This window comes from Streptomyces sp. JK94 (assembly GCF_053613315.1).
In genome coordinates, this window is record NZ_JBSICH010000001.1 from 223,037 (window position 1) to 280,707 (window position 57,671).

The window sequence follows — 57,671 nt, forward strand, 5'->3', positions numbered from 1 at the left end:
GAGGTCCGAGATGCGGCAGACGTTCGCCGCCTCGTCGAGGACGCACAGGGCGGGCGGGTCGAGTCGCCCGCCGGAGCGCTCGGCCACGATCACGGCCGCGCGCATCACGGCGTCGGCCGCCGCCGCGATGATCGCGGACGCGCTGCCGCCGCCGTCCTTGCTCAGCAGGTACAAGGTGTCGCGGGACGTGGCGAAGGCGAACGGCTGGAACTCGGGGAGGTCGTCGTTGGGGGTGACCCAGGCGGCGACGTCCGGGTCGAGCAGGCAGCTCGCATACTGCCTCGCCGTCTCATAGATGCCGTCGCGCGTTTCGGTCGCGCCGGAGACGGTGCCCTGGAGCTGGGCGGCGACCGCATGGTGGCCGGCGTCGGTGAGCAGGTCCACCGGGGTGCGGTCGGCCGGCATCGCGAGCCAGGCCAGGACGTCGGTGATCGGCCGCCGGTGGGACGCGGCGGCGAGGAAGAGGGCACCGAGGGTGTTGCTCGCGGCGGTCGACCAGAAGTCGGAGCCGGTGGACTCGTCCACGCTCGCCGTCACGAAGTGCCCCGCCAGCCTCTTCGCCCCGGCGAGATCACGGGCGTCAGCGAGGATGTCCCACCACATCTCGCGCGGGTGGTGGGCGATCTGCTGCGGATCGAGGGTCCAGATCGTGCCGACCTCGGCGCGGGCGTCCACCGTGGTGGTGAAGGCGTCGTTCGCGGCTTTGTTACTGGTGAGCAGGACCGGGCCCGGTGCCGAGAGGATCGCGGGGATCGCCAGCCCGGACGTCTTGCCGGAACGCGGGGCCATGATCGCGACGATCACGTCCTCCCAGGACGCGCGGACCTCCGCACGACCGGGATCGAGGGTGCCGAGCAGGATGCCGCGGTCAGCGGGCAGGACCTCTTTTACTCTCCCGGCCGCCCAGGCTCGGGCGCAGGCTCTTCGCCTTGGCGACGATCTCCTTGTCCAGCAGCGGCACCAGGTCCGCCTTCCGGGCGAGGCCGGACTTGGACCCGGCACGCCACCGCATCCACAGCACGGCAGCGGTGACGACCAGGGCAACAGTGAACAGGGCGGGGACGACGCGGGCGCCGACCATCAGCATGCTGGTGCTCAAGGCCGGCCACATCACCTCCGGGTGCAGCAGCGCGTCCGTGACGCGGAAGGGGGCCCATGTCCCGCTCCCGACGATGGTGTTGGTGAGATTTCCGGTCAGCCAGGCCAGGGAGCCGAAGGCCATGGCGGCGCCGAGGATGCCGAACAGGAGGTAGAGGAGCGCGTCCGACCCGGTGGTGGTCGAGGGCGCGCTGGTGCGCGGGGAAGGCACGGCAATTCCTTGGGTGTGCGAGCGGGCGGGGGCTGGGCGCGCTCGGCTCTCGTGCACCTCATGGGGGTACTCCTGGACGTCGAAAGCGGCACGTTTCAGCGGGGTCGGCCGGCAGAACGAGGCGCGGGCGGAGGTGCTGCGGTGGCCGGCGGACTGCTGGTCGACGGCGATGTTCCGGCGCGCGGCGAGGAGGCGCGGGCCGCCCGCTGCCGGTCTGAATCGAAGTTCCGGGCAGCGGACGGCGCAGGAGCAGCCTCGGCACTGAGGACATCGTCGAGCAACTCCCGGCTGCGCAAGACGTTGACCATCTGGTGGTGCCGGGGGTCCGTGCGCTCTGCGGGACAGGCAGCGAGACCGTCCTCGGCGACTTCCAACTGCTCACGGACGTCCTGGAGCATCCCGTACGCGGCTGCCAGTCGTGTCCGAGTCTCGAAAGTCGGATCGTGATGCGGGTCGTCGAAGTCGAGACGGGCGCGAGTCCAGTCGGCGGCAGAGGCGACGAGTTCGGTCAGCTCGGGCAGAGCCCCGACCAGTGCGCCGTTGACCTCCTCGATGATGCCCGCCACCTCATCGGGTGAGGCGTCCTCGTGGAGGCGAGAAATCATCCCGCGGACCGAGTACGGATCGGCGGAAGCGCTGGGCAGGCGCCTGACCTGCAGCGGCTTGTCGGAGCCCGGTGCCGCGCTGCGGTGGGCGAGCCGGATGTTGTGCTGCATGGCCGCACCGACGGCCTCGCCGATGCTGGAGTAGTACTCGGGCACGTTTGCCTCTTCGGATGGGTGGTCCTTGACGGGTGAGTCGAGCGGGGGCGCGCGACGTACTGGTGGCCGACGGCGGAGAGAGCGGCCGGGGTCACCATCGGGGGGTTGAGGCGCGCGGTGGGTGACCCGATGTAGTGAGCGGCGCCGTCTGAGAACTGGACGCCGAGGAGACCTTGGCTTGGTTCGCCGCAGGAGAAGTGGCCAGAGCGGCACCACGGTGATCACGCACGGTCCGAGCTGCGGAATAACTCGTCGAAGCGGCGCCGACGCGGCGTAGCTCGGCCTCGGAATCGACGAGTTCGGACTGGGCCGAGCTGATGAACTCCGAGGCGAAGCCGAACCGGTCGGCGAGCGCATACGCGTCCTCGTCCAGGTCGTTGACCTGTTCTCCCGCCGCTTCCAACGCCTCCCGGACACGCTCCAGCGCACCGTGCTCGGGGTGAAGGAGGTGGTCGACTGCGCGCTGAAGGCTGGCCCCGTCTTCGGCCGCACGGATCTGGTCCGTGATGCTGAGAAGTTCGGCTTCGGCGGCGTAGGGCCCCAGCGCATGCACCGGAGGGCTCATCCAGGCCGTGACGAGAGACGGCGGAAGGGTGACGTCATAGCGAGCGGCTCGAAGCATCTCGGCCGCATGGCTGGCGATGGCGACCTGGTCGGCGAGCGGAGTGGTGGTGGGCAGGCGATGGCGTCGGCCGTGCCAGTCGTCGATCTGCTTGAAACCGGCGTGACGGAGGAGCTGCGCGGAGAGGTCATCAGTAGCGCCCTTGGCAACGACGCTGCCGCTGAACTCGGACGTGATGGTGATCGAGGTAGGCACGGAAGTCTCCGGGGCAGAGGGAGCGAAAGACCCGTTGGAGGTGGGCCAGTGGGCAGAGTGTCCGGCAAATCTGGAGTTTGGTCCGGCCGAGAACCGCTGGTAGAGGCCGCACGGTGGCGGTCAGCCGGGTGCCCCGCCGCAGCAGGGCACCCGGTCGGTCAGAAGAAGGGATTCTCTGTCGGCCGGTCGGCCTCGGTGGCGGCTCGGAGCAGTTCGGTGAGGTCTTCGGGCTCGGACGACCTCTGGTCTATCCACCACCCGGCACGGGTCACCGTACGAGCGTTCTCCTCGATCTCCGCCCACTCCGCTTCGCTGGTCGTGCCTTCGGTGACCAGTGCGGTGTAGGCGTTGGTCAGGATCTGGTGACGACAGCGCACACCCCAGGGAACGGCCCGCTCGGTCCCCTCCAGGGGAGGCATCCGGTACTGCTCGGACCAGGCTTCGGACGCCGTCTGCTCCTCGGCGCGCTTCGCCTTGAGCCAGGCGGCCTTGTCCTGCTCGTCGCCCTCGTTCGAGGCGCGCCAGCAGTCCGTGCACTCCTGCCTGGCGAGCCACTCGGCGAAGCCGGCGCGGCGGTCGGCCGGTCGGTCGGACAAGTCGCGGTCGGCATGGTGACCGCAGGTGTGGTCGATAGGCCAGATCGTCTTCACGGCCATGGAAGGGCCTCCTTGAGGAATTGGATCAGCGGTCGCGGGAGTACGCGATGCGGGGGTCAACCGGCCGGACCGCCGGTGTGGTGACGGCGGCGGGGACCGGCGCCCTGCCCGGGATACCGGCACGGGCCGGGCTGGCGGCGAGCGCGGCGGCGCTCAACGGAGACGCGCGAGCGGGACCACGGCCGCGCTCACGGCCGACGGCCGGCGTGGCAGCAGGGCGGGGCCGAGCCGTCACCTCTTGAGCGAGGCGGGGCTGCACTGCGACCTGGAGCCCCGAACGGTGCAGGGCCACCGTGGCGTCGGCGACTTTCCCCTGCGCCTCGACGCGATCGGTGGTCGCGGGGAGCGTGTAGATGTCCAGGCTCGAGTTGTGCCGCCAGCCGTCCTCCACCAGCGCGAGCCCGCTGAGGCCGGAGACACGGTCGTCGAGGGCTGCGACGATGCCGAGCTGCGGGTGATCGGCGAAGGCGACGTCTGGTTCACCGAGCGGACCGCGGTCGCGTACCTGTGCCGTGTCGGGCGCCAGCGCAGGGTCAAGTGCGGCGTCCACATCGACCTGGTATCCGGCCTTGCGCAGCAGCTCGATGGCCCGGCTGGTACGGCCGTGCCCGTCACGGTTCTGGTCGGCCAGCGCGTACAACGTCGGCTGGTCGGGGACGGGATGGAAGTCGAATCCCTTGAGCATCCAGGTGCTGGCCGCGAGGTTCTTCGGGTTCGCGGCGACGATGCCGTGGACGGGGTGGTGGCCGAAGGCCAGGTCGGGCAGCACGTCGTAGTGGCTGGGCATGGCAGATCCATCCGAGGCGGGTGCGGTTGCAGGTGCGGGTGACGGGCGGATCAGTTCTGAGGGTGCGGTGCACGGAGGACTCCTGGATCGCGGTCGGTCAGAGCCGGGGGGCGGATGAGGAACTGGCCGACGGCGGCGCGGCCCGCGTGGAAGATTCCGGCGGCGGACCGGTCGGGAGCACGCGCTGGCCGACCGACGGCGAAGAGGCGAGAGCGACACTCGCCCGGGATGGAGCGGAGTCGGGCGGGAGCACGGTGGCGGCGCGCGCCTTGCCGGAACGTTCCTGCTCCTGGCGTGGTGGTACGCCAAGCTGGTCCAGGCGGGCGTCGACAGCGGAGAGGAGGTCCGGCACGCTGCCGCCGTGGCGCGCATGCGGACCGTCCGGCTCGGAGTTGTAGATCACCTCGTAGACGGCGGACCGGTGGCGGGTGACCATCCAGCTTTCCGGGGGCTCGGGGTGCTCGGAGGGTGGCTCCTGCGGCGGCGAGATGATCAGTGAACTGCCGTCGGGAAGCTCGGCGTGGACGATGTAGTCGCTGAGGCCGTACTCGACGGTGCCCTCCAGGCCGCGCTGCCCGAGCGCAGAACAGAGGGCGGCCTGAAGGCGACGCGGATCGGACGCGGCCGTCCGGGGCGGAGTTTCGTGGTGCATGGAGTTCTCCGTTGCGAACGCTCCGCCGCACGGCGGGAGCCGCCGGGGGCGTGGAGCTTGAAGGAGTGCGGTGGTCCATGAGGATCCGGTGATCGGGCAGTTTGGCGCTGCCGTGACTGTGTGCTATGGATCACCGCGAGCGACCGGGAGTCGGCGGATGCGATGCTGGCGGGACCTGGTGCGAAGAGGGTGATACGGCAGGGGTGTTGTGCGTCGAGCGGGTCAGGGCGACGCGAGCCCGCTCGGTCTGCGCCGGCCGTTCGGTGTCCGCTCGGTGAGCTAGGTATTCACCGACACGGACCAACGCCAGTCCCTGGTACCCAGTTCGTGTGCGTAGTGCCAGCCTTCGAAGAGCCCGGGTAGACACCCCCGACGGCAGCAAGCCCTTCGGGGGTGGGGTCAGAAGAAGGTCGTCAGCTCGACGCGCTTGTCATCCGGCTTGAACCGGAGTCCGATCGTGAAGGTCCGGTACCGCCCGTCCACCTCGACGTCGACCAGCGCCGTGTACAGCAGGTCCCCGTACTCGTTGAGGCGCAGGTTGTACAAGTGCCCCTTCGCCACCAGCTTGCTGACCGCGCCCTCCAACGCGGGCTGACTCAGGTGGAGCAGGCCGGCTTGCTCCATGGAGTCCCGGTGCTTACCGTCCTGGAGGTATCCGTACCGACCGGGGGTCATCCAGATGTCGGGTGCCTCCAGGTACGCGGCGTCAGGACTGAGCGTGGTAAGCGCCAAGCGGTTGTCCTCGCGGTTCATGCCGGTGAGGTGGCTGTTGATGCGGTAGCCGAGGAACGGCAGGAACTGCGTGTTGATCACTGCCGTGGGCGTGAAGCCGAGTGCTTCGAACGGCAGCTGCGCGCCGTTTGGCCCGTCGCCGTAGTCGCTTACACCTTCCAGGATCATGTCGCCCACGCGAAGACCAGAGTTCATCAGGGACAGACCCAGGTGCTCCTTGAGAGCGCTGCGGTCAGTGCAGTCGGCGTGCCCGATATAGGCAGGGTGCTCAGCAGCGCTGGCGGTAAGTGTGTTGCCCTGCTCCTCGGTCAGGTTCGTGACGTACACGACGTACACCTGAGAGGGGTGGACGACTGTGAACGGCTGGTGATAAACGACGGTCTTGTCCATGGCTGCCTGCACCTGGCCGGCAGAGTCGTGGAGGATATCGCCGCGCAGGATCGAGTTGACCGGGACTCCCTTCCGCAGCCGAGGTAGACCGGCTATCCAGGCCTCCGCCACGTCTATGCCGTAGAAGCCGCCAGAGCTCAGGGAGGCCACCGCGGAGTCGAAGAGGAGAGCGATCTCCCTGCGGCGGTGATCCGGTATCAGTGCCTTGGTGAGGCTGCTGTAGGCGATGCCCAGCTCGCCGAGGTTCCGGGTGAGCCGGAGGTGATCGGCGCGCATCATCCGGTGAAACATCTCGTCGGTCAGATCCAACGTGTCCCGCATAGCAGCGAGGACGACGCTGTTGTGGGTCGTTACCAAGGGGATGTTGAACGGTCCGGCCAGCAGCTCATCCCACGTCGTCGGGCTGTCGGCCATACCTTCCTCCTTGCATCGGGGTCGCCGTGTGAGTGGCGGACCACGAGGCTATACGGCCCAGTAGGCTCACAGCCTCTGATTTCGGCGGTAAACGGCCAGCCACGCCTCGGCCTGGTACCGCCAGCTCGGTCGCGGTTCTGGCAGCGCCGACATCGGTGCCCTCCGTTCGACAGACTCAGACGAACCCGAGCTCTCACCAGTACTGTTCTGGACGCACCACCCGTGAGTTTGACTACGAGCCCCCTTCGGAAAACTCGAACCCATGGCCTTTAGCTGCCATGCGGGCGTCTGTGTCGAACAGCTCCCGCTCGGCCGGGTGGAGGATGTGCTGGGTGATGAACGAGCGCCCGGCGACCTTCCACAGACCTCGGCCCTTGGTCAGGGCGGACACCGCCTGGGTCTCGACGCCGGTCAGGCCGAGCAGAGATGCAGCGGCGGCGAGCTGGTCAGGCTCCTGGCGGTAGATGATGCGCGTGCTGCAGTCCGCGAGGAGCCCCTCGGCAAGGACCCGGCCGCGCGACCCGGCGTCGCCCGCCGAGAGCAAATCGCTGAGGCGGTGGATCACCATCAGGTTCGCGATGCCCAGCCCTCGGGAGAGCTTCCACTGGCTCTGCATCCGCTCCAGCAGCCCGACGTGCCGCATCAGCCGCCACGCCTCGTCGTAGATCACCCAGCGCCGACCACCATCGGGATCACTGAGGGCTGACTCCATCCACGCGCTCGCGCACGTCATCGCGAGCACCAGTGCCGTGTCGTCACCGGAGCCGCCGAGACGGGAGAGATCGATGGACAGCATCGGTGTGGTCGGGTCGAACGACACGGTGCTCGGCGCGTCGAACATGCCGCTCAAGTCGCCGTGCACGAGACGTCGCAGGGCATGGGCGAGGTCTTGGGCGGCTGAACCGAGGTGCCCCGCCTGGTGACCGAGGGCCTGGTCGAGGCGTTCGGGGGAGCCGAGTACGTGGGCGATCTCGCCGAGCAGCGGCACCGTGCCCCGGGCGGCGGCGTCAGCGACGACCAGATCCAGGGCCAGGTCGAGGGCGGTGTGCTCCATCGGCAGCAGGTCGCGCTTCAGCACGGTGCGGGCGAGGCTGGCCAGCAGCAGCAGACGGCGCTTGCGAACCTCCGTGAACCAGTCCTCCTCGCTCACGGAGGCGGGGCGGGCCGGGGCGTCCAGCGGGTTCAACCGTCCAGGGAGCCCCGGGCCCAGGGCGATGCTGTAGCCGCCGAGGGCTTGCGAGACACCGGTCCACTCCCCCTTGGGATCGCAGGGGATGTAGATCCGGTAGCCGTGGGCGATCGACCGGGTGGCGATCGACTTCGCCAGCGCCGACTTGCCCATGCCGATGATGCCGGCCAGGACCGCGTTGGGGTTGGTGAAGCCCTCCACCCTGCCGCTGTTGTAGAGCGAGAAGGGGTCGAAGCAGAAGGCCGCTTCCGCGTGCACATCGCGGCCGATGAACACCCCTTCGGCGCCCAGGCCGCCCTCGGCCACGAACGGGTATGCGCCGCTGGCTGTGGCGGTGGTCATCCGGTGGGCGGGCAGGGCGAGCTTGCCGCCGCGGGCGGAGGCCGGACCGGGGCGACCGGCGAGCGGGTAGGTGGGCCGCAGATCCGGGTCGAGGGTTTGCTCGGCGCGGTGCTTGGGCGGGTTTCCGGCGAGGCGTGCCTGGCGGCGGGCTTCGGTGAAACCGGCTCGGGCGGCTCGCTGCTCGGCGCGCGTCGTCTTACGGGGCACGAACAGAGGGGAGGCGCTGGCGCGGGTACGGGGCATGAACGGTTCTCCAGGTGAGGGGTGGGTCAGCGGCGGACGAGGCCGGTGAACGGGGCGTGCAGGTCGGCCGGGGTGGTGCGCCGCCGCACGAGATGAGCGGTGCGCTGGTGGCGCTGGCAGATGGTCAGTTCCGGTGCTCCCTCCGGAAGACCGGCCTGGCACGCCTCCGGTGCGGGGATCTCGCCGGAGTCCGGCCGGGGCGCCGCGTGGTAGGCGGCGTGGAGGTGCTCGGCGGCCTGCCAGATGCGGGTGCGGGCGGTACGGAGCTGGTCGCCCTCGACCGCGACGAGCTGCCCGGTGCGAGTGGCGTGGGCGACGAGCAGCCCGTACAGCGAGACGAGGTGCGCGTGCAGGGCGTCCAGCTCGGCCCGGCTGGTGACCAGCGGGCCGCCCGGGATGTTGAGTGCCCGGTGGAAGTCGAGCGCGGCGGTGGCGAAGGGCACGAAGTCCTGCGCGGTCGGGCTGGCGGTGCGGGACATGAGGGTGCTCTTTCGAAGGGAAGGGTCAGGCAGCGAGCGCAAGCGGCAGGGCGGCGGCGGTGAACGCCTCGGCCTGCTGCCAGGTCAGCGGCCGGAGATCGAGCTGGGCGCCGACAGCGGCGGTCTCCACGACGGCGCAGGCGGTGCGCAGTTCGTCCTCGGTGTCGGCCGAGACGGTCAGCAGACCGGTCAGGGCGACGTCGGCGTGCCCGGCGATGAGTTGGCGTTCGCGGGACTTGATGTCCTGGTACTCGATCGAGTCCGCCTCGGAGTCGACCTGGCCGCGCCGGGCCCGTTCGGCGGCGTCGGCGATCACGCTGGACTTCTTGCGCTGCACGTCGCGCAGGGCGGCGTCGAGGTTCTTCGGCTCGTAGGAGAGCGACAGCGTGCGCCGCACCCCGCCGGTGAACAGGAGCTGGTGCAGGAAGCCGGCGCTGGTCTCGGTCCGCGGCCAGTTCTCCACCCAGTAGGTGGCGTGCACGGCGGAGTCGGTGGCGATGTGGTCCGCCTTTTCGACGACCACGACGGGGCCGGCGGCGGCGGGCTCGGCCTCGGGGCGACCGGCCGTGGACCAGCGGTCGAGTGTCGCCAGCGCCTTCGGGTCGTAGGAGGTGCGCACCACGGCGGCGATTTCGCGTGCGGTGAGCCAGCCCGTCGGGGTGAGCCCCGCGGTCCGCGCCGCCTGGTCGAACGTGGAGGCGAGCTGGGCGAGGACACTGAAGGCACCGGTGAGACCGCCGCCAGCCTGGTTGATCAGCCGACGGGCCGCCTTGGTGTCCAAGGACACCGCGACGTACGCCTCGTGCGGGGCGGCTGCGGGGCCGGCGCTCTGGATCAGCTCGTTGTAGATCGCGCCGGCCATCGGGGTGTCGGGTCGGCCGTGCTCTTCCCAGTAGCGGCGCAGCGCGTCGCCGGAGTCGGGGATGGTGCGTTCGATCACCTGGATGCGGGCGATCTGCCCGGTACGGGCGAGGGCTGCCAGCGCGCGTCCCCAGCCGCCGACGTTGGCCTGCTGGGTGCCGGGGTCGAGCAGGGCGTAGGCGCGGGAGGAGACCTTGACCACAGCGGTCAGCGTCCCGGTGTGCGGGTTGTGGACGGCGCCGTATTTGCCATCGGGGGCAGTGGTCACGCGCAGGCTGGCAGCGGTGCCGGGGAGGTGGAGCAGTCCCTCGCGGGTCGGCCGGTGGGAGGGCCGGGTGAGCCAGACGAGCTGGCCTCGCATCCTGCGCAGCGCGTACCGGACGACGATCGGGGCCCAGTCCGCCAGAGCACGGCCTCGGTGGCGGACGAAGACGAGCAGGGCGATCACGGCCCACAGCGGGATGAGCTGGAGGGCGCCGACCACACCGCGGGCGAGGATCACGGCGAGAAGGAGAAGGCCGGTGAGTCCGGCGACGGCCAACTGCGGGACGGTCAGGCCGAGCAGGACGCCGCGCCTGCTGCGGTGCGGGAACTTCACGGTGGGAGTGGAGGACTGGTGCTTGCCGGACATGGTGGTTCCAGACGGTGGGAGCGGGCGGAGGACGGGGCGCGCGGCGCTCTTCTGGACGTCATGGCGGAACCTTCCTGCTGGTGGGGCGGCGGGGGCGGGCCGTGGAGTGCGGCCCGCCCCCCCGGGGATGTGGGTCAGGAACCCGACGGCGGCTGGGTGGGATACACCCAGTTCGTCGACGTCGCGGAGCCGGTGGCCGACGGTCCGGACGCGGACGCCGGAGTGCCCGAGGCCGAAGGTCCGGGGTCGGCTGGCGGCATGGAGGTCATGTCGCCGCCCGGAGCCGATGCGGCTGCGAGGTGACCGGAGCCGCCCGCAACGTCTTGGGCAGTCGATTCGGACCCTTCCGGTTCGTCCTCGCCAGGACGTGTGATCAGTGGCGGGATCCCGGGGCGCTGGATCAGAGCCCGGCCCTTGTCGCCGCTCGCGTCCGGGTCTTCGCCGTACCGGAAGCGGGTCTGCTGCTTGGGCGGCCCGGCGTTGATGCCCTCCTTGCTGAGGGTGCCACCGGACGGGTTGATGCCGGAGGCGACGCCATCGGTCCCAGCGCCCGGGACCTGGTTCGGACCCTGCGGAGCGGGAGCGCCGGTACCGGCCCGCAGTGCGAGGCTGCCTGCGGTCTTCGCGGCTCCTGCGGCGACCGCCATGCCGGCGACACCGGTGCGGTGCATGTCGTCGTGGCCGCCGCTGTCACTGGCCCAGTGGACGAACTTGTACGTCGCGTAGGGGCAGAGCAGCACCAGGACCATCACGACGATGCCCGCCATCGCGTCGGACAGGGCTGCCATTCCGTCGCTGGCGTCGCTCTTGCCCATGGCGGAGACGCCGATGAGGAAGACGACGGTCATCAGGAGCTTGGAGACGATCAGGGTGCCGGTGGCCTCGATCCAGCCGCGCCGCCACCGCTTGGCGACCTCCCAGCCCCCGCCGGCCCCGGCGAACACGGCGAGCGCGACCATGATCAGGACGCCGACCTTGCGGGCGACCATCACGCCCCAGTAGAGGAAGGCGCCGATCGCGCACCCGAAGGCGACCAGTGTGGAGACGCACCAGCCGAGTCCGTACATCGCGCCCATCTGGTCGACCTTGACCACGCGGCGAATCGCATCGTCGATCGAGGTGTTGGCCGCTTGGAACAGCCCGTCGGACAACGCGTCGACCACGGTGATGGCGACGGTGGTGAAGGCGATGGCGGAGAAGCTGAACAGGACCCCGGTCATGGTGCCGAACGCGGCCTTGGCGAGGGCACGTTCGTCGCGACGCCAGGCCGCGGTCATGAGCTGGATGCAGAAGATGCCGACGGTCAGGACGAGGCCGATGGGCAGCAACAGCTCGTAGTTGTCCCGGAACCACCCGGCATTGAGATCGATGGCCGTCGTCTTGTTGACGGCCTTGGCGGCCAGGTCGGCCGCGCTGGCCGCCAGCTCGCCCGCCGACTTCGCGATCCACGCGCCGAGACCGTCGGTGACGGTGCCGGCGGGGTTGGTGGCGAAGTCGACGGCGCCACACACCTTGTCCATCAGCGGGAAGTCGCAGACTCCCATGGGTCGTACCTCCGTTCTGGGGCGAGGGTCAGGGCGCGACGGACGGCATGACGCCGACCAGGGCGCAAGGGCGGTTGGGTCGGCACTGGACCGCGAGGGTGGTGGAACGGCTCTCCGCGCCGCCGGCGGACGAGCCCTTCCAGCGAATCGACTGCTTGCCGGAGACCGTGACGGCGTAGACGTACGCCTGGGTGATCGCCCCGGGGTCGTCCTGGAGGGCCTGAGTGAAGGCGTGCGGGAAGTGCCCCTCGTTGATCTTGGCGGTGGCGACCTGCTTGTTGGCGGCCATCTCGCTCCACAGCACGGCCGAGGGGACCACTCGGTCGACGGAGGCCGGATCGGCGTACTTCGACTCCGTAGTCAGCCAGCTGCGCAGCGCCTTGCGCAGTTCGGGCTGCGAGTACGCGCGGGTGTCGTACGACCACAGCGCTGCTGCGGCGGCCTTCCCGTACGTGATCGGGTCGTGGGTTTTCGGCGGAACGGGAAGAGCGCGGGGCCGGGTGTGCGGTCCGGACGGCGCCGCGGACGATGAGGACGCGGTGGGTGAACTCGGCGGTGGCGCCGCAGGATCGGAGGGGCTTCGACTCTCGCGGGTGAGGTATGCAGCCAGGCCGGCGAGGGCGACGAGCACCGCAAGGACGGCAGTGCCGAGCAGCGCCCGGCGGCGCACGCGAGATGCGCCGCCGGGGTGGGTGGAGTGCTGAGCCATCAGTGGACCTGCGTCCCGAGCGTCGAGAAGAACGCCACCACACCGTTGGCCGCTCCGAGCAGAAGGGCCGCGCCCGCACTTACCAGCACGCCCTTCTTCCCGTTCGCCTCGGCCTGGTGACCACCCGAGTGGTGACCCCAGGCCCACACGCCCGCACTGACGGCGAGGGCGCCGACCACGGCGACGAGCCCGAAGAGGTTGATCGAGCCCATTACCTGCTTGAGGACGTTGAGGCCAGGGAGCCCGCCCTCGTTCGGCTTGATTCCGGGGTCGTAGGCGAGCTGTATGGCCTGGTCAGCGAGATACATTGGAACTCCAGTTCGAGTGAGTGCACGCCAAAGCCCGGCGGGGCGAACCAGCGGTGCGAGGGGGAGGTGAGGAGAGGGAGGAGCGCCGGCGGTCAGACGACTCGGCGGGCCGCGAGAATCCGCGATTTCCAGGACGCGACGGTTGTGATTCGTACGACGTCACCGGTGTGCGGGGCGTGCACGATCAGGCCCTGTCCGATCGCCATCCCGACGTGTTCCGGTACGGCGGCCGTCCCTTCGGTGAAGAGGAGGTCGCCCGGCTTGAGGGCATCGACCGAGACGGCCTTGCCGTCCTTGACCTGCGTGTACGTGGTCCGCGTCAGGGTGACCCCGGCGGCCTTGTACGCGGTCTGCATCAGGGAGGAGCAGTCGCAGCGGCCCATCGGGTTCTTGCCGTGGGAGTCGGTGCAAGTGCCGCCCCACTGATACGGGGTGCCGAGCTGGCCGAGCGCCCACCGGATCGCCGTCTGCACCTTCGGCGGCGCGGAGGCGGGGATCTTGTACTCGTCCGGCAGGGCGCCCGCCGGGATGGTGCCGAAGTCCGTCCCGTCGCCGTCCGACGAACAACCGCCCGCGGAATCTGAGGAGGGGCTGCCGGTGTCGGCAGAGGCGGACGGCGGCGGGCTCGGCGATCCACCGTCGGCCTTCTGCAGCAGGGGCTCGATGGCCTTCTGCAGGGCGGTGGCCAGCGGCTCCCACTTGGCGTACGCCTCGGGGAAGCCCGACTTCTGCACCGCCTGGGCGGCCTGGGTGACAGAAAGGGACTGCCAGCCGGAGACCTTCTTGAGCCCCTCGTAGAACTTCGTCGAGGCGTGCACCGGGTCGAGGATCTGGCTGGCCGTGCCCCAGCCCATCGACGGCCGCTGCTGGAAGAGACCCAGCGAATCGCGGTCGCCGTAGGTCAGGTTCCGCAGACCGCTCTCCTGCAGCGCGGTCGCCAGGGCGACGACCTGCCCTCGGGCGGGGATGTTCATCGCGACGCCAGTGGCCTGGATCGTCTTGGCGTTGGGCACCTGATCGGCAGGTGCGTCCAGGCCTGGTACGGAGACCGAGCCCTTGTCACCGCCGTCCAGGATGGCCTTCACCTGCTTGGCGACGGCGGAGACGTCCACACGCTGTGCACCGTCGGTCGAGCACGAGGCCGAGGCGGTCCCGGCACCGATGGCAAGGACCGGCAGTGCCAGCAGGAGTGGTCCGGTGGCGCACAGACCGACGAGGGCTCCCGTCGTCTTCTTCACGGCCGCCACCGTTCAGCACGACGGCGGTGCGGACCAGGCGACGGAGGTGGGTCGGAGCGCGGGTGTTTCAGGGCATGCTGCATCGCAGCGACTCCTTGGTGTTCGTAGGAGGCGCGGTGCCGACTTCTCGTGCAAAGCCGTCGGCACCGCGCCGATGTGCATCCGCCTTTCGGCCGGCCCGGGTCAGCGGAGTTGGTAGCTCCTGGACGCCGGTCTCAGGTCATGCGCGGCAGCCAGCCGCGCTCGTAATCTCAGGCAGTGCACAGGAGCCTCCTCACGGCGCTCGCGGGCAGATGGGCAACATGCCTCCGACGCTGCTCGATTGGACGAGACGGCACGGATAAGCACAGCTCAGCGGGGTGGAGCAGCGCTCCCTCCCGGTGGCACGGCGAGACAGTAGACCGGGATTCCGGCCACACCAAACGACTGCGGTCCCGGGGCCCGAAGCGGGGAGTCGCCTCGTTAGGTGCGGCCGGAATTCGCCGTTAACCTCCGCTGCCACCTCGCACCGGATGCACACCGTTGAGTGCTGTCCGGAGCAGGTCCAGACTCCACCGTGCCCGAAGAGAGGCCCACCCCATGAGCTACACGCTGCACCGAGGCGATGCCCTGACCGTCCTGAAGTCCCTCCCGGACGAGAGCGTCCAGGCGGTGATCACCGATCCGCCGTACAACTCCGGGGGGCGCACCAGCTCCGATCGAACCGGCCGTACCGCCCGTGCCAAGTACGTCACGAGCAACTCGGCGCACGACCTCGCCAACTTCCCGGGAGAGAACCGCGACCAGCGCTCCTACCGCTCCTGGCTCACCGCACTGCTCACCGAGGCGTACCGGGCCTCGACCGAGCACGCGGTCGCGATGGTCTTCACCGACTGGCGACAGGAGCCGACCACCTCCGACGCACTGCAGATGGCGGGGTGGACCTGGAGCGGCACGATCCCGTGGATCAAGCCATCCAGCCGGCCCCGCAAGGGCGGGCCGAAGCAGGACTCGGAGTTCATTATCTGGGGCGTCAAGGGCTCCCTCGACAACACCCGCGACCTCTACCTGCCGGGCCACTACATCGCCTCCCAGCCCCGCAAGGGCCGGGTTCACATCACCCAGAAGCCGGTCGAGGTCATGCAGCAGCTCGTCCAGGTCTGTCCCGAGGGCGGCACCGTCCTCGATCCCTTCACGGGCAGTGGCTCCACCGGGGTCGCGGCACTGCGTGAGGGACGCCGCTTCGTGGGCGTCGAGCTGTCCGCGCACTACGCCGACGTCGCCGAGGCGCGGCTGCGGGCCGAACTGACGAAGGACGACTTCGAGCTGGCCGGACCGGAGGCATAAGCGTGAGAGCGTAGACGCCGAGGCCGACGGCCCGCAGATGCAAAAGAGGCGGCTGGTGCATCGACTAACCGATGCACCAGCCGCCCCTCCTGTTGCGTCAGACAGCCTCGAATGCGCGCCGGATTAGCGGCGCCGCCTTTTCCAGGACGGCTGCCGAGACGACGCGGACCTCCAGGTCGCCGGTCCCGAGGTGTCCGATACCGCGCATGTCGCGGGTGAAGCCCTCTTCCAGCTCGACCGTGTCCGGGTCGAGTCTGAGATACATCAAAATCGCCTCGTGCTTCGGGCGGAAGATCACCGAAGCCACGTTCACCAACCGCCGGTAGGCGATGTAGTGCCGCAGCGGCGCCACTTCCACCTCGCCCCAGGCCGTGAGCGCCTCGTCCAGCTCTACGTACAGGTCCCGCAGACACTGCGGGACGCGGCCGGCGCTCGCCGGCGGAGGATCCACCGGTACCGTCGGTGCGCCGGCGGCCGCCGCGTCTCGCTCCCGGGGCCGCCGCGACAATACGGCGGCGGGCATGCCGGGCGAGGAGTCGACGAGCCGCAGGCTCAGCAGCCCGCCCTCGAAGACGCGGTAACGCACAAGGTCGATCCGCTCGGGCAGCCGTTGAACGGCCACACGATCGTGGTGAGAGAAGCCGGCCGCGATACAAACCACCCGCGGCCGACGCCAGTCGATCGACTCGGCGGCCTCCGCGCCCAACACCTTCCGGACCAACGCCTCGAACTCGTGGTGCGCCGACTCCAACCAGGACAGATAGGAGACGGCCTGCGAGAGCACCCCGCTGTCCGAACCCTTCTTGAACTCGATCAGCGCAGGCGCGCCGTTCTCGTCCAAGCCGAGCGAGTCGATACGGCCACGGTGCCACGGTCCGGTCGGATACTCGGATGCGAGGAAACGGATACCGAGCATGGACTCCATGCCGGCCTCGATCCGGCGCTGCAACTGGACCTCCAGGGCCACTGTCGAGCCGCGCAGCTCGACGTCCCGGCCGTCGGCATCCAGCCGGAACAGCTTCAGGTCGGTCACCAGTGTCCCCCTCGGCGTGATCTTTACAGGAGAGGCAATGGAAACCGGGCACGTGGCTATTCCCTGTCCCCGCCGGATTCTGCCCGGCTGTGTCCGTCGGACTGCTCTCACACGCGCAGCCTGTTGACCTCGCAGCCGGGACGGAGCGGGGCGGCGGTCCCGTAGCCGTGGCCGGGCATTCGGGCTGGATTCCGGAGCTGGTCACGGTCCGGTGTGATCACTTCCTCCCGGGTGGCACCGGTCAGTAGGCTGTAGCGGTCATTCGTAGGTGTCCGTGTCCTTTGTGCTCTGCTTCTTCCGCGGCAGAGCCAGGGCCGTGCGCCGACGAGGGTGTTCTTTTCTGGGGGAGACAGGGGGTGTGCGGTGAGCGGCGCGGCTCTGCCGTCGCGTATCGGTCCGTACCTCGTCGAGCGGCGGCTCGGCGCGGGCGGGATGGGGGAGGTGTACCTCGCCTACTCGGTCGCGGGTGAACCGGTCGCGGTGAAGGTGATCCGGCCCGACCGCACGGATCCGCACACACGCGCCAGGTTCGAACGCGAGGCGACGATCGCGCGCACGATTTCGGGAACGGGGCGCGTGGCCCGTTTCATCGAGGCGGATCCGTTCGCCGAGCAGCCCTGGCTGGCCATGGACTACGTCCCTGGCCGCCCGCTGTCCGATGTCGTGAAGGACCAGGGGCCCCTGTCCACACCGCTCGTGGCGAGCCTCGGCGCGCTGTTGGCCGAGGGGCTTTCCGCCGTGCATGACGCGGGTCTGGTGCACCGCGACCTGAAGGCGCAGAACGTCGTCCTCGGAGACTTCGGCCCGGTGATCATCGACTTCGGGCTCGGTGCCTTCGTCGGGGCGTCCAAGGGCTCGCTCACGCAGGCCGGCATGGTCATCGGCACGGTGCGCTGCATGCCGCCCGAGCAGGCACTGGGGGAGCTGGAGGTGACGCGGGCCGCCGACGTGTACGGGCTGGGTACGGTGCTTCTGTACGCGGCGACCGGACACTACCCGTACGACGGCGCCCGATGGGAGGCGGTGGCCGCGCAGGTGGTCAACGCCGAGATCGGCCCCGATTTGTCCGGGCTGCCCGATGAACTGGCCCCCGTCGTGTCGGCCATGCTGGCGCACAAGGCCGACGACCGCCCCGCCCTGGCGGAGGTGACCCGGCAGTGTGCCGATCTGATGCGGCTGCTCGGCACGAGCCCGGCCCGGGCACGGCGCTCTCTGATCCAGGAGACCACGCCGAAGGACGATCCCACGATGGTGCTGCCCCAGCCCGACTCGCCCATGCTGGACCGGCTCGACTCACTGGAGCGGCTGCTGCGCGAGGAGTCGGCGTCGCAGGCGGTGAACGCCTTCGCCCCGCCTTCCGACGTTGAATCCGGCCCGGACACCTCCGATTCTCCGGCCGAGACCGATGTCGGCAACGGCGCGGAGACCCTGCCCCCGCCCTTGCGGAAGCCCGAGTCAGAGCCAGAGCCGGAGCCGCCCGCGCCCGGGAGTGGCGACACGGCTGAACCCGCGCAGCGAAGGGGGCGTCCCCCCGCTTCCCGGCGGGTCGCCGACGAACTGCGCAAGCGCTACGCGACGGGGCCGGCGCTCGCCTGGTCGAAGCGCTGAGCCACCCCGCTCTTCCTCCCTCTTCTCGACGAGGCCGGTCCAGGGGGCAACCGGCCCGGGGATACGAAGGGAGGCACGGGCACACCACACATCTCGATCGAGTACACAGTCCACAGAGGAGCACCACGTGACCACGGCGATGCAGCCCGAGGTTCCTGAGGCGCGCGACGCCGATGCGGCGCGGTCGGCGTACCCGGCCGGTGCCAAGCCGACCTTCGCTCCCGGCGCCCAGGTGCGCATCCGCCACGAACAGTGGCTCGTGAAGTCCGTCGCCGAGTCCCGCGACGGACTGATGGTCGAGGTCAGCGGGGTGTCCTCGTTCGTGCGGGGCACGGACGCAGTCTTCTACTCCGGTCTCGACCAGATCGACGTACTCGATCCGCGCAAGACCCGGCTCGTGCCCGACGACACCTCCAGGCACGCCAAGGCCCGCCTCCATCTGGAGGCGGTCATCCGCAAGACCGCCCTGCCACAAACCGAGCACGGCATCGCGCTCGCCGACTCCTTCCTCATGGACCGGCAGGAGCACCAGCTGCGCCCCGCCGAGTTGGCGCTGTCCATGCGTAACCCGCAGCCCCGGCTGCTGATCGCCGACGTGGTCGGTCTGGGCAAGACACTGGAGATCGGCGTCACGCTCTCGGAACTGATCCGGCGTGGGCGCGGCGAGCGCATCCTCGTGGTCACGCCCGCCCATGTGCTGGAGCAGTTCCAGCGCGAGCTGTGGACCCGCTTCGCCCTGCCGCTGGTCCGCTTGGACTCCACAGGCATCCAGCGCATCCAGCAGGAGATCCCGGCGGGCCGGAACCCGTTCGCCCACTTCAAGCGCGTCATCGTCTCGGTCGACACCCTCAAGTCGGCGACGTACGCCCACCACCTGAAGAACATCACCTGGGACGCGGTGGTTATCGACGAGTCGCACAACCTCGTGAACAAGGGCACCCGCAACAACCGTCTCGCAGGCCGCCTCGCCGAGCAGACCGACGCACTGATCCTGGCCTCCGCCACTCCGCACAACGGCGATGCCGAATCCTTCGCCGAGCTGATCCAGATGCTCGACCCGGCGGCGATCGCCGACGCCAGGAATTACAAGGTCGCCGACCTCGACCACCTGTACATCCGGCGTACCAAGACCGACCGCGAGGTGCGCGACGGCCTCAAGGACAAGCCCTGGGCCGCACGCGGTCCCTCCCTGCCGGTGCCGGCTCCGGCGACGCCGAAGGAGGTCGCAGTCCTGGAGAAGCTCGAAAAGGAGTGGACCCCGGGCGACCCGAATCGTTCGTCGATCTGTGCTGAGCCGGTTATCGCCTACGGTTTCCTGAAGGCGTTCCTCTCCTCACATGTCGCACTGCGGAAAACCCTCGCCAACCGCCGTGCCTACCTGGACGATCCGAAGAGCCGTACGGTGAAGGGCAAGGCCAGGACCGTGCCGGACACCCCCGAACGGCGCGCCGCTTTCGCCGCCGAGAGCAAGGCCCTCGCGGAGCTGGAGGCGCTGGTCGCGGACTTCACCGACCAGGACTCCGCCAAGCTCGACGCACTCGTCCGCACGCTGAAGGACGACCTCGACGTCGGCCCGCACTCCGAGCGCCGCGTCGTCATCTTCTCCGAGCGGGTCCACACGCTGGACTGGCTGGCCGAGGAGGTCCCGGCCCGGCTGGGCTTCAAGAAGAAGAACCCGGCCAAGCCCGACAAGACGCGGCCGTGGAAGGCGTACGGCGGTGCCGTCGAGGTCATGCACGGTGCCACCACCAACGAGCAGCAGCAGCGGGAGATCGTCGACCGGTTCGGTCGGCGCGAGGAAGCGGTGCGGCTGCTGTTCACCGGCGACATCGCCTCCGAAGGCGTCAACCTGCACCACCAGTGCCACGACCTCATCCACTACGACCTGCCCTGGTCCCTCATCCGCATCGAGCAGCGCAACGGACGCATCGACCGTTACGGGCAGGCGGTCAGTCCCGAGTTCCGTGCGCTCACCCTCACCGCCGACGTTCCCTGGCGGCGAGACGAGGAGACCGGCGAGACGCTCACCCTCGACGACCGACTTGTCGGCACCCGTCTGCTGCGCCGCGAGGCCCAGGCGCACGAGATCGAGACCGGCGAAGGCAGCGCTGAGGCCGTCACCGGCCTCTACAACGACAAGAAGGAAGAGGACCGCCTCACCCGCGACCTCATCAAGGGCGGCACCGTCGAGCGTTCCATTGCACAGTCCCAGCAGGAGTCCGGCGGGGTCCTCGCAGGACTCCTCGCCGGTGTCAACGCCCGGCTCGCCGACCCGACGGCCGCTACCGCCACTCCCGGTACGGCCCCGGTGCCCGAGGCCGATGTACCCCACGTCTTCGCCGACACCAAGGCGTACTTCCACACCGCCGTGGACCTCATCTACCCGCAGGCCGAGCGCGAGGCCCTCGACTGGAAGCCCGAGACGGCAGGTGGTCGCATCGAGTTCACCCCGCCCGACGACCTGCAGTACCGCTTCCGGGAACTGCCGAAGTCGTACCTGGAGCAGGAGAAGATCCTCACGACACCCAAGTACGACGGCACGCTGCGCATCACATTCGACAAGCGGTACGCCGCCGACCGACTGGAGGTCGCCCGCAACGCCAAGCAGGGCAAGACGGACGAGCCCACGTCGCAGTGGCCCAACGTCTCCTACGTCTCTGACATCCACCCCGTGCTCGACTGGGTGACGGATAAGGTCCTCGCCAAGCTCAAGTACGACGAGGCGTTCGTCCTCGCTCACCAGCCCGACGCAGGCAAAGCCCAACGGATCGACGCCGCTCTGCCCGCGGCCCTCACCGGCCCGGTCTACCTCCTCCAGGGGGTCTACTCCAACGCGGCGGGCAAGCCGACGGTCGTGGAGTGGATGGCCGTCACCGGCCTCGCCGAGGCCGCTCCTCGCGTATGGCGCATGGACTCGGCGTTCCTCGCCGCCTGCGGCGTGGGCCCCGACATGCCCGGCCGAGGCCGGCCTGTCAACCCCGACCTCCTCCAGGAGCTCGTCCCCGCAGCCGTCGACGCGGCTGAGACCCACCTGCGCGAGCGCCGCGCCGACTACGACAAGCAGGTCGACTCCTACCTGGCCCCGTACGAGGACCGGGTACGGGTCTGGGAGCAGGGCGCCCTGATCGCCGTGGGCAACCAGGAGCGCCGCCGCAAACAGGTGTACGACACCGCGGCGCGGCGCCGCGATCTGGTACGCCGGCTGCGGACCGACGGCGACCCGATGCTGCGGGTCCTCGCCGTTCTCGAACCCCTCCACGCCACCACCGTCTCCGCCGCATCCGCTGAGGAGTCCCCGCGATGAGCTACACCTACGACTCCTTCGCCAACCGCGGCGAATACCTCTCCGCCCACTACTTCAGCGAGGAGCTCGAGAACACCCTCAAGAAGAGCAAGGCGGGCGACGAGGGCCTGTTCACCCTGTGGACCAGCCGCGAGACCGACCCCCACGACCCGCAACCCACTCCGCGTGAGCTCATCCCCCGACTCCGCGGTGAGTACTTGGCCACCGTGCGCCCCTTCCTGGCCTCCCGCGCCCAGCAGGAAGAACTCGACAGCACCTACGACGACCCCACGGGAGAGTGGGCCGAGCACCTCACTACCTGGCACACCGCCGTCCTCAAGGCCCTCGGTTACGGCGGTGACCGGCCCGAGCCGATCACTGTGCACAACGCGGGCAGGGAGTACGAGCTCCAGGTCGCCTGGCACGGCGACGACATCCTCGCCGTCGACTGCGGCTGGACCGCCAAACTGGACGACGCCCTCGACCCCGAGAAGGCCGGGCAACTCCTCCACTCCCTCAAGACCGCCGACGGCCTCCTCGAAGTAGGCGAGAAGCTGGCGGGCTGGCTCTTCCAGAGCGAACTGCACGAGCCCGGCGGCGAGGGACCCCGCTTCATCCTGCTGCTCTGTGGTGGCGTACTGGTTCTCGCTGACCGCAACTCCTGGGCCGAAGGCCGCTATCTCGCTGCCAACCTGGACGCGGCCCTCGCCCGCAACGACACGGCGAAGGCTGGCGAACTCGCCCTCTTCTCCGCTCTCTTCGCCCGCGACATGCTGACGCCCCGCCCCGACGGCAAGGGCCGACGCATCGACGACCTGCAGAAGGCGTCCCGTGACAACGCCGTCGGCGTCAACTCCGAGCTGCGCAAGGGACTCCAGCGCTCGGTCGAGATCATCGCGAACGAGGTACTCGCCCGCCTGCGCGAGGCGGAGGTCGAGCCGCGGGAGATTGAGGACCTCAAGAAGGGCCCGTTCGCCAAGCAGCTCACCCGCGAATCCCTGCGCTACCTCTACCGCATCCTCTTCCTCCTCTATGCCGAGGCCCGCCCCGAGCTGGGCATCCTGCCTGCCGACGACTCGACGTACCAGACCGGGTACTCGATCGCCCGGCTGCGTGAACTGGTGGCGCGAGAGCGAAAGTTGGTCGAGGAGGACAGCCGAGGCGGCTTCCACCTATACGCATCCCTTGACGTCCTCTTCAACAAGGTCAACTACGGCCACCGTCCGCACGGCACCGAAGCTAATGACGACAAGCCCGCCGAGGGACGCAGCGAACTGCGCGGCCTACGCTTCGAGCCGCTGCGCAGCGAGCTGTTCGACCCGAAGTCGATCACGCTCATCGGTTGCCGTGTGCTGGACCCCCGCTGGGATGAGGACGATGACGAGCAGCCACGATGGCTGGACCTGCGGCTGCGCAACGAGGCGCTGCACGAGGTTCTACGCCTGCTCACCATGAAGGAGGCGGGCCAGAAGGGCAGACAGGGCGGCTTCATCTCTTACCGCAACCTCGGCATCAACCAGCTTGGCGCCGTTTACGAGGGCTTGATGTCCTACACCGGCATCATCGCCGACAAGGAGCTCGCCGAGGTCGCAAGGCCGGGCGAGAAGCGGGGCGGCAAGCAGTACGGCGATCCGGAGAAGGGCTCGTGGCTGATTCCCGCGGACCGGCTGGGGGACTACCCGGAGAACACCTGGGTCGTCTACTCCGCCCAGGACGCCGAACAGCACGGCCTTCGCGGTCCGAAGAAGTACGCGGCTGGCGAGTACGTCTACCGACTGGCCGGACGCGACCGAGAGACGTCCGCCTCGTACTACACGCCGGAGTCGTTGACGAAAGTCACCGTCGAACTGGCTCTCAAGCACCGGCTCACGGACGAGACGCGGGCGAGCGACCTCCTGAAGTACACGATCTGTGAGCCCGCGCTCGGGTCCGGCGCGTTCCTCAACGAGGCGATCAACCAGGTCGCTGACGAGTACCTCAAGCGGCGGCAGGAGGAGCTTGGCGTCAGCCTGGACGCGTCGAAGGCGCTGGACGCGAAGCAGAAGGTCAAGGCATACATCGCGCTGCACAACGCGTACGGCATCGACCTGAACGCGACGGGCGTCGAGCTCGCCGAGGTGTCGCTGTGGCTGAACACCATGCACCCCGGTATGCGCGCACCATGGTTCGGACTGCACTTGCGGCGCGGCAACTCGCTGATCGGGGCGCGGCGTTGGGTGTACGAAGCGGACCGCATCAAGAACGAGCGGACCGTCGGCGGTACGACGCCGGTCAAGTTGCCGTTCCGCGACACGGAGGGCGAAGGTGCGGAGCAGGCGCTGCCCGAGGGGGCGGTGCACCAGTTCCTGCTGCCCACGCCGGGGTGGGGCGCGGTCGCCTTGGTCAAACCAGCAAATCCTGCGGGCAATCTCATCGGGCAGTTGGCCAAGCCGGAACTCGACCGACTTACAGAGTGGCGAAAAGCGGTAGGTGCTAAACCGAAGGCCACGGGTGGCAAAGGGAGCCAGCTCGCGCGGCTACAGGAGGCGGCCAAGCGTGTGGAGTTCCTGTGGCAGCTCGTCGCCAAGCGGATGGAGCTGAGTGAGCGCGAGATTGCCCGCACTATCGACGTGTGGGGAGCCGGGCAGGAGGAGGATGAGGAGGAGTACGCGTTCCTACGCCGTGACAAGAGGAACGCGGAGGGGGACTCCTTGCCGCTGACCAAGGAGCAGGTCTTCCAGGACTTGTTCGAGGCAGAAGGTTCTCCGTACTGGCGGCTCAAGCAGGTCATGGACGCGTGGTGTGCGCTGTGTTTCTGGCCGCTGGACCAGGTGGGGCTGCTCGATGGGACGGACGTAGAGTACGAGACGCCACCGGTGGTGGCAGTCGATGCGCTGTTGTCGTCGGGGGTGCCGCAGGTGGGCGAGATGGAACCTGCGCCTGCACCTCAGTACGTCGAGAGTGGGCTGCTGTTCGCGCTGAACGGGGACCAGTTGGCCTTCGGAGAGAGCGCGGACGAGAGTGAACTGGTCGAGAAAAAGCAGATCAAGAGGCGTCGTGAGCCGGCGCCACCGAAGAAGGGCGGCGGGACGGCGCAGCGCCGCCCCGTTATCGCTCTGAAGGACCTGGACGACTGGCTTGCCTTCCTGGAATCCATGGTTGGTACGGGGTCGGTCCCGGAGGAAACGTTCGCCACCTCGGTTGACTCCCTGGAGGAGTTGAAGGTCCTCGAAGGGGCCATCCAGGGCGAGATGGGCATGGACGATGCTCGAAAGGCCGTGGATACGCGGTATCCGTGGATGCGGGTGGTGCGGGATATCGCGAAGGAACAGGGGTTCCTGCACTGGGAACTGGACTTTGCGGGTGTATTCGCGAGTGAAGCGGGAGGTTTCGACCTCCAGGTTGGGAACCCGCCTTGGGTGGAGATCAAGTTCAACCGTACAGCCAGTTTCTCTGAGTTCGAACCCCACCTGACGCTGCAGGAGAGCCTTACCAAGGAGCGCGAGGCAGAGTTGCGCGAGCGTGTCATGCAGGTGCCCGAGTGGCGCATCCGGGTGCTCCGAGACGCGGCCACGGACACGGCGCTGGCGAGTTTCTACTCCAGTGCGGTCGTGTACCCGATCCTCGCGGGGACACCGGCGCACCTGCACCCGCGCTTCATGAGCCAATGCTGGGACCATGCGGCCGCTACAGGTGCCATCGGGCTCGTACACCCCGATGGTCACCTGAAAGGCAAGCAGAACCGGCGCATCCGTGCGGAGGCGTATCGCAGACTGCGTGTGCACGGAGCTTTTGTGAATGTCTCGAATTGGGCATTCCCGCGACCTGTTGGAGACAAGAAGGACTTTGCAGCCAACATCTACGGCCCTCGTCAAGAGGTCAACTTCAAGCACCTGAGCTTCCTCTACAGGGCCGATGTGCTCACAGATTCCTTGCGGCACGACGGATCTGGTCCGGAACCGGGTCTAAGGTTCGACGGGCAGTACGACACCCGGCCGCACCGGGCGCGGATCATCAACGTGAACGCAGAGACTCTCGACCTGTGGAGTGAGCAGCAAGGCGGAGAGTCCCCGGCGTCGGAGGCGGAGATGATGTATCCGCTGACGCAGAGTGAGCAGACTGCGGTCGCTCTGATGGCGAAATATCCCGTCCGGCTCTCCCGCGACGAGATCAGCATGAGCCGTGGCTACGACGAAGAGCGCGACCGTACTGCGGGATACATTAACTACCGAAGCCAGCGTCCAGATGCCTGGGATGAAGTGATCCTGCACGGTCCGCACATCGGTCCTGGAACGCCTTTCTGCAAGGAAGACCCCGAGCTTAGATCAGAGGGGGCGCGGATCGACCTGACCACAATCCCAGCCGACTTCATTCCCGCCACTAAGATGGCCAGGTCATGCGATCGGGACAGGTTCGAGTCCATGGCTATGGTGTGGAGGGACTGGCAGGGGCAGCCACATGCCCGCCACTACCGCTTGGCCTTCCGGCGCCGGAACGATGGGAAGACGGAGAGGGTTCTGCAAGCCGGGATCATTCCTCCAGGGCCCACCCATGTATATGGCCTCCTCAGTCTTGCCTTCCGGAATTGGCAGCATTTGCTGCTAGTCGCTGGCTTCTGGTCGGCGATTCCACTGGACTATATGCTGCGGGCCTTCGGAATCAAGGACCTCCTCGAACCCGGCATCCAGCGGCTCCCCGCTCCTTCCCCGAACCACCCGTTGTCGGGGGCCCTGGCCGTCAGGTCGGCCCGCCTGAACTGTCTCTCAAGTGCCTACGCAGACCTGTGGGAGTCGGAGTTCCGCTTCTCCTGGCTTCGCGAGGAGTGGGCAAATCCGTGGACGGGCCTGCCCCCGCTGAACGCGGTGGAACCCCGCTGGTCATGGAGCACGCCACTGCGCACGGAGTTCGAACGCCGCGCCGCGCTCGTTGAGCTGGACGCGCTGGTCGCTGTGTGGATGGGGCTTCCCGCAGACGCACTTGTCGCGGCGTACCAAGCACGCCTGGACGTGCTGTCCGCCCGTGAGGAGCAGATGTACTTCGACGCGCACGGGCGGCAACTCGCCTCGGACAGGTGGGTTTTTGGCACCGGGCAGACCGCCGAGCACTGGAAGGCCCTGGTGGAGCATCTGGCCGCACCCGACGCCAGTCCTGTCCCCGACGGCTACACCGCCCCCTTCTACAAGGCCGACCGAGAGCGCGAAATGCGTGAAGCCCACGCCTACTTCAAGCAACGCCTTGACGAGGCCGTCGCCCAGGGCCTGTGGGACCCCGAGAAGATGGAGGTCCCGACCCCGTGAGACCGACCCTCGAAGCACAGGGACTCAAGGAGAGCCTGCTCCAGTACCTGTCCACGACGTACGGCCTCGCGGACGAGGGCGCCCGTAAGGCGCTGAACGCCTTCCTCGGGGACGAGACGACGGGCATGTTCCGCGGACCGTATCTCCGCCTGCGTACCCCCTTCACCCCGGCCGACGACGGCTGGCAGCAGTACCTGGACTGGGTCCGTACCGACGGCTGGACGCCGTACGCGCACCAGGCCCGCGCCTTTGCCCGGCTCACCTCCAAGGACGGCCACACACCACAGCCCACGCTCGTCACGACAGGCACCGGTTCCGGCAAGACCGAGTCGTTCCTGTACCCCGTTCTCGATCACTGTGCCCGCGAGCGCGCGGCCGGGAACAGCGGGGTCAAGGCGGTGTTCCTGTACCCGATGAACGCCCTGGCTACGGACCAGGCGGCCCGTATCAACGATCTGCTCACCGATTACGACGAGTTGAGCGGTGTCCGCGCCGGCCTGTACATCGGGGAGAAGGCGGCGACGCACTACGACAGGGTCTACACCCGCCGTCAGGACATGCAGCTGTCTCCGCCGGACATCCTGATCACCAACTACAAGATGCTCGACCTGCTCCTGCAGCGCGCGGCCGACGCATCGCTGTGGGACGGCAGCGACATCCGCTACGTCGTCGTCGACGAGTTCCACACCTACGACGGCGCGCAGGGCACCGATGTCGCCATGCTGCTACGCCGTCTCGCCATCGCGGTCGATGCCAACCGGCCCGGCATGCCGCTGGGTTCGATCACTCCCATTGCCACCTCCGCGACCCTCGCCTCCGGTACCGATGAGGACGGGGTACAGCAACTCCTCTCCGTGGCCACCAACGTCTTCGGCACGGAGTTCATCGAGGACGCGATTGTCGGCGAGGACCGGCTGACGGTCGACGAGTTCATTCTGGGCGAGGACGAGTCGATCCCGGACGCGAGATTCCTCCCTGGTCAGGCCACGCCCCCCGAGACCCTCACCGCCCTGCCGGATCCGGCATCCGGCCCCGAAGAACTCGCGGACCTCGCCGAGGCCGTCACCGGAAGCCGCATCACTGATCCGGTCGCCCTCGGTGCCGCGCTCAAGCGCAATCGGCTCACGTACGCCGTCCTGAACGCCTTCGACGGCACGGTGCGCACCTACGACGAGGTGCTCGACGTGATGCGCCGCAGTGGGGCGAAGAGCTGGGACGAGGCGATCACGACACGGCCCCAGATCGCCGCGCTGGCACTCGCCCGCTTCGTCGCGCTGCTGTCCGTGGCGCGTGACCCTGACGCGCCGGCCGCGACCAGCCGCCCCTTCGTCCAGGTCGAGGTGCACCAGTGGGCGCGGTCCGTCACCCGCATGCTGCGGGGCGTACTGCCATGGCCGAAGGCCGAGTTCGCGTGGGACGCGGCCGGGGCGCAGAGCCAGTCGCGTACGACGCCGGACACCACCACCTCCCGCGACACCAAGATCTTCCTACCTGCGGTGTACTGCCGCGAGTGCGGGCGTTCCGGCTGGTCGGTCCTCGCCCCCGAGTCGGACTTCGAGGAGCTGAACTTCGAGGCCCACAAGATCCGCCGGGCCACCGTCACCGCCCAGAAGGCCAAGGTGCGCGCCCTGGTGGCGGCCACCGACAACGAGGCCCGCGAGGGCAATGGCCGTACCGCCATGGCCCCGGCGGCGCAGAGGTCGCTGACCACCGGCGGCGCGGGCGTGCTCATGGTGCTCGACGGCCTGTCCCAGCGCCTGCGGCTGCCCGACCCCCAGGGCGACTACGACGACGAGGGCACACCGGCGCCCGCCGGCCCCGACTCCGCCTTCGTCCTCGTCCAGCTCGGCGACACCGCGGAACGCGCCGCCAAGGACGACTGGTGCCCCGCCTGCGGCACCCATAACGCGATCCGCTTCGTCGGTACGGGTGCCGCCGCGCTCGCCGCTGCCTCCGTCACCCAGCTGTTCACCGGCGGGGAGATGGACAAGAAGCAACGTGAGACGAAGACGCTGATGTTCAACGACTCGGTGCAGGACGCCGCGCACCGGGCCGGTTTCGTTGCCTCCCGCTCGTACACCTTCTCCTTGCGGGCCCTGTTCACCAAGCATCTGAGCGAGCAGCGGCCCAGCGCCCTCAATGACCTTGTCGCCGATGTCGTCGCGGCCACCACAGACCGTGAGACACTCGCCGCCGTCGTCCCGCCGGACCTGCACGACGACACGGGCGTGGCGCGCCTGCTGTCCGGCCAAGGACGCGGCGGGGACCGCAAGACCTGGGACCTGATCGGTGAACGATTCGCGTTCGAGGCCGTCATGGAGTTCGGCCACCGCTCCCGCAACGGCCGTACCCTCGAACTGACCCGTACCGCAGCCGCCTGGGTGGACATCCCCGACGAGCAGGCGGCCGTGGCGCTCGTACGCGCCGCTCATGAGGAGGCCGCCCACCGCGGGTTGACGCTCACCGAACACGACGACGCCCGCTATCTGGCCTTCCTGCGTGGCCTGTTGGAGCGGCTGCGTACACGGGGGGCGATCGGGCACCGGTGGCTGGAGAAGTTCCTCGACGAGGCGGGCACCAGCCGCTACTTCATCTGGGGAGGCCGCCCGCGCGGCATGAAGGCCTTCCCCAAGGGGGTCTCCGCACCGAGCTTCCTGCTCGCGCGGCCCAAGCCGAGCAGCGAGTTCGACTTCGCCGCCGGACGTCTGTCCTGGTACCAGACCTGGGCCCAGCGCTGCCTCGACATGACCCGTGAGCAGGCCGACGAGTTCTGGGTGCGGCTGCTGCCCCGGCTCACCGACGCCGGGCTGCTCTCGGCGCGCACCCCGAGCGACACGGCCGCCCGCTTGTACGGCCTTCAGCCGGGCGCCATCCGGTTGCAGTTGCTGACCGACGCCCAGGTCAACGAGGCGTATGTGCGCTGCCCGAAGTGCTTCTGGGAGCAGACCGTCCATCCCTCGCTGCTGGCCCAGTACCACGGGCAGCCCTGCCAGGCGTATCGCTGCGCGAAGGGGCGGCTGGTCGCGGGTGATCGGTGGCTGGAGACCGTGGACCGGCACGACCGGGACCGCGACTACCGCGACGACTACTACCGCCGCCTGTACCGGCGAGCGGGCACCTACCAGGTCATCACCGCCGAGCACACCGGTCTGCTCTCCCGCGGCAAGCGTGAACGCGTCGAGGACGCCTTCCGCAACGGCGAGGGATTTAACGACCCCAATGTGCTGTCCTGCACGCCCACCCTGGAGATGGGCATCGACATCGGCGACCTGTCCGCCGTCGTCCTCGGCGCCCTGCCGCGCCGTCCGGCCAACTACGCCCAGCAGGCGGGCCGGGCCGGACGCCGTACCGGTAACGCCTTCCTGCTGACTATTCCCGACCGCAAGCGCCGCGACCTGTACTTCCTCGACCGGCCACGGGACATGATCGACGGACGGATCGTGCCGCCGGGCTCGTATCTGTCGGCCATCGAGATCCTGCGCCGTCAGTACACCGCCCACCTCCTCGATCTCGCGGCGCGCGGCCGGCTGCTGCGCGAGGACGGCAGGCCGCTGGCCGCGCTGTCGCGCCGGGTCGACGAGCTCTTCGGTCCCTCCGGCTATCTCGCCGACTTCACCGACGCCGCCCTCGCCCACGGCGAGGAACTCGTCGCCGGCTTCCTCGCCCTGTTCCCGACCGGCGTGAGCGACACCGCCAAGAAGGAGCTGGAGAAGTACGCGGTCCGCGGCATCCGCAGCGCGATCGAGAAGGCCGAGCGGGAGTGGGAGCGCGAGAACCAGAAGCTGCGCACCCGTATCCGTACGATCCGTTCCGCGATCGACGAGCTCAAGGACGGCGACGACGAACAGGCGAATTCGAAGGCGGAGTTGGAGGCCGAGCTCGGCGCCATCTCCAAGCAGGGTGCCATGCGCCAGCGTCAGCCCTCGCAGACCGTGCTGTGCGATCTCGGCCTGCTGCCCAACTATGCCCTCATAGACGCCTCTACCACCCTCGACGCCACCGTCTTCTGGCCCGAGGGCACCACACCGGAAGGCCGGCCCCGCTACAAGTCGAAGTCGTTCTCATACGGGCGACCGCGCGGCTTCGCTCTGTCCGAACTCGCCCCTGGCAACACCTTCTACGCCGAGGGCTACAAGCACCGGATCACCGGTATCGACATCGTCACCGGACGGGACCAGGACTGGCGTCACTGGCGCTTCTGCCCCTCGTGCGGCTACGTCCGCACCGAGAACGCCGAGAACGACATCACGCCCTGCCCGCGCTGCGGGGAGACGGGCATCGCCGACTCCGGCAGCCTGTGGCAGATCGTCCAGCCCAGCGTCGTGACGGCCCGCGACAAGCGGGAGGACGCAAGGATCGGCGACGAGAGCGACGACCGCGACCGCCGCTTCTACACCGTCGTCGACATGGTCGACATCCACCCCGACCACTTCGCCAAGGGCAAGTCCTGGCGGCACACCAAAGAGATCTTCGGCGTCGACTACACCCGCCGTGCCGTCATCCGCCGTATCAACACCGGACCGCTCAGCATCGGGGCCCAGGAGAACGACCAGCTAGCCGGGAAGCCGGTGCGCATCGCCCCCTTCCACGTGTGCACCGCCTGCGGAGCTGCGAGCGCCGACGGCCGGCCTGTCTTCGACGACGACCGGGACGCCGTCGACAACTCCGCCAACCGCCAGCGCGAACTCAAGCACCACACTCCCTGGTGCCCGTTGCGGCGCGGCAAGAAGGGCGTACCCCAGGAACCCGTCCTGCTCGCCCACGAGCTGGAGACCGAAGCGCTGCGCATCCTGCTGCCGGCCGCGACCGTCCTCGTCGAGGAGAAGGTCCACTCCTTCCAGGCGGCCCTGCGCCTGGGCGTGGACGGCGCCTTCGGCGGTGACCCGCAGCACCTCGCTACCACCCTCGCGACCATGCCGGACCGTGACACCGCGGAGAAACGGCACTTCCTCGTCCTGTACGACCGTCTCCCGCACGGCACCGGCTACTTGGACCGGCTCACCGACCCCGCCGCCTTCCGGCAGGTGCTGGAGGGTGCGCGCCGGCTGCTCGTGGAGTGCCCCTGCAACGAGGAGGGCGGGCCGGCCTGTCACCGCTGTCTGTACCTCTACGCCGACGAGCAGTACATCGAGCGCGTCTCCCGCCAGGCCGCCCTGGAGATCCTCGACGAACTCCTGGGCACCGACACCGACGCCTGGCACACCAAGAAGGTCGGCAACACCGATCAGATCGGCCTCGACGGACAGGTCGAATCCGATCTGGAGGCACGCTTCCTCAAGGCCCTCCGCGGGTGGGCCGGACAGCGTGGCGACGCCGTCCTGGAGGAGAGCGGCGACAACAGCGCCTATCTGCGTCTCGACGAGGTCGGCACCGTGCACGGCTGGCGTCTGACAGCTCAACGCAACGAGGGCTACACCCGTACCGACTTCACCTTCGAACGTGTCGACGGCCCCAAGCAGAAGATCACCGTCTACCTCGACGGACACCGCTTCCACGCCACCCGCCGACACAACCGGCTCGCCGGCGACGCCGACAAGCGCAACCGGCTCCGGGCCGAGGGGCGCGCAGTCTTCCAGCTCACCTGGGACGACCTCGACGCCTTCGAGCGGCAGACGAACACGGCGGAGTCCGCCGCGGGGCGGGAAGCGGCCGAGCCGGTGTGGCCGCCCTACCCGCGCAGCGCCCAGGACCTCGCCAAACAGCTCTACGCCGACCGTGGCGGCGACGACCTCGCGACCACCGCCTTCACCGACCCGATGACCATGCTCCTCGCCTACCTGCGCAGCCCGGACGACGCGGCCTGGGGCGGGCGGGCATCAGCCATGGTCGGCGGGCTCCTTGGGACCGGCCAGGAGATCCTCGTCGGCAGCGGCACCCCCGACCAGACGCGCCAGACGCTCAGCGGCCTTCTCGACGCCTGGGGCCGCACCGACGGCATCGACCCGGCGCCCGTCCAGGGCACCGGCACGCTTAACCTGTTCCAGACCTGCGACCAGTCCGGTCTCCCCATCGTTTTCCTCGTCGACGCGGCCACCAGCCGCTGGTCCGCACTGGCCTGCCTCGACGACACCGCACACGACCAGCTCGGCACGCCCGAACACAAGGCGCGCTGGCGCTCCTGGCTCCAGTGGTCCAACATCCTGCAGTTCCTCGCCCACGACGGCGGCGACGGCATTCAACTCACCACAGCCACCGCAGCCGGCTTCGACATCTCTGTCCTCAAGGCCTTCGGCGGCCTCGGTGAACTCGAATCCCTCGTGGTGCGGTACGGCACCGGCACACCCGCACCGCAGCCCGTACCCGCGGAAGCCTCCAACGAGACTCCTCTCGAAGCAGCGGTGCGGGATCTGCTGTGGGACCGGGAGATCCTCGAATACCTCGACGAGGACGACCCCGACTCCCCCCTCACCCGCCTCGCCCACGTCTTGGCCGACGGCGGCAAGAAGGCCCCTGCTTACGGCTACGAGCTCGGCGAACGCGGTTGGCTCGCCGACTTCGTCTGGGACCACGGCACTCCGCGGATCGCCGTCATGGCCGAGCCGTACGACCAGGAGGCCGAGGAGAGCGACAAGACCTGGAGCGCCTACCGTGACGCCGGGTTCACCGTCCGCTCGGCCGACGACTGGCTCGCCGATCTCGATGCTCTGCTGGGCGTGCTCCCCGACGCCACCGCCCGTCCCGACTCCGAAGAACAGAGTGCCGCACGATGACCGCACGCCTGAGCCTCTACCAGAAGGCCGAGAACGAGCTCTACAAGATGGACTCGTCGGTCAAGACGAAGTTCTACGACTTCTGCCACCAGTTCCGTCTTGACCCCGATCACCCCAGCCTCGACCTCAAGCCTCTCAAGGGCGAGGGCCGGATCTTTCGAGCCAAGATCGACCGTTCGTACCGGGCGCTGTTGGCCCGGGCGGGGGTCGGCGCCGATGGCGTCCAGCAGTGGCTGATCGTCGCCGTCCGCCACCGCAAGGACGTCTACGAAGAACTCACCGTCGCCATCAACAGGATCACCGGCGAGATCGAGTTCGTCGACCTCGGCGTCGTCGGTCAGAGCGTCCTCCAGCGCGCGGGACTCCAACTCACGCCGGCCCAGGACGAGCACACCGCACCGGCCGAGCCCACGCGCGCCCCCGTCGTGACGCCACAACCGGCCGCCCCCGCCGAACCGCTCCTCGTCGGCTGCACCCCCGAGGACCTGCGCCGACTTGGTGTCGCCGACGCCCTCATCGGCCCGGCCCTCGCCGTCACGACCGACGAGGAGTTCGACCAGCTCATCGCCGGCGCCCCGCGCCTGACCGCCGAGGTCCTCACCGGCCTTGGCTCCGGCATGTCCGTCGACGAGGTCGAGCTTGAGATCACCCAGCCTGCCTCCACCGAGCTCGAACCGGGCTTCGAGAACGACATGGCAGCGGCCCTCACCCGTACCGCGGTCACCACGGTCGACGACGACATCCGCAACGTCCTGGCCGAGGGCGACTTCCGAGCCTGGAAGGTCTACCTCCACCCCACCCAGCGCAAGATCGTCGAACGGAACTACAGCGGCCCCGGCCGGGTCAGCGGCGGCCCCGGCACCGGCAAGACCATCGTCGCCCTGCACCGCGTCGCCCGCCTCGCCGCAGCTCTGCCGCCCGGCCACGGCAAGCCGATCCTGCTGACCACGTACACCAAGAACCTCACCGCCGACCTGCGTTCCCGGCTCACCTCGCTCATGGACCCGGCGCTGCTCGGTCGCGTGGACATCAAACACATCGACCAGCTCGCCCAGAGCGTTCTCAACGAGAACACCGCGCCCGGCGCACAGCGCAGCCTGATCACCGACGACCGTGCCCTGGACGTACTGCGCGAAGTCCTCTTCGAACACGACGAGCAGCGCTGGGACGCCGAGTTCCTCTTCGATGAATGGGAACAAATCGTCCTCGGCCAGTCCCTCGCCACCCGCCAGGACTACTTCAAGGCGCGTCGCGCCGGTATGGGTCGCGCCCTCAACCGCCCCGAACGCGCCGTCGTCTGGAAACTGCTCGAACAGTTCGCCCTGCGCCTCAACGGCATGGGCCGGGAGACCTGGGCCCAGGCCGCCGAGCGCGCGGCGCGGTACGAGATGGAACGCGCCCGCAAGATCCAGACGCGGGCCGAGCGCAAGACCGACATCGGCGGCGGCGACCTGGCCCACCTCGACGACAACAGCTCCGCGATGCGCTACCTGCGTCACCGCTACCGCCACATCGTCGTCGACGAGGCCCAGGACCTCAGCCCCGCCCACTGGAAGATGCTGCGCGCCATGGTCGCCTCCGGTCCTGACGACCTGTTCATCGCCAGCGACACCCACCAGCGGATCTACGACCGGCAAGTCACTCTTTCCACCGTCGGCATCAACATCCGCGGTGGCCGCTCCTCGAAACTGACGCTGAGCTACCGCACCACCCAGGAGATCCTCGACCAGGCCGCCAAGGTCGTCCGTGGGGGCACCTACGATGACCTCGACGACGGCACCGACACCCTCGACGGCTACCACTCCCTGCTGCACGGCCCAGCCCCCGAGTACGTCGCCTGCGCCGACTGGACCGACGAGATCACTCAGCTCGCCGAGGCTCTCAAGCAGTGGCGCGCAGACATCACCCAGCCCGGCAAGGATGGCACCGTACGCGATCCGAGCGGCACCATGGCCGTCTGCGTCGCCGACGGTGACATGGCAGGCCGGGTCGCCGCCGACCTGGAGACGAAGCACGGCATCACCACAGCGACCCTCACCAAGGACGGCCCGCAAGGTGGCGGCGAGGTCCACATCGGAACGATGCACCGCTTCAAGGGTCTTGAGTACCAGAAGCTCGCGGTCATCGGCGCGAGCGACGGCATCCTGCCGCGCAGCGCTGTCGTCGAGAAGTACGAGACGACCGACCCCAAGCGGTACGAACGCGAACTCAAGAAGAGCCGCAACCAGCTCTTCGTTGCCACCACCCGAGCCCGCGACGCGTTGCGCATCTCGTGGCACGGCAGGCCCAGCCCATTCCTACCCTTGTAGACGGGGACGACTCTGTGTCGCTGCAACCATCGCCACGGAGGCAGGGGACTCCACGGAACTGGGTCAGCCGAGACTCGTAAGACTTGCTACCTACATCAACGGCTGGGCGCCGGAGGTTCAGCGACGTGGGCGGCAGCCCAGAGTCGTCCATCGCCCTTTCGATGGTGGACTTCATGGGATTGCCCACGAACAGCGGACTGATCGCGACCGCTGCGTGGAAAAGCGGCGGCCAGCCGCGGTCCGAGAGAGGGGACAGGGGCGTGGGCGGGTCGGTCGAGCCTGGTCCGGCAGCTGCTGTTGAATGCGAGTAGCCGAAAAATACAATGATAGGCGCATATGGCGCCCCGCCAGGCATTCCCGATATGGAGGCCCTGTGAACCTTGTTGGTGGATTCAGCTAACCTGCCTGCGTGTACGACGCAATGGGGGGAAGCGGACCCTGTCGGCAGGCCGCAATTGGCGAGAAGAAGGCACGTCTGGCCAGGGCGGAGCAGCGGCGAAGATCGCGGGATCGCACGGGAGGCGGCGGGTTCGTGCGCCGTAAGTGGGCGGGGCTCGACGTGGACGACGCCAGGGACGGATACGTCTTTGCGTGTTGCGCGCCGTTAAGTTGCGCCGAGCGGTGACGGTCAAGGGCTGCACGGCCGGCGGGGACGGCGCCCGAGGGTGCGTTCGGCAGCAGCCCGTTGTCGGTGGCGGGCTCTAGTGTGACGCGGAGGACCGTTCCATGCCCGGGGAGGGATTTTACGAACAGGGCATCGGAACCTCTCTTTTGGGGACAGAGTGGACCATTCTTATGAGGCGTGGCAGGAAAAGCTGGCCGAAGAGTTCTTCGGACGGCAGCACGCCGGCCACCCGACGTTGTTCTACGTTGACGACGACGTGGAGCAGGAGCTCAGGCACGGATACGGCATAGAGGAGCCTCTCGCCCAGTGTGTGGGCAAGTTCCTGCGGTTGGGGACCGCGGAACCGTACAGCGCGCTCGAGGGCTACCGCTGGCGCAAGCGACAGCAGGACAAGGAGGGCGTGCCCGCCTTCCTGCCGCTGCTGGCCTGCTCGGTGATGGCTGCGTCCCGGATGGTGAACGACCGGAACCACCGGGCCACTGCCTACCACGCCCGCTTCTCCGAGCTGCTGACCGGCGACGAGAAGCAACTGGGCAGCCAGCACTACGAGCCCATCTCTCGTATGTGGCAGGTGCTGGCCTCCTGGCAGTTCAGCCAGAGGGGCGCACGGGGTCTCTGCACCATTCCCGCCCCTGCTGATTTGCCCTCCAACCGCAGCATGATCGGGTTCGCTCAGTCCCAGGCGCTCCTCAGTGGCGCGGACCGGTCCTTCATGCCGAAGTTCTTCCGGTCGTTGCGGGAGCACGGCACGACCTGGCCGCTGCCGGGGGAGACGCTGCTGGCCCAGATCGAGATCCGGGGCATGGAGCAGCACCTTTCCAAGGGCTTCCGCAACGCTCTGCAGGAGGAGGAGTTGCGCCCCTTCCTCGCCAAGCTGATCGGCAACTACGCTGCTTCCTGGGACGGTTCGGACGAGCTGGTGCCCACTGGTGTCTCCCGGGCCGAACTCCTGGTGCGGCTGGACGCGGGCCATCTCAGCTGGGTGGCACGCCTGCGGTCCGCGGAGCAGAAGAAGTGCATCGAGCTTGAGGATGGCGTCGTCCTCGAGCAACTTGGCGACACCGCCTACTACGAGGTGACCGGCCTGCCCGCCCCGAGTGCGGACACCCTCACTAGCGGCATCCGACGCGACGGGGGCAACCTGGTGCTCAGTCGCCCCTCCTCCTCCGTCCTGGTGCTCGCACGGGACGACGTGCTCGGCATCTGGGCCGGCACCGACGGCTTTCGCCCAGGAGAGGCACACGTGGTGCTCGCCGCCCCGACCGCGCAGCGGGACGTGCAGCGCCTGCTGGACAAGGCCGCGACTACGGGCCGGAGCGCCGACACCAGCAAGCTGGCCTGGGTGCCGCAGGGCTGGTCCATGCACAAGCCTGTCACCTTCGACAACGCGGTCACCCTGCGCCGGGCGCTCCAGGAGGTCCAGGGCGCCGTCGGCCTCCTGCAGCCCCCGGCCCAGTTCAAACTCCGCCTTGAGGGAGGACTGAAGCTCGCACCGTCGCTTGATTCCTACTTGTATCTGCGGGGAGGCGAGCCCCAGGTGGTCCTCCCGGATGCCACGGAGGGCACGGGTACCCTCCTGGTCGACGGAAAGGAACGACCCGAGCTCAGGAAGGCGGTTGCCGCGGGGCGCTCTGTCCCCCTGGCAGTGCTCCGGCTGGAGCCGGGCCGCCACACGGTGAGCTATGCAGGCGTGGAGATCGACTTCGCCACCGCGGACCAAGCCGTCGTCGAGCCGAAGATGACCAAGGTCTGCGGCTTCACCGTCGTGGACGGCAAGGCCTCGGAATCGCCCTCCCTCCTTGTCGAGCAGGCCCTGCCGACCGGTATCACCGGCGCCGACTGCACGGGTGCCACGACCCAGGACGTGGCAGCCGTCATGGAGCTGTGCCGTCGAGACGTGGACGCGGTGTTGTTCGCGGCGGCCGACGGACGGCTGTGGACGTTCGAGGCCCCGGAGCAACCGGGCTGGTGGACGGAGCGTCTCCCCGACACCCCCGCCCCGCTCCGCTTCGAGGCCGACTTCCACGGCATCGGCGGCTGGCTCCTGGAGCGCCGGAGCGGGCGCTGGAAGGGCCGACCGGTGAACCCCGGAACGCCGAAGCCGAAGAGCGCCGACAACCCGCGGGCGTGGGCCCGCGCTGTCCTCAACGCCCAGCAAGCGTCCGTCGAGCCCTCGTGGGCCGCGTACGTGCAGGCCGCGAAGGAGCTGGACCGATGACGGGACTGATCGGCACGAACGCGTTTGGTGGGATCCTTCTGCGCTGGCTGAGCGAGAGCCGCAGTGGCAAGGCGTCCGTACTGCGCGACGGGGTCCGCAGTCAGGCCCAGGCATGGGGCCTGGAGCTGAAGGAGTACGCCGACTGGGACTGGATGCGCAAGGCCGCTGCCCTCGGCTTCATCGACGTGGATCTGCGCGCCGACCGCTGGTCGGTGGCCCCGCCGGTGCTGACCCGGCTGCCCCACGCCGACGGCCTCGCGTTGCTGACCGGCGCGCGCACCGCGCGGATCAGCGCGCGCGTCGAGGAGGCGGCGCAGGAGTGGATGGAGCTGATCACCGTCTCTCACCGGCCGGAGGCCGGTGAGGCGCCGCTGTCCGACACCCTCCTGTTCCAGTACGAGGACCTGCGGGCCCTGCAGGAAGCCGCGGAGTTCCTCGGGACCCGTTATGTGCCCTGCGCCGCCCTGCAGTTGACGGAGCTGCTTCCGCAGGCGGCGCTGGGCCCCGAGTCCGCACCGCCAGGTGGGAGCACCGTCAACACGCTTGAGAAGTACGAGCTGCGCCTCCATCAGTTCGTCCCCGTGGAGAGGGACGGCGAGGACGGCCTGTACCGGTGGCGCGGAGCCGACTACGCACGCCTGACCCGCGTCCGCCGCAACGGCGTCTTCCATGCAGTGGAACGCGAGACGGGCATCTTCCTGGAGCTCGCCCGACACCGCACTGGCGTGATGCGCTGGCGGCCGGAATCCGGCAAGGGCCGTGCCGGCATCGGCCGACTCTTCGTCGACCGGTACGCGCCCCTGCCCGCCCTGCACGAGCGCGCGGCCGTCCTGTGCAGCGGCTTCCCGCCCTCGGCGGGCAAGCAGACGCAGACCCACGCGTACGACAACGTGCCGAGGGCGCTCGCCGAGGCGATTGCGGCCTCGCTGCAGCAGAACCTGGAGATCATGCCGCGACTGGTGGCGGCCACCGGCGGGAGGACCAAGTGAGCGTCGAACAGCACACGGCGGCGGTGACGAACGCCGATGTCCAGGACGTCATGGGCACATTCGACGACCTGCGCAGCGCGCTCTTCCGCTACTACGACACCCCGTTCGGCGTCGATGATCGTTCCGTCATGGAGGAACGGCGCAATCTCCTGGACCGGGACAACGGGGCCTGGCGTGACCCGCTGATCGAGCTGCGCCCGCAGTACGCCTCCCGGGGCGTCAGCATCGCGGACTCCTTTGCCGAAGCAGGGGCGCACCCCGACGCGGCCGAGTTCGCCCGGTTCACGCTCCCCGACGGTGTGACCAGCCTCTACCAGCATCAGCACGAAGCCCTGGTTACCGCCTGCGCGGGCAAGGACTTCGTGGTCACCGCAGGCACCGGTTCCGGAAAGACGGAGTCCTTCCTGTTGCCGGTCCTCGCCGACCTGGTCGCCGAGTCCGCCCACTGGCAGGGCACCCGTGCGGTGCAGCGGGAATGGTGGCAGGGAGACGGGGCCTACGAGCCCAGCCGACAGAACGAGCACGGGCACCCTGCCGCCATGCGCGTGCTGATCCTCTATCCCACCAACGCCCTCGCCGACGACCAGCTGGTCCGGCTCCGGAAGTCGCTGGACAGTCGCGAGGCCCACGCATGGCTGGACCGGAAGCGTAACGGACACCGCTTCTACTTCGGCCGCTACACCGGAGCCACTCCCGTCTCCGGCAGCCGCGATTCCGAGCCGGCGAACTTTCGCTTGCGGCAGTACCTGCGGGAGGTCCAGGAACGGCAGCGCAAGGCCGACGAGAAGCTCGACGAGGAGCTGCAGCCCTTCATCGCGCGACTCGGCGGAGCGGAGATGCACGCCCGCTGGGACATGCAGGCTGCGCCGCCGGACATCATGGTCACCAACTACTCGATGCTGAACATCATGCTGCTCCGCAAGCAGGAGGAGCACATCTTCAGCGCCACGAGGAAGTGGCTGGAGGAAACACCGAGCGCCCGCTTCACCCTGATCCTCGACGAGCTCCACATGTACCGCGGTACGGCCGGCACCGAGGTGGCCTACCTGCTGCGCAACCTCCGCCACCGGCTCGGCCTCGACCAGAGCCCCGAGAAGCTGCGTGTGCTCGCCGCCTCCGCCTCCTTGGAGGCCGGCCGGGACGACGACTTCCTCGACGGGTTCTTCGCCCTGCCCGGATCCCGGCGCGTGATCATCCCCGGAAAGGCGAAGGAGAAACACGGCGAGGGCAGCCTGACCGCCCACACCGAACGCCTCGCGCAGGCTGCGAAGGCCCCCGTCACCCAGGACGAAGCCATCGCCCTGGCCCGGGAGACCCGCCTCGGCCCGGCGCTCCAGCGCGCACTCACTCCCGGCGGCAGGCCTCGTGCTCTGTCGGCCCCCGAACTGGCGAAGAACCTCTTTCCGGACGTCCCCGAGGAACAGCGCCAGGACGCACTCCACGGGGTGCTGCGCATACTCGGCTCCGCCCAGGACCTCGAACTCCCCCAGCTCCGCGCCCACTTCTTCTTCCGGAACATCGAGGGAATCTGGGCCTGTTCCGACCCGCAGTGCCCCAACATCCCCGTGGAGCACAGCCCCGAACGCCGGGTAGGCCGACTCTTCGCCGAGCCCACGTCCCGCTGCACCTGCGGCGCGCGCGTACTGGAACTTCTCTCCTGCCAGGCCTGCGGCGACCTCATGCTCGGCGGGTACGCCAGCCCCAAGGACACCCAGCGACGCAAGTTCACCGGGGCCCTCCACACCGACTTCCCGGACCTGGACCTGCTCCCCGACGAGGCCAGTGGCGCACCCACCGCGGCGAACTACATCGTGTACTGGCCGCGCACCAAGGGCCTTGGCCTCGACGACCCCGGCTGGCACGCGGGCCTGTCCGACGGCGGGCCGCAGGTCGAGTTCGAGTTCCGCCGCAGCGCCTACCAGCCCGCCACCGGCCGCCTGGAGAACCGGGACGTCCAGCACACCGGATGGTCGTTCCACATCTCCGTGCCCCTGGACAAGGAGAGCAAGAAGCCGGCCTACGACCCGGCCCGGCTCCAGGCCTTCCCCACCCGCTGCCCCGCCTGCGGCGACGACTGGGAGATCAAGTACGACCGGGACGGCCGTTTCATCCCGCTGGAATCTCCTGACCGGCTGCGCAACGCGCCGGTCCGGCGAATGCGCACCGGTTTCTACAAGATCAACCAGGTGCTGGTGACCGAAGCCCTCGGCCACCTCCCCGACGGCCGGCGCAAGGCGATCGCCTTCTCCGACAGCCGTGACGACGCCTCCGAGCTCGCCAGCGGTCTTGCCCTGCGCCACCACCAGGACCTTCTCCGCCTTCTCAGTGCCCAGGCCGTCGAGAACCAGGGGGATCCGTTCGGAGACCTTCAACTGGTGACGGCCCACTACGCCGGGCAGTCCGTCGATCGTGTGGGCGCCCGTGCCGCCATGGGACGGCTGCGGGACCGCAACCCGGCGGACTGGGGGCGCCTGAAGGCGATTCTCGCCGACGACCTCGACGCGGAACCGGAACTCTTGCCCGACCTGGAGCGGAAGTTCGCCGAACTGCCCTCGCTGGACGATCTCGCCTCCGACCTCGAAGGCATGCTGCTGAAGTACGGCACCAACCCCGCCGGTCCCGCGGCCTCGCTCCAGCAGACCTCTGCCGGACAGCCCTGGACCGCGCTCTACAACTGGGAGCGCGACCGGGAAGCGGCGGTGGAGACCCAGGCACAGGAGGAACTGCTCAACCGCGTCCGCTCCCGTCTCCGCCTCGAGACCATCGGCAGCCTCTTCTCCGGCGGCGGCCGTGACTTCGAATCGCTCGGACTCGGCTGGCTCTGCCTGCGTGACGACCGCTCACCTCTGGAGATCGGCCCGGACAGCGATCTGACCGTGGCGCGTGCCAGCCTACGGATTCTCGGCTTGATGCGGCGCTTCACCCGGATACGTGCTTCTCTGCAGGGGCCGCCTGCGCCTCTGAAGCGTTTCTGGAAGCAGGTCGCCGAACGCCATGGCAGCGATTTGAAGACGGTTGAGGACCGGGTACTCGGCGTCTGGAAGGAGGCTGTGGTCGACTACGTCATCAAGCCGGAGAAGGTGGCGCTCCGCCCTGGTGACAACAAGACCTGGACGTGCCGTTCCTGCCATCGACCGCACCTTCACCCGGGTGCGGGGCTGTGCACCAAGTGCCTGGCCCCGCTGCCTGCTGTGCCCCAGCAGTACAGCGGAGTCCTCGAAGACGACTACTACGCGTGGAAGGCCGCCCACCGCACCGGTGACTTCCCCCTGCGCGCGGCAGAGCTGACCGGCCAGACGGACCGGCTGGAGGCCCAGCGCCGGCAGAGCCTCTTCCAGGACGTCTTCCTCGGCGACAACGACGTCCCGCAGGCGGACGGCCTGGAACTGCTCTCCGTAACCACCACCATGGAGGCCGGTGTCGACATCGGCCCCCTCAACACCGTGATCATGGCCAACATGCCGCCCACCCGCTTCAACTACCAGCAGCGGGTGGGGCGCGCAGGCCGACGCAACAGCCCGGTTGCCGTGGCCCTCACCGTCTGCCGCGGCCGCAGCCACGACGAGCACTACTTCGCCCGCCCAGAGGCCATCACCAACGACCCGACTCCGCCGCCCTACCTGGTCCTCGGCATGGTCTCCGTCTTCCGGCGGGTCCTGCTGGGAGAGGTTCTGCGCCAGGCCTTCGAGCCCCTGCAGCCGGAGGACCGCCGAAAGGGGCCGGACATGACGACCAACGTCCACGGCCAGTTCGGGCTTGCCGCCGACTGGCCGGTGCATCGCGGTCCCGTCCGCCACTGGATCGCCGAACACCCGGACCGCATCCGAGCCGCTGCCGCCGCCTTCCAGGCTGGCACACCGGAGAGCATCGCCGCCATCGATCCGGTGGCCGCTATCGACGAACTCCTCGGCCAGGTCGACGAGGTGGCAACCCGGACCGTCGGCCACTCCGACCTCAGCCAGCGTCTGGCAGAGGCGGGTCTTCTGCCCATGTTCGGCTTCCCGACCCGCTCCCGTCTCCTTTACCGGAGCATCCCGCAGAAGACCTTCCCCTGGCCGCCGGCCGATTCCGTCAACCGCGACCTGGCCGTCGCCCTCAGCAAGTTCGCACCGGGCAGCGAAACCCCGCAGGACGGCCGTCTGCTCCGCTCCAGCGGAGTGGTCTCCCTCGTCCCGAGCGGTCGCGGAGTGCAGGCCGCCGAGGACCCTTTCGGACCGGAACAGTTGGTCGCCATGTGCCGGATCTGTTCCCACGTGGACCCGCAGGCCGTCGTCGACCCGGAAACCGGGAGCACCGGCACCTGCCCCGCCTGCGGCGCGGAGAGCAAGTACTACAAGGCTGTCCCCTTCCGGGAGCCCGCAGGCTTCCGGGCTGCCCGCGAAGCACGGGACTACGACGGCTACCGGGAGCTCGGCTCCAACGCCACCAGCGCACGGACCGCCACCGACCTGGAAAAGACCGCCCCGCGCATCCACCGTGCCGACGACGACTGGATGGTCGTCCACACCGGCAGCGGCGACCGCTACATCGTCAACACCAACGCCGGAAAGCTCTTCCGGTTCGTCAAGAACACCGGCCCGTGGCGCGGATACCTCGCTCTGGACAACCCCAAGGCAGAAGCCGACCTGGAGATCGCCCTCGGCGCCACCCAGCACACAGACATGCTCTTCATCGGGGCCAAGGGCGCCCTCGACACGAACCGGGGCCTCCGCTTCGACATCTCGAAGTCCCAGCAGATCGACGGCTTCCCCGAGGCCTACCACGGCCGGCGCGCCGCCTGGTACTCGCTGGCGGCCCTGCTGCGCCGTGCCGCCGCCCCGCACCTGGACGTCCAGCCGGAGGAACTCCTCAGCGGCATCCACGGCTCGGACGCCCCGGTGGCCGCTCCCGTCATGGCCTACCTGGCGGACAGCCTCGACAACGGCGCGGGCTTCAGCACCCACCTCGGTTCGGAGAAACACATCGAGGAGTTCCTCCAGGCGGTCGACCGCTACGTGCACGACCTGGAGGCCGACCATCATGCCCGGAACTGCCGCAGCTCCTGCTACGCCTGCCTTCGCGACTACTCCAACATGCGCCTCCACCCGCTGTACGACTGGCGGCTCGCCCGCGACCTGACCGACGCCCTGCGCGGCCGGAAACTGCAGATCGATCCGAACGAGCACGCGTTCTTGCTAAGGGGTTGGGCGGACGAGGAGCCCACCGTCAGCCTCAAGGAGACCCCTGCCGGACCAGTGGCGCTCTTCACCTCGGACTTCACCGGCGAGCCCGTCGCGGTCGCCGTCAAGCATCCGCTGGAGTCCGCCACCGAGGAGTGCGGGAACGAACGGCTCCAGGCCCTACGTAACGAGGTCCGTGCCGGTGGCCTCGCCACCAGGATCGCCTTCGCCGACTCCTACAGCCTGGACCGGACCCCTGCCGCGGTGATTGAGCAGGTGCACATCTTCGCGGAGGAGCTCTGATGACGGCAGGAATCCCACTGGGAGCGGGCCAGAACGAGCAGGTCCGCCTGGAGGAGCTGCGGCAGCGGGAGATCGCCCGCCGCCTCGCCCTCCGCCAGGCCCGCGCCCAAGGCCGGACCGTTGGGGAAGCTCCGCAGTTCGCGGAAGCTGCCAGCAGCCCTGCTCCGGTCCTTTCGCCGCAGAAGCAACCGGAGCCGGAACCGGTCATGCCCCAGCCGGTCCCCGAAGGATTCGCCGACCGGGAGGCTTGGGAGCGCGCCCGCCCCTTCGCCGAAATCATGCTGCCCGACGCTCTGAAGGCGGAGACCGGAACGCTCTCCGCGCAGAAGCTGGCGCGGGCCGCGGCCGATGCAGCGACCCGGCAGGACGACCCGGTCAAGGGCGTCTCCCTGCTCCTCATGGCACAGGACCACGGGCTGGACGTTCTCAATGGCCGGCTCAACGACCGCGCCCGCGCCCTGCTGGAGGACAAGCCGCTGCCGCTCCTGGGGGAGCCGGGCAGCGTGTGGCAGATCTACCAGGACGACCGTCGCCTGATGGAGACCAACCTGTCGGCCCCCCGCCAGAGGGCGCTCCTGGCGAAGCTCCCCCGGCCGCTCCTCGACGACTACATCGACGAGGAGTGGATCGGCGCGGTCCCCGACCACGACGGCACCTCCCGTGCCGCCTACTTCCGTGCCCGCCTGGACCCGGCGTCCCTCACCGACGAGGAGATGGACCTGCTGGCCTGGCCCCTGGAACGGGAGCGCCGGGAGGCAGGCCCGGGAACGGAACCCGGCCGTGACTGGCCGCAGGACTGGAGCCTGCTGGTGAGACTGCAGGCCAACGACGCCAAGGCCATCGCGGAGGAGTGGACCGACCTCCTTCCACCAACACAGAAGCTCCTCGATGCCCTGCGCGAGGTGCGGCGGACCGGAGAGATTCCGGACGACCTCGTCGCCGACGAGCGGCTGTGGGTCCTCCTTGAGCGGATCAATCCCCGTGTACGCAGCGGGAGCAGCAAAAGGTTCAACGGCTGGATCGGCGTGCGGGCCCTGATCAGGGCCGTGCGGCAGATGCACCGTGCCCTCCTCCGCGGGGACGGCGAGACGGCGGAACAGCGGAGGAAGGTGGCGCTCACCATGGCCGCGAGGCTTCGGCACCACTCACAGCCGGTGCGCTGGGAGGCCCAGAACATCCATGCCTACCTGCGCGCCGGCCAGGAGATGACGGAGTCCCTCAAACTCCTGGAGCAGGATGCCGAAGGCCGTCCCCCAGTGCGGGACCAACTCGGCGGAGGTGCCGTGGCCATGCTGCGGAAGAATCGGAGCTTCTTGGAGGACCGGCCCCTCGGAGAACGCGACCAGCCGCTCAACCCGTATTCGGTGCTCGGCGTGCCCGACGGGGCGGACGACTGGAAGAAGGCCTGGCGCGCCCTGAGGAAGGAGCTCGACGACAGCGGCCGCGTCCGGATCAACGGCGCCAAGGACATGATCGAGAAGGCCGAGCGGGAGCAGCAGGAAGTACCCCGGTTTGCCGTTCCGCTCGCCCCACACCGCTGGAAGGACCCCACCGGCACGTGCCAACGGCTGGAACTCCCGCCCGAGCCCCTACAGAGGCTCACCGCGCCGCCCACGGACAGCGACCGCGCGTGGTCTCGCACCGAGGCGGCCCGAGAAATAATCACCAGGGCGACAGAACGCCTTTCCCTGGCTGCTGAAGACAACGCAGCCCTTGAAGACTCAGAGAGCAGCACATCGTGAGCAACGGAGCCGGTAAAGGCGACAGTGGTTCTCGCTCCCCTGGCGGATCCCAGCGGAAACGGGGACGCGGGCCGAACAGCGGAAGCGCGCGGAACCGTGGGGAGCGAAGGGCGGCCGAGGCCGCTCCCTGGCGGTTCGCTGAGAGCGACATGCCCGGGTTCATCCCGGGGAGCCTGGACGCCGCCGCGATCCTGAAGTCGGTCAACGAGACGCTCCTGCCCGTGGTGGAGAGAGAGTTGGAGCAGGCGACGGAACGACTGGGCGCAGCGCTGGCCGACACGGCGACCGAGGCCGATCTGGTCTCCGTCTTTCGGGCCGAACTGATGCGCCGAGTGCTTCCCCAGTTCACCGAAGCAGTCCGCACGGGTGTGTTGGAGAGCATCCGTACACGCCAGATGCACTTGGCTCAATTGGCCGTCCTGCACCGGCAGGCGCTGGATGCGAAGAGCCTGCAGGTGGTGGTGACCCGCCTCGACCACCTGGCGGCGAAGGCCGGCCTGCAGATCGTCGGCGACTCGGGCGATCAGTCGTTGTTCAACGTCGTGGAGGACCCGCCTGGTGTCATGAAGAAGGGCCCGGTCACCCTTGAACTCGTCGCGCCGGCCTACGTCGACAAGGAGTCCGGGAAGCTTGTCGAACGGGGCTGGCTGCGAGCCGTTGCCAAGGTTCCACCCAAGGAAATGACGCCCAGGCAGAGGCGTAGAGCAACCCATGCCGAAGGTGAGAAGAAGCAGCCTGCGAAGGAAGCTCCTGCACAGCAGGAGAGGAAAAAGCACCACCGGGGTCAGGAACCCGAAAAGCAGCAGAACAGAGGCAACGAGCGACAAAACGGTGGGTCACGTCCCAGCCTTGGAGGAAACGGGGACCGCCGGATGAAGCAAAGGGGAGCGCGATGACGTTCGGTATCGACTTCGGCACCAGCAACTCCGTGGTAGCCCACTGGAACGGGCACACCACCGAAGTGCTGCCGGTCGACGGCGACAACGTGCCCGCCCAGTGGCGGATGTCGGAGTTCGAGCAGCTTTTCCCCTCCGTGTTGTCCGTCCGCGACCTCCAGCGCACTCTCTGCTTTGGCTGGGAGGCGAAGACCGGCACTAGTGAGCCGCTCGACGCCGTGAAGCGCATGCTCGGCACCCGCTCCGGTGCCGAGAAGGACGGCGACATCGACGGTCTCGAGGTCGCAGCCCAGCTCGAGGAGCACCACGTCTGGGTCGGCTCGGAGAAGTTCCACAGCACGGTCGCGGCCGCCTCCCTCTTCAGCCGGATGAAGGAAGGCGTCTCCGCCCAGCTGCTCGATCTCTCCGACGCGGTCGTCACCGTGCCCGCCAACGCCACGGGCGGCGCCCGCTACCGCACCCGCGCTGCGGCAGCGCTCGGCGGTGTGAAGGTCCGGGCCCTGCTTAACGAGCCCACCGCTGCTGCGATCTCGTATGCCCACGACGTACCGATCCCCGGCCGATTCCTGGTCTTCGACTGGGGCGGCGGCACCATCGACGTCACCGTCCTGGAATACGACGACGGCCTCTTCGAGGAGCAGACCTCCCGCGGTATCACCGCCCTCGGAGGCCTGGAGTTCGACAACGCACTGGCCCAGTTGATCCAGCAGAAGATCGGCCTGACCTCGGACCAGCTCACCAAGGCCGAACGACGTTGGTGGCGCCGGTCGGTCGAGCTGACGAAGATCGCCCTGTCCTCCGTGCCGGTGGACGGCGCGCTCTTCTTCGACCTCCCGGTCGCCCTCGCCCCCTCGATCTCGAGGCGTGAGGTCAGGATCACCGCAGCCGAGTACACCAAGGCGATCACCCCGCTCATCATCCGCGCCCTTGAGCCGGTCCAGCAGGCCCTGGAAGACTTGGCCATCACCCCGGACGACATTGACTCCGTACTGATGATCGGCGGCACCTCGCAGATCCCCCAGGTGCGTCACGCTCTGGGCGAGCTCCTCGGCCACGACCGCATCGTCGACAGCGGCCTGTGCCGACCCATGACCGCCGTCGCCCGAGGCGCGGCCATCTATGCGGCCTCCCTCGACGGCGAACTCGGCGATGACAGCGACTTTTCCCTGGTGACCAGCTACGACCTGGGCACGGCCGTGAGCGCGGGCGAACAGAAGGGCTTCCGTGCCATCATCCGACGCAATGCCACGCTCCCTGCCGAGGGTTCGGCCAACTTCTACCCGGACACGCCGGGCGCTTCCTCCGTGCGCGTGTCGGTGATCGAGGGCGAAGTCGGCTACCCGGCCGACAGCGACCGTGCCTTTCCCCTGGCCAACATCGAGGTGGACCTCCCGACCCGCGAACAGGACACCCGACGGAACAAGATCGAGATCAAGTTCCGCTACAACGAGAGCGGCATCCTGCGCTTCACTGCCACCCACGCGGCCACCGGCAAGCAGCTCGCCGAGCGCGAGATCGACTCCTTCGGCCCCGACGGCACCCCACTGCAGCACGGCCTCGACGACGAACTGACCCGCCTCTTGGCCCACACCGTCCGCCCGTTCGCCGACGGCTCCTCCAACGTCCGACACCGCTCGGCAGCCGAAACGGCCAACGCTCGACCCGCGCCGATCGACATGTCCGTGCGCGTGGTGGAGGCCGACCCTGCAGTAACGGTCAACGGCGAGCCGCAGGGAGTGGTGACGGGGGGACTGTGACCAGCCTCTGGGCTCTGTGGCGGAAAATCCCGGGTGCGCCAGTAGCTCGCTCCACTGTCTGCGACGGGACTATACGGTCTTCTTCGCTGTAACTCCCGATCAAGGAAGAACAGCTGTCAAAGAAATCAAGGCAGGTAGGTCGTGCCGCGATGACGCGTCAGATGAGGAAGAGGGGGTGACTTTAGCCATGCGGTACGACCAGAGCCGAGCGGACAAGCTTGATGAGATGATGCTCGAACTGCTGCTGCCGGAAAGCGCGGTGGAGTCACTGGGGCGGTGGCTAGCCGACCCAGAAAGCGGTCAGCGGTACGCGAACGGGAGTGGCCCCCACAGCATCCCGTACACGCCATCCAAGTGGATAGTCGTAGCGCCGTGGCCCGGCACCTTCGCCGACCGGGCGGCGGCCGATTCGGCCTCGGTGAGCCGAGCCGAGGTCGTGGCCGCGGTCCGGGCCGCGGAGCAGTCCGAGAGCTGGGCAGAGGCGTTCGTGGCCACGCAGGTGTGGGGCTACGGTGTTACAGGCTACGGCCCGTACCGCACTCGTCAGGTGCTCGCCCAGCCCAGCGCTGAGGCCGTCCTCACCGAGGCGGTGTCCCTGCTCGTCGACGAGGGTGCGGTCGCAGCCTACGAGGTTCTGAACACTCTCGATGGCCTCGGTCCGGCGTTCCTCACCAAATTCCTCTACTTCGCGGGCCAGGCGCTGCCAGAGATTAAGGGCCCACGTCCCCTGATCCTCGACAGCGTGCTCGCCGGGGTCCTGCGCCGACACGCCACGAAGGTTGGACGTGCGGCTAGCTACGAGTTGTCCGAGGCGATCGCCAAGTGGATCTGGCGCGACAGCGGCTGGAGTTCCCACCGTTACGACGTCTACCTCCGGTGGATGTACGCCGTCAACGAGCGACTCGCGGCGTCGATCGACTGGCCTGCAGCCCCAGACGTGCTCGAGCTGGCCCTCTTCAGCGCCGCCTGGGACCCGGAATAACCACATCGCCGGGGGTTCACCTTCGGGTGCCCGCTTGGTTCAGGTGCTTGTCCAACGGCCGCCGCCAAGTCCCGGGGCCTCGAACGTCAGCAGACGATGACCGCCCACCTTGCGGTATCACGACAGGACAGCCTCACCAAATCACTGATTCTCCGGATTCTGATCCTGCTCGCCAGCAGTTATCCGTGCGGCTTCGCCGCGCGGTAGGCGGGAGGACGGAACGACCGCTGCTTTGGCAGCGCTTACTTCGGAGACACGCGATGCGTAACCATTCCAAGCCTGCCGTCGAGGCTGCCTTCCTGAACGTGCAGAACGCTGCGAAGTACATGGGCATCTCGGTGAACACCCTCTACGTCTGGCGCCATCGCCGGCAAGGGCCGCCCAGCTTTCGGATGGGGCCCGGAGGAAGGGTCATGTACCGCCGGGACCTGCTCGATGCGTGGCTCAGCGAACAGCAGCAGGCGGACTCGCGGTCGAACCCGGCCCTCAACCCGCTGAACAAGGCCCCGCAGCAGTGTGAGCGTCGCCGGGCTGCCTGACCTGGGAAAACAGGTCTGAAGAATTCAGCAGCACTCGGAATTTCATGCGCACGGAGATCGTCTGTGTGTCTGATCGCGACGCAGATCGCGCCGAGAGACAAGGCGAGGCCGAGGGTAAGTCGAGCATGGCGGGTTACATCGAAGACCGGTGGCTCAAGAAGCGACCGAACAAGGAGACGGGCAAGCGCGAACGCACCGCTCTGTGGGGCAAGTGCACGCGCTATCGGGTCAAGGGGATACTGGGGGTCCGCGACAGGTCTTTCGACACGGTCGCGGACGCCAAGGCATGGCTGGCCGAGGCGCAGACCGATGCACGGCGAGGGGATTTCGTCGACGCGCGAGACGGTGCGATCAGCCTTCGTGAGTACGTCGATAAGCACTGGTGGCCCTCCCAGGTGCACCCTGCCCAGACGCTGGAAAGCATGAGGCACAGGATCTGGGGGCAGGTGCTGCCGCAGCTCGGAGACCTGGCGCTCAGGGACATCGGCGTTGCGGAGCTGCGCAAGTGGTCGGCCGACGTGCAGAGGGCGGTGGCGTCGAGTACGGCCTACGTCGCGTGGGTGTACCTCAAGGCGATCATGCAGGCCGCGGTCGAGGACAAGCGGCTGTACCGCAACCCGTGCAAGGGCAACAGCTCGATCAAGCCGCCGAAGAAGCCGGAGCGCAAGGCTCGTGCCTGGGAGCAGGAACGTGTCGACGCTGTACGAGAGGCGCTGGCTGACCGCTACCGGATCGCGCTCGACCTCGGCGTCGGATGCGGACTTCGACAGGGTGAGACGTTCGGCTTCAGCCCAGGTGATATTCGTGGCGACTTCGTCCACGTGGAGCGACAGATCCTCATGTACAAGTCACGGCTGTACTTCGGTCCGCCCAAAGGCGGCAAGGAACGCGATGTGCCGCTGCCGAAGGTGCTCGCGAAGCGACTCCTCAGCCACCAAGAACGCTTCGAGCCGATCGACGTTACCCTGCCGTGGCTGGATCCCGAGGAGCCCGACCTCGTACGCGAGGACCGGCGCAAGGTGACCGTCCCGTTGCTCGTGTACACCGGCCGGCGCGGCGCGATCAACCGCACCACCTGGAACACCAAGGCGTGGAAGCCCGCGCTCGCCGAAGTGGGAGTCATCCCGCCGCTGCCCGAGCGGCAGCCGGGCGAGAAGCCGTCGCGCGTGTGGGAGCCGAGCCGCAAGCACGGCTTCCACGTCTTGCGCCATACGTACGCCTCGGTGATGCTCGAAGCCGGTGAGTCGATCGTCTCGCTCGCGAAGTGGATGGGGCACTCCGACCCGGCGTTCACGCTCCGGACGTACACGCACTTCATGCCGCAGGCCGGCGCACGTGGGCTGTCCGCCATCGAGGCGTGGTTCACGGACTCGGCCGAAAGTCCCTGAGAAGTCCCAGAGGGCGAAACCAGCCGCCGGATACCCGAAAACATGCAGGTCAGAGCGTGATCGCTCCCTGAGCGGAACAGAACCCGGCGTACAGCCCGACTCGTCTGCCGCCCCTGCCGCCCCTGCCGCCCGCCGCCCGCCGCGCGGATGCGGTGCGGACGGCGGCCGGCCGGGCCGGGCCACGCGACCTCCGGGTGCTGCCCGGCGAAGGATGTCCGGTCTCCCCGTGTTCGTGCGGGTAGAGCTGATTGGGCGTCACGGAACGCCCGGCTCCGCCATCATCGGGTCATGCAAAAGCTCGAGGCGCACGAAATGCCCCTGCACAAGGTCTTCAGCAGCGACTACGACTTCAAGATCCCCGAATATCAGCGTCCGTACGCCTGGCAGGAGGAGCAGGCGTCCCAGCTGCTGCTGGACCTGCAGGAGGCACTGGAGCGCGGGACGGACGAGCCGTACTTCCTCGGATCCATCGTGCTCGTCAAGGATGGCGGAGCCCCGCGGGCGGAGGTCATCGACGGCCAGCAGCGCCTCACGACCCTGACCATCCTCCTGTCCGTCCTACGCGACCTCACGGACGACACGGACCTGCGCGGTGACCTCGACGGTCTGGTGATGGAGCCGGGAGCCAAGATCCGCGGCTTGCCCCCGAGGCCGCGGCTCACCCTGCGCAGCCGCGACGCCGACTTCTTCGAGAAGTACGTGCAGACCAGGGGCGCCGTGGAAACCCTGCTGGCGCTTGAGCCGGAAGGCCTGCGGACCGACGCGCAGAAGGCCGTGCTGCGCAACGCGACCGTCCTGCACCGCAGTCTCACCGCGTTGCCCGAGGAGAGCCGGCTGGCACTGGCCCAGATGCTCGCCGAGCGGACGTTCCTGGTCGTGGTCAGTACTCCGGACCTCGACAGCGCCCACCGCATCTTCAGCGTCATGAACTCGCGGGGCCTGGATCTGTCGCCCACCGACATCTTCAAGTCGCAGGTGATCGGGGACCTGGATGACGAGGCCTCCGAGATGTGCGCCACCACCTGGGAGGACGCGGAGGAGATGCTGGGGCGGGACGACTTCGCGGAACTCTTCCTGCACCTGCGGATGATCTTCGCCAAGAAGCGCGCGGAACAGGAGCTGCTCAAGGAGTTCCCCGAGCAGGTGCTCAGTCGCTACCTGCCCGAGCGGGCCGAGGTCTTCGTCCACGACGTCGTCCGGCCCTACGCCGAGGCCTACGCCCAGATCAGGGAAGCCCGCTACGAGTCCGCCTCGGGCGCGGAGGCGGTCAACGCCTGGTTCAGGAGGCTCCAGCAGATCGACAACTACGACTGGCGGCCGGCCGCTCTGTGGGCGCTGCGCCATCGTGAGAACGACCCCGTGTGGCTCGATGCGTTCATGCGGGCGCTGGAACGCCTGTCGGCCAGCATGTTCATCCGCCGCGTCTACACGACACCGCGTGTCACCCGCTACGCGGAACTGCTCCGGCAGCTCGATGAAGGGCAGGGCCTCGACTCCCCGGCCCTGGAGCTGAGGGACGACGAGAAACTGGAGACGCGCAACTGGCTCGACGGCGACCTCTACCTGGTCCGCAGGATCCGCAAGTACGTCCTGCTCCGCCTCGACGAGCTGCTGGCGCGCGGCCAAGGAGTGACGTACGACCACCCGCTCATCACCGTCGAGCACGTACTGCCGCAGAGTCCCGGCGCCGATTCCCAGTGGGCCGACGTGTTCGACGACGAGCAGCGCGCGCGGTGGACACACCGCTTGGGCAACCTGGTGCTGCTGAACCGGGCCAAGAACTCCGCGGCCCAGAACTACGACTTCGCCGCGAAGAAGGCCAAGTACTTCACAGGCCGCGGGGGAGTGGTCCCCTTCGCACTGACCAGCCAGGTCCTGCAGCACGCTGAGTGGACCCCCGAGCTGCTCAAGGCCCGGCAGGAGGAGCTGCTGGGCATGCTCGCCGGGGAGTGGCGTCTGTGAGTGCCCGGCCGGGTACCCGCGCTCCGGCTGTCTCACCCATAAGGCCCCTCGTCGAAAGTTTCGAAAGGGGGTATCTCGATTTCTGATCATTGGGGTGAACAGAGCTGCATTGCAGTGGAGTGGGTGGCACGGATGCTGGCTTGACGTGCCAAATAGCGTTGCGAGCGCGCTGATGGGGAGGGCGAAGCTTTCGAAATAACGACCGAAACTATTGACGCTTGACGGGTGCAGGCCAACACTGGCGCCGTTGTCGTTCCCAGGAGAGGAAGCAACCGCCATGAATCTGCTCGTTCAACCGAGGCGTCGCAGAAGCGGCCCGCTCACCCTGCTCGTCAGGAGCGCGTGGGCCTTCGCGCTGGCCGCTCTGGCCGCGATGATGCTGCCGGGCACGGCCCACGCCGGCACGGTCGTCACGACCAACCAGGAGGGCACCAACAACGGCTACTACTACTCGTTCTGGACCGACAGCCAGGGCACCGTCTCCATGGACATGGGGAACGGCGGGCAGTACAGCACCTCGTGGCGCAACACCGGCAACTTCGTCGCGGGCAAGGGCTGGAGCAACGGCGGACGTCGGACCGTGCAGTACTCGGGCACCTTCAACCCGTCCGGCAACGCGTACCTGACCCTCTACGGGTGGACGTCTAACCCGCTCGTCGAGTACTACATCGTCGACAACTGGGGCACCTACCGGCCCACGGGTGAATTCAAGGGCACCGTGACCACTGACGGCGGCACCTACGACATCTACAAGACGACCCGATACAACGCGCCCTCCGTCGAGGGCACGCGCACCTTCGACCAGTACTGGAGCGTGCGGCAGTCCAAGCGGACCGGCGGCACCATCACCACCGGCAACCACTTCGACGCGTGGGCGCGGGCCGGGATGCCGTTGGGCAGCTTCAGCTACTACATGATCATGGCCACCGAGGGCTACCAGAGCAGCGGCAGCTCCAACATCACGGTCGGTGGCACGGGCGGCGGCGGTGGTGGTGGCGGGGGAGGTGGCGGCGGTGGTTGTGCCGCGACGGTGTCCGCCGGGGAGAAGTGGGGCGACCGGTACAACCTCAACGTCTCGGTGAGCGGGGCGAGTGACTGGACGGTGACGATGAACGTGCCGTCGCCGGCGAAGGTCATGTCCACCTGGAACGTCGACGCGAGCTATCCGAGCGCGCAGACGCTGAGCGCCAAGTCCAACGGCAGCGGCAACAACTGGGGCGCCACCATCCAGGCCAACGGCAACTGGACCTGGCCCACGGTCTCCTGCAGCGCGGGCTGACCCCGTACGCGACGAGAGAGACGAGTGAGACGAGAGAGGAGGACCACTGGTATGCGCACCAGTACGCGTCCCGCGTTACGTTCCCTGGTCGCCGGGGTGGCCGTCGCCATGCTCGCCGCCGCGGGGACCGTGGCCGCCGATGCCGCTCCGGCGCGGGCAGCCGCCTGCAACGGCTACGTCGGACTCACCTTCGACGACGGCCCCTCCGGCGCCACCCAGGCCCTGCTCAACGCCCTCGGGCAGAACGGGCTGCGGGCCACCATGTTCAACCAGGGCCAGTACGCGGCCCGAAACCCGTCCCTGGTCCGGGCACAGGCCGACGCCGGCATGTGGGTCGCCAACCACAGCTACACCCACCCCCACATGACCCAGCTCGGTCAGGCGCAGATGGAGTCGGAGATCTCCCGGACCCAGCAGGCCATCGCGAACGCGGGCGGTGGTACGCCGAAACTGTTCCGCCCGCCGTACGGCGAGACCAACGCGACGCTGCGGTCGGCCGCGGCCAAGTACGGGCTGACCGAGGTGATCTGGGACGTCGACACGCAGGACTGGAACAACGCCGGCACCGACGCGATCGTGCAGGCCGTCTCCCGGCTGGGCGACGGCCAGGTCGTCCTCATGCACGACTGGCCCGCCAGCACACTCGCCGCGATACCGCGCATCGCGCAGACCCTGGCGGCCAAGGGCCTGTGCGCCGGCATGATCTCGCCGCAGACCGGCCGCGCGGTCGCCCCCGACGGCGGCAGCGGGGGCGGTGGCGGTGGCGGTGGCGGTACGTGTACGGCGACGCTGACGGCCGGGCAGCGGTGGGGGGACCGGTACAACCTCGACGTGTCCGTCAGCGGGGCCAGTGACTGGACGGTGACGATGAACGTGCCGTCGCCGGCGAAGGTCATGTCCACCTGGAACGTCGACGCCAGTTACCCGAGCGCACAGGTACTGACCGCCAAGTCGAACGGCAGCGGCGGCAACTGGGGTGCCACCATCCAGGCCAACGGCAACTGGACCTGGCCCACGGTCTCCTGCAGCGCGGGCTGACCGGTCCCGGTCCTGCGGCACGGCGGACGCCGCCGTCGTGCCGCGGGGCCTTCGGCCGGTCCGGGAAGGGAGTGCGCGCATTCGGCAGCCCGCGATACGGTTCTGCCTGTTCGAAGGGGACCAGGCGTGACGAAGCTGAACCAGGTCATCGCGGTCGAGGAGAGCGTCAGGAGCAAGTCGCTCCAGGACGTCACCGCAGCCCACCAGAGAGTGCAGAAGCCCGCGCTGCTGGCCGGCATCTCGCGCACGTACCAGCCGAAGGACGAGGAGGGCGAGCGGCCCTCCGTCAGCACCAGCGGGCGCGCGGGCGGGTGCGGTCTCCTCCACCGCCCCTCCTGCAGTTGACCAAGCCGGGCAACGGCCGAGCAGCGCCACGCCCCCGATCGTGGCAGCGGCCTCGGCGCCCTTCCGCCGGCTGTCGTCCTACCGCTGTGCTCCCGGGCCCGGAGAAGAGGTGCCGTGCGTGGGCGTGTCCGGGCCCGGCGCACCCAGCGACCGCCCCGCCACCCGCGTCAGATGGCGCGCGAACACCTCCCGTGCCTGAGGCGTCAGCGTGCGCAGTGCCACCAGTGCCGTGATCACGACGTCGCACAGCTCCGCCTCGACGTCGTCCCAGGTGTGGGTGACGCCCTTGCGCGGGTTCTGGCCGGTCGCGCCGATCACCGCCTCGGACACCTCGCCGACCTCCTCGGACAGCTTCAGCATCCGCAGCAGGAGGCCCTCCCGGCCGCCGACGGGCTGGTCCGCCTCCAGCCACGTCCACAGGACGTCGATGGTGTTCCAGAGGTCGGCGGGTGTGCCGTGGCGGTCGTCGCTCATGCGGGGCAGCCTGCCACGGAGGGAGGCCGCCCCCGGAGCGGTACGTCAGTCGAACAGTGGTTCCTGCCGGCCCTCGGCGGCCCTCCGGACCCGCTTGTTCCGCGCCCCCACGATCACCACCGCGGCCGCCGCCGTCGCCGCGAAGGCGGCCGGGACCATCCAGTTCCGGTTGACCGCGTGGCCGAGGGCGTGGTCCAGCGAGAGGCGGCCGGGGCCCGTGACCGCGAGACCGGCGGCCGTCAGGCCGAGGGACGCCGCGTACTCGTAGCCGCCGGACTGGGCGAAGAAGCCGTTGGGGGCGTGCACCGCGGCGGCTCCCGCCATCGCGCCGGCCGCCGCGGCGCCCGCGGCCGGTGTGGCCAGCCCCA

Annotated in this window: 36 protein-coding genes and 1 pseudogene (2 of these 37 running past the window's edge); 19 read left to right on the forward strand and 18 right to left on the reverse strand. The window is 68.7% G+C overall.

Annotated elements, in window-relative coordinates:
- From ACVV2G_RS01130 to ACVV2G_RS01200, 15 genes are all read right to left on the reverse strand, one after another.
- Positions 1-789, reverse strand: the 5' portion of a protein-coding gene (locus ACVV2G_RS01130) for a type IV secretory system conjugative DNA transfer family protein (protein ID WP_453840623.1). 480 nt of this gene lie to the left of the window's left edge; 789 of the gene's 1,269 nt are visible here — the first part of the coding sequence; its start codon is at positions 787-789; its stop codon lies off the left edge, out of view.
- Between the two features lie 79 nt (positions 790-868).
- Positions 869-1,309, reverse strand: coding sequence for a hypothetical protein (locus ACVV2G_RS01135; protein WP_453840624.1), 441 nt, complete (start codon positions 1,307-1,309; stop codon positions 869-871).
- Between the two features lie 95 nt (positions 1,310-1,404).
- Positions 1,405-2,070: a hypothetical protein gene (locus ACVV2G_RS01140; protein ID WP_453840625.1), complete on the reverse strand. Its 666-nt coding sequence runs from the start codon at positions 2,068-2,070 to the stop codon at positions 1,405-1,407.
- Between the two features lie 91 nt (positions 2,071-2,161).
- Entirely contained in the window at positions 2,162-2,887 is a 726-nt protein-coding gene (locus tag ACVV2G_RS01145) for a hypothetical protein (protein ID WP_453840626.1), read from the reverse strand.
- Positions 2,888-3,045: 158 nt separating this feature from the next.
- Positions 3,046-3,543: a hypothetical protein gene (locus ACVV2G_RS01150; RefSeq protein ID WP_350889782.1), complete on the reverse strand. Its 498-nt coding sequence runs from the start codon at positions 3,541-3,543 to the stop codon at positions 3,046-3,048.
- 25 nt (positions 3,544-3,568) lie between these two features.
- Positions 3,569-4,330, reverse strand: coding sequence for a hypothetical protein (locus ACVV2G_RS01155; protein WP_453840627.1), 762 nt, complete (start codon positions 4,328-4,330; stop codon positions 3,569-3,571).
- 97 nt (positions 4,331-4,427) lie between these two features.
- The gene (locus tag ACVV2G_RS01160; RefSeq protein ID WP_453840628.1) at positions 4,428-4,982 is read right to left on the reverse strand and encodes a hypothetical protein; all 555 of its coding nucleotides are present in this window, start codon (positions 4,980-4,982) and stop codon (positions 4,428-4,430) included.
- A gap of 399 nt (positions 4,983-5,381) precedes the next feature.
- Positions 5,382-6,518 carry a hypothetical protein gene (locus ACVV2G_RS01165; protein WP_453840629.1) on the reverse strand — a complete coding sequence of 379 codons (1,137 nt, stop codon included), beginning with the start codon at positions 6,516-6,518 and terminating at the stop codon, positions 5,382-5,384.
- 232 nt (positions 6,519-6,750) lie between these two features.
- Entirely contained in the window at positions 6,751-8,292 is a 1,542-nt protein-coding gene (locus ACVV2G_RS01170) for an ATP-binding protein (RefSeq protein WP_453840630.1), read from the reverse strand.
- 26 nt (positions 8,293-8,318) lie between these two features.
- Positions 8,319-8,771, reverse strand: coding sequence for a DUF6238 family protein (locus ACVV2G_RS01175; protein ID WP_453840631.1), 453 nt, complete (start codon positions 8,769-8,771; stop codon positions 8,319-8,321).
- Between the two features lie 25 nt (positions 8,772-8,796).
- Positions 8,797-10,263: an SCO6880 family protein gene (locus tag ACVV2G_RS01180; protein ID WP_453840632.1), complete on the reverse strand. Its 1,467-nt coding sequence runs from the start codon at positions 10,261-10,263 to the stop codon at positions 8,797-8,799.
- Between the two features lie 134 nt (positions 10,264-10,397).
- Positions 10,398-11,807, reverse strand: coding sequence for an SCO6881 family protein (locus ACVV2G_RS01185; protein ID WP_453840633.1), 1,410 nt, complete (start codon positions 11,805-11,807; stop codon positions 10,398-10,400).
- Between the two features lie 28 nt (positions 11,808-11,835).
- A complete protein-coding gene (locus ACVV2G_RS01190) occupies positions 11,836-12,516 on the reverse strand; it encodes a hypothetical protein (protein ID WP_453840634.1) in 681 nt (226 codons plus the stop codon).
- Positions 12,516-12,824 carry a DUF6112 family protein gene (locus ACVV2G_RS01195; RefSeq protein WP_453840635.1) on the reverse strand — a complete coding sequence of 103 codons (309 nt, stop codon included), beginning with the start codon at positions 12,822-12,824 and terminating at the stop codon, positions 12,516-12,518. Before ACVV2G_RS01195 ends, ACVV2G_RS01190 begins: the two co-directional genes overlap by 1 nt.
- 92 nt (positions 12,825-12,916) lie before the next feature.
- Positions 12,917-14,062, reverse strand: a complete 1,146-nt coding sequence (locus ACVV2G_RS01200) for a C40 family peptidase (RefSeq protein WP_453840636.1) — start codon at positions 14,060-14,062, stop codon at positions 12,917-12,919.
- Between the two features lie 579 nt (positions 14,063-14,641).
- Between ACVV2G_RS01200 and ACVV2G_RS01205 the strand changes: the two genes are divergently transcribed.
- Positions 14,642-15,388 (forward strand): DNA-methyltransferase, encoded by a 747-nt coding sequence (locus ACVV2G_RS01205; protein ID WP_142201147.1) that lies wholly within the window; start codon positions 14,642-14,644, stop codon positions 15,386-15,388.
- Between the two features lie 97 nt (positions 15,389-15,485).
- Here ACVV2G_RS01205 and ACVV2G_RS01210 read toward each other — a convergent pair whose 3' ends face one another.
- On the reverse strand, positions 15,486-16,421 hold the full coding sequence (locus ACVV2G_RS01210; RefSeq protein WP_453840637.1) for a DUF5655 domain-containing protein: 936 nt from the start codon (positions 16,419-16,421) through the stop codon (positions 15,486-15,488).
- A 363-nt stretch (positions 16,422-16,784) separates the two neighbouring features.
- Here ACVV2G_RS01210 and ACVV2G_RS01215 point away from each other — a divergent pair, with 363 nt between their 5' ends.
- The 18 genes and pseudogenes from ACVV2G_RS01215 to ACVV2G_RS01300 all read left to right on the forward strand — a co-directional run.
- Positions 16,785-18,029 carry a serine/threonine-protein kinase gene (locus ACVV2G_RS01215; protein ID WP_453840638.1) on the forward strand — a complete coding sequence of 415 codons (1,245 nt, stop codon included), beginning with the start codon at positions 16,785-16,787 and terminating at the stop codon, positions 18,027-18,029.
- Between the two features lie 127 nt (positions 18,030-18,156).
- A complete protein-coding gene (locus ACVV2G_RS01220; protein ID WP_453840639.1) occupies positions 18,157-21,333 on the forward strand; it encodes a DEAD/DEAH box helicase in 3,177 nt (1,058 codons plus the stop codon).
- On the forward strand, positions 21,330-26,588 hold the full coding sequence (locus ACVV2G_RS01225) for a DNA methyltransferase family protein (RefSeq protein ID WP_453840640.1): 5,259 nt from the start codon (positions 21,330-21,332) through the stop codon (positions 26,586-26,588). The genes ACVV2G_RS01220 and ACVV2G_RS01225 overlap by 4 nt, the downstream gene beginning before the upstream one ends.
- Positions 26,585-33,298: a DEAD/DEAH box helicase gene (locus ACVV2G_RS01230; protein ID WP_453840641.1), complete on the forward strand. Its 6,714-nt coding sequence runs from the start codon at positions 26,585-26,587 to the stop codon at positions 33,296-33,298. The genes ACVV2G_RS01225 and ACVV2G_RS01230 overlap by 4 nt, the downstream gene beginning before the upstream one ends.
- The gene (locus ACVV2G_RS01235) at positions 33,295-35,607 is read left to right on the forward strand and encodes a UvrD-helicase domain-containing protein (protein ID WP_453840642.1); all 2,313 of its coding nucleotides are present in this window, start codon (positions 33,295-33,297) and stop codon (positions 35,605-35,607) included. The genes ACVV2G_RS01230 and ACVV2G_RS01235 overlap by 4 nt, the downstream gene beginning before the upstream one ends.
- Before the next feature lie 782 nt (positions 35,608-36,389).
- Positions 36,390-38,450 (forward strand): hypothetical protein, encoded by a 2,061-nt coding sequence (locus ACVV2G_RS01240; protein ID WP_453840643.1) that lies wholly within the window; start codon positions 36,390-36,392, stop codon positions 38,448-38,450.
- On the forward strand, positions 38,447-39,439 hold the full coding sequence (locus ACVV2G_RS01245) for a hypothetical protein (protein WP_453840644.1): 993 nt from the start codon (positions 38,447-38,449) through the stop codon (positions 39,437-39,439). The genes ACVV2G_RS01240 and ACVV2G_RS01245 overlap by 4 nt, the downstream gene beginning before the upstream one ends.
- Positions 39,436-44,901: a DEAD/DEAH box helicase gene (locus ACVV2G_RS01250; protein WP_453840645.1), complete on the forward strand. Its 5,466-nt coding sequence runs from the start codon at positions 39,436-39,438 to the stop codon at positions 44,899-44,901. Before ACVV2G_RS01245 ends, ACVV2G_RS01250 begins: the two co-directional genes overlap by 4 nt.
- Positions 44,901-46,643 carry a hypothetical protein gene (locus ACVV2G_RS01255; protein ID WP_453840646.1) on the forward strand — a complete coding sequence of 581 codons (1,743 nt, stop codon included), beginning with the start codon at positions 44,901-44,903 and terminating at the stop codon, positions 46,641-46,643. Before ACVV2G_RS01250 ends, ACVV2G_RS01255 begins: the two co-directional genes overlap by 1 nt.
- Positions 46,644-46,792: 149 nt before the next feature.
- The gene (locus tag ACVV2G_RS01260) at positions 46,793-47,539 is read left to right on the forward strand and encodes a hypothetical protein (RefSeq protein ID WP_453840647.1); all 747 of its coding nucleotides are present in this window, start codon (positions 46,793-46,795) and stop codon (positions 47,537-47,539) included.
- Positions 47,536-49,296, forward strand: coding sequence for an Hsp70 family protein (locus tag ACVV2G_RS01265; RefSeq protein ID WP_453840648.1), 1,761 nt, complete (start codon positions 47,536-47,538; stop codon positions 49,294-49,296). Before ACVV2G_RS01260 ends, ACVV2G_RS01265 begins: the two co-directional genes overlap by 4 nt.
- A 187-nt stretch (positions 49,297-49,483) precedes the next feature.
- On the forward strand, positions 49,484-50,278 hold the full coding sequence (locus ACVV2G_RS01270; protein WP_453840649.1) for an 8-oxoguanine DNA glycosylase OGG fold protein: 795 nt from the start codon (positions 49,484-49,486) through the stop codon (positions 50,276-50,278).
- A 260-nt stretch (positions 50,279-50,538) separates the two neighbouring features.
- Positions 50,539-50,817, forward strand: coding sequence for a helix-turn-helix domain-containing protein (locus ACVV2G_RS01275; RefSeq protein WP_453840650.1), 279 nt, complete (start codon positions 50,539-50,541; stop codon positions 50,815-50,817).
- A gap of 44 nt (positions 50,818-50,861) precedes the next feature.
- Entirely contained in the window at positions 50,862-52,205 is a 1,344-nt protein-coding gene (locus tag ACVV2G_RS01280; protein WP_453840651.1) for a tyrosine-type recombinase/integrase, read from the forward strand.
- A 288-nt stretch (positions 52,206-52,493) separates the two neighbouring features.
- Complete coding sequence (locus ACVV2G_RS01285; protein ID WP_453840652.1) at positions 52,494-54,167, forward strand: DUF262 domain-containing protein; 1,674 nt, start codon at positions 52,494-52,496, stop codon at positions 54,165-54,167.
- 277 nt (positions 54,168-54,444) lie between these two features.
- Complete coding sequence (locus ACVV2G_RS01290; RefSeq protein WP_453840653.1) at positions 54,445-55,446, forward strand: glycoside hydrolase family 11 protein; 1,002 nt, start codon at positions 54,445-54,447, stop codon at positions 55,444-55,446.
- 51 nt (positions 55,447-55,497) lie between these two features.
- Positions 55,498-56,484, forward strand: a complete 987-nt coding sequence (locus tag ACVV2G_RS01295; protein ID WP_453840654.1) for a polysaccharide deacetylase family protein — start codon at positions 55,498-55,500, stop codon at positions 56,482-56,484.
- 126 nt (positions 56,485-56,610) lie between these two features.
- Positions 56,611-56,778, forward strand: a pseudogene (locus ACVV2G_RS01300) (DUF7873 family protein); the annotation flags it as partial.
- 129 nt (positions 56,779-56,907) lie between these two features.
- On the opposite strand, the gene ACVV2G_RS01305 reads toward ACVV2G_RS01300, so the two are convergent.
- Complete coding sequence (locus ACVV2G_RS01305) at positions 56,908-57,303, reverse strand: MazG-like family protein (RefSeq protein WP_453840655.1); 396 nt, start codon at positions 57,301-57,303, stop codon at positions 56,908-56,910.
- Positions 57,304-57,348: 45 nt separating this feature from the next.
- On the reverse strand, positions 57,349-57,671 hold the 3' portion of the coding sequence (locus tag ACVV2G_RS01310; protein ID WP_453840656.1) for a DoxX family protein. Its footprint extends 220 nt past the window's final position; only the last 323 of its 543 coding nucleotides appear in the window; its start codon lies off the right edge, out of view — the gene reads right to left on this strand; it ends in the stop codon at positions 57,349-57,351.

Excerpts from the sequence above, each read along its gene's own strand:
- ACVV2G_RS01245 (WP_453840644.1), top strand. The coding sequence starts at position 38,447 with ATGACGGGACTGATCGGCACGAACGCGTTTGGTGGGATCCTTCTGCGC.
- ACVV2G_RS01285 (WP_453840652.1), top strand. The coding sequence starts at position 52,494 with ATGCAAAAGCTCGAGGCGCACGAAATGCCCCTGCACAAGGTCTTCAGC.
- ACVV2G_RS01225 (WP_453840640.1), top strand. The coding sequence starts at position 21,330 with ATGAGCTACACCTACGACTCCTTCGCCAACCGCGGCGAATACCTCTCC.
- ACVV2G_RS01155 (WP_453840627.1), bottom strand. The coding sequence starts at position 4,330 with ATGCCCAGCCACTACGACGTGCTGCCCGACCTGGCCTTCGGCCACCAC.
- ACVV2G_RS01280 (WP_453840651.1), top strand. The coding sequence starts at position 50,862 with ATGCGCACGGAGATCGTCTGTGTGTCTGATCGCGACGCAGATCGCGCC.
- ACVV2G_RS01270 (WP_453840649.1), top strand. The coding sequence starts at position 49,484 with ATGCGGTACGACCAGAGCCGAGCGGACAAGCTTGATGAGATGATGCTC.
- ACVV2G_RS01295 (WP_453840654.1), top strand. The coding sequence starts at position 55,498 with ATGCGCACCAGTACGCGTCCCGCGTTACGTTCCCTGGTCGCCGGGGTG.
- ACVV2G_RS01260 (WP_453840647.1), top strand. The coding sequence starts at position 46,793 with ATGCCCGGGTTCATCCCGGGGAGCCTGGACGCCGCCGCGATCCTGAAG.
- ACVV2G_RS01305 (WP_453840655.1), bottom strand. The coding sequence starts at position 57,303 with ATGAGCGACGACCGCCACGGCACACCCGCCGACCTCTGGAACACCATC.
- ACVV2G_RS01190 (WP_453840634.1), bottom strand. The coding sequence starts at position 12,516 with ATGGCTCAGCACTCCACCCACCCCGGCGGCGCATCTCGCGTGCGCCGC.
- ACVV2G_RS01205 (WP_142201147.1), top strand. The coding sequence starts at position 14,642 with ATGAGCTACACGCTGCACCGAGGCGATGCCCTGACCGTCCTGAAGTCC.
- ACVV2G_RS01165 (WP_453840629.1), bottom strand. The coding sequence starts at position 6,518 with ATGGCCGACAGCCCGACGACGTGGGATGAGCTGCTGGCCGGACCGTTC.
- ACVV2G_RS01150 (WP_350889782.1), bottom strand. The coding sequence starts at position 3,543 with ATGGCCGTGAAGACGATCTGGCCTATCGACCACACCTGCGGTCACCAT.
- ACVV2G_RS01195 (WP_453840635.1), bottom strand. The coding sequence starts at position 12,824 with ATGTATCTCGCTGACCAGGCCATACAGCTCGCCTACGACCCCGGAATC.
- ACVV2G_RS01290 (WP_453840653.1), top strand. The coding sequence starts at position 54,445 with ATGAATCTGCTCGTTCAACCGAGGCGTCGCAGAAGCGGCCCGCTCACC.
- ACVV2G_RS01175 (WP_453840631.1), bottom strand. The coding sequence starts at position 8,771 with ATGTCCCGCACCGCCAGCCCGACCGCGCAGGACTTCGTGCCCTTCGCC.
- ACVV2G_RS01180 (WP_453840632.1), bottom strand. The coding sequence starts at position 10,263 with ATGTCCGGCAAGCACCAGTCCTCCACTCCCACCGTGAAGTTCCCGCAC.
- ACVV2G_RS01160 (WP_453840628.1), bottom strand. The coding sequence starts at position 4,982 with ATGCACCACGAAACTCCGCCCCGGACGGCCGCGTCCGATCCGCGTCGC.
- ACVV2G_RS01275 (WP_453840650.1), top strand. The coding sequence starts at position 50,539 with ATGCGTAACCATTCCAAGCCTGCCGTCGAGGCTGCCTTCCTGAACGTG.
- ACVV2G_RS01235 (WP_453840642.1), top strand. The coding sequence starts at position 33,295 with ATGACCGCACGCCTGAGCCTCTACCAGAAGGCCGAGAACGAGCTCTAC.
- ACVV2G_RS01255 (WP_453840646.1), top strand. The coding sequence starts at position 44,901 with ATGACGGCAGGAATCCCACTGGGAGCGGGCCAGAACGAGCAGGTCCGC.
- ACVV2G_RS01265 (WP_453840648.1), top strand. The coding sequence starts at position 47,536 with ATGACGTTCGGTATCGACTTCGGCACCAGCAACTCCGTGGTAGCCCAC.
- ACVV2G_RS01170 (WP_453840630.1), bottom strand. The coding sequence starts at position 8,292 with ATGCCCCGTACCCGCGCCAGCGCCTCCCCTCTGTTCGTGCCCCGTAAG.
- ACVV2G_RS01185 (WP_453840633.1), bottom strand. The coding sequence starts at position 11,807 with ATGGGAGTCTGCGACTTCCCGCTGATGGACAAGGTGTGTGGCGCCGTC.